This window comes from Chitinophaga sp. CF118 (assembly GCF_900112615.1).
Taxonomy (GTDB): Bacteria; Bacteroidota; Bacteroidia; order Chitinophagales; family Chitinophagaceae; genus Chitinophaga.
Genome location: NZ_FOMK01000006.1, coordinates 230685 through 288355 on the forward strand (window position 1 = coordinate 230685; position 57671 = coordinate 288355).

46 protein-coding genes (2 of these 46 cut by a window edge) are annotated in these 57671 nt (G+C 39.8%); 21 read left to right on the forward strand and 25 right to left on the reverse strand.

Features of this window, described 5'->3' with window-relative positions; genetic code table 11:
• Both BM176_RS23080 and BM176_RS23085 read right to left on the reverse strand, forming a co-directional pair.
• Positions 1-441: the 5' portion of a FecR domain-containing protein gene (locus tag BM176_RS23080; protein WP_090106702.1), read on the reverse strand. 666 nt of this gene lie to the left of the window's left edge; only the first 441 of its 1107 coding nucleotides appear in the window; the start codon lies at positions 439-441; its stop codon lies off the left edge, out of view.
• Between the two features lie 57 nt (positions 442-498).
• Positions 499-1044 (reverse strand): RNA polymerase sigma factor, encoded by a 546-nt coding sequence (locus tag BM176_RS23085; protein WP_090106703.1) that lies wholly within the window; start codon positions 1042-1044, stop codon positions 499-501.
• A 351-nt stretch (positions 1045-1395) separates the two neighbouring features.
• Here BM176_RS23085 and BM176_RS23090 point away from each other — a divergent pair, with 351 nt between their 5' ends.
• Both BM176_RS23090 and BM176_RS23095 read left to right on the forward strand, forming a co-directional pair.
• A complete protein-coding gene (locus tag BM176_RS23090) occupies positions 1396-4725 on the forward strand; it encodes a SusC/RagA family TonB-linked outer membrane protein (RefSeq protein WP_090106704.1) in 3330 nt (1109 codons plus the stop codon).
• A 50-nt stretch (positions 4726-4775) separates the two neighbouring features.
• Entirely contained in the window at positions 4776-6176 is a 1401-nt protein-coding gene (locus BM176_RS23095) for a RagB/SusD family nutrient uptake outer membrane protein (protein ID WP_090106705.1), read from the forward strand.
• A gap of 70 nt (positions 6177-6246) precedes the next feature.
• Here the strand turns inward: BM176_RS23095 and BM176_RS23100 are convergent, their stop codons facing one another.
• From BM176_RS23100 to BM176_RS23110, 3 genes are all read right to left on the reverse strand, one after another.
• Positions 6247-6483: a hypothetical protein gene (locus BM176_RS23100; protein ID WP_143097889.1), complete on the reverse strand. Its 237-nt coding sequence runs from the start codon at positions 6481-6483 to the stop codon at positions 6247-6249.
• Between the two features lie 82 nt (positions 6484-6565).
• Positions 6566-6994, reverse strand: coding sequence for a MauE/DoxX family redox-associated membrane protein (locus tag BM176_RS23105; RefSeq protein WP_143097890.1), 429 nt, complete (start codon positions 6992-6994; stop codon positions 6566-6568).
• A gap of 11 nt (positions 6995-7005) precedes the next feature.
• Positions 7006-8352, reverse strand: a complete 1347-nt coding sequence (locus BM176_RS23110) for a serine/threonine protein kinase (protein WP_090106708.1) — start codon at positions 8350-8352, stop codon at positions 7006-7008.
• Positions 8353-8829: 477 nt separating this feature from the next.
• Here BM176_RS23110 and BM176_RS23115 point away from each other — a divergent pair, with 477 nt between their 5' ends.
• The 3 genes from BM176_RS23115 (at position 8830) to BM176_RS33160 (ending at position 11714) form a co-directional block, all read left to right on the forward strand.
• Entirely contained in the window at positions 8830-9684 is an 855-nt protein-coding gene (locus BM176_RS23115; RefSeq protein WP_090106709.1) for a hypothetical protein, read from the forward strand.
• Positions 9685-9924: 240 nt separating this feature from the next.
• Positions 9925-11457 (forward strand): ATP-binding protein, encoded by a 1533-nt coding sequence (locus tag BM176_RS23120; protein ID WP_090106710.1) that lies wholly within the window; start codon positions 9925-9927, stop codon positions 11455-11457.
• A 143-nt stretch (positions 11458-11600) separates the two neighbouring features.
• Entirely contained in the window at positions 11601-11714 is a 114-nt protein-coding gene (locus BM176_RS33160) for a hypothetical protein (RefSeq protein ID WP_369823754.1), read from the forward strand.
• Here the strand turns inward: BM176_RS33160 and BM176_RS23130 are convergent.
• The 3 genes from BM176_RS23130 to BM176_RS23140 all read right to left on the reverse strand — a co-directional run bounded on the left by BM176_RS23130 (position 11698) and on the right by BM176_RS23140 (position 13712).
• Positions 11698-12114, reverse strand: coding sequence for a DUF3805 domain-containing protein (locus BM176_RS23130; RefSeq protein WP_090106712.1), 417 nt, complete (start codon positions 12112-12114; stop codon positions 11698-11700). The two genes, BM176_RS33160 and BM176_RS23130, sit on opposite strands and share 17 nt — an antisense overlap.
• Positions 12115-12300: 186 nt before the next feature.
• On the reverse strand, positions 12301-12720 hold the full coding sequence (locus tag BM176_RS23135) for an energy transducer TonB (RefSeq protein WP_090106713.1): 420 nt from the start codon (positions 12718-12720) through the stop codon (positions 12301-12303).
• Positions 12717-13712, reverse strand: a complete 996-nt coding sequence (locus tag BM176_RS23140) for a hypothetical protein (protein WP_090106714.1) — start codon at positions 13710-13712, stop codon at positions 12717-12719. The genes BM176_RS23135 and BM176_RS23140 overlap by 4 nt, the downstream gene beginning before the upstream one ends.
• 380 nt (positions 13713-14092) lie before the next feature.
• On the opposite strand from BM176_RS23140, the gene BM176_RS23145 reads away from it, so the two are divergent.
• Together BM176_RS23145 and BM176_RS33165 are read left to right on the forward strand one after the other, a co-directional pair.
• Positions 14093-14572, forward strand: coding sequence for a hypothetical protein (locus tag BM176_RS23145; protein WP_090106715.1), 480 nt, complete (start codon positions 14093-14095; stop codon positions 14570-14572).
• Positions 14573-14901: 329 nt separating this feature from the next.
• Positions 14902-15060, forward strand: a complete 159-nt coding sequence (locus BM176_RS33165) for a DinB family protein (protein ID WP_369823751.1) — start codon at positions 14902-14904, stop codon at positions 15058-15060.
• Here BM176_RS33165 and BM176_RS23155 read toward each other — a convergent pair.
• The 3 genes from BM176_RS23155 to BM176_RS23165 all read right to left on the reverse strand — a co-directional run bounded on the left by BM176_RS23155 (position 15025) and on the right by BM176_RS23165 (position 18454).
• Positions 15025-16206: an SDR family oxidoreductase gene (locus BM176_RS23155; RefSeq protein WP_090106716.1), complete on the reverse strand. Its 1182-nt coding sequence runs from the start codon at positions 16204-16206 to the stop codon at positions 15025-15027. The genes BM176_RS33165 and BM176_RS23155 overlap by 36 nt on opposite strands.
• Before the next feature lie 498 nt (positions 16207-16704).
• A complete protein-coding gene (locus tag BM176_RS23160; protein ID WP_090106717.1) occupies positions 16705-18027 on the reverse strand; it encodes an APC family permease in 1323 nt (440 codons plus the stop codon).
• A gap of 82 nt (positions 18028-18109) precedes the next feature.
• On the reverse strand, positions 18110-18454 hold the full coding sequence (locus BM176_RS23165) for a DHCW motif cupin fold protein (RefSeq protein WP_090106718.1): 345 nt from the start codon (positions 18452-18454) through the stop codon (positions 18110-18112).
• A gap of 263 nt (positions 18455-18717) precedes the next feature.
• Between BM176_RS23165 and BM176_RS23170 the strand changes: the two genes are divergently transcribed.
• The 8 genes from BM176_RS23170 to BM176_RS23210 all read left to right on the forward strand — a co-directional run bounded on the left by BM176_RS23170 (position 18718) and on the right by BM176_RS23210 (position 33194).
• The gene (locus BM176_RS23170) at positions 18718-19704 is read left to right on the forward strand and encodes a hypothetical protein (RefSeq protein ID WP_090106719.1); all 987 of its coding nucleotides are present in this window, start codon (positions 18718-18720) and stop codon (positions 19702-19704) included.
• A 1112-nt stretch (positions 19705-20816) separates the two neighbouring features.
• Positions 20817-21647 (forward strand): tail fiber protein, encoded by an 831-nt coding sequence (locus tag BM176_RS32570; RefSeq protein ID WP_177230505.1) that lies wholly within the window; start codon positions 20817-20819, stop codon positions 21645-21647.
• Between the two features lie 50 nt (positions 21648-21697).
• Positions 21698-26227: a DUF5977 domain-containing protein gene (locus BM176_RS23185; RefSeq protein ID WP_143097891.1), complete on the forward strand. Its 4530-nt coding sequence runs from the start codon at positions 21698-21700 to the stop codon at positions 26225-26227.
• A gap of 10 nt (positions 26228-26237) precedes the next feature.
• A complete protein-coding gene (locus BM176_RS32575; RefSeq protein ID WP_177230506.1) occupies positions 26238-30665 on the forward strand; it encodes a DUF6443 domain-containing protein in 4428 nt (1475 codons plus the stop codon).
• Positions 30666-30675: 10 nt separating this feature from the next.
• Positions 30676-31041 (forward strand): hypothetical protein, encoded by a 366-nt coding sequence (locus BM176_RS23195; protein ID WP_143097892.1) that lies wholly within the window; start codon positions 30676-30678, stop codon positions 31039-31041.
• A gap of 603 nt (positions 31042-31644) precedes the next feature.
• Positions 31645-32163: a hypothetical protein gene (locus BM176_RS23200; protein ID WP_143097893.1), complete on the forward strand. Its 519-nt coding sequence runs from the start codon at positions 31645-31647 to the stop codon at positions 32161-32163.
• Between the two features lie 92 nt (positions 32164-32255).
• Positions 32256-32702: a hypothetical protein gene (locus BM176_RS23205; protein WP_090106724.1), complete on the forward strand. Its 447-nt coding sequence runs from the start codon at positions 32256-32258 to the stop codon at positions 32700-32702.
• Between the two features lie 132 nt (positions 32703-32834).
• Positions 32835-33194, forward strand: coding sequence for a hypothetical protein (locus tag BM176_RS23210; protein ID WP_143097894.1), 360 nt, complete (start codon positions 32835-32837; stop codon positions 33192-33194).
• Positions 33195-33416: 222 nt separating this feature from the next.
• Here the strand turns inward: BM176_RS23210 and BM176_RS23215 are convergent, their stop codons facing one another.
• The 5 genes from BM176_RS23215 to BM176_RS23235 all read right to left on the reverse strand — a co-directional run bounded on the left by BM176_RS23215 (position 33417) and on the right by BM176_RS23235 (position 39969).
• Positions 33417-35603 (reverse strand): TonB-dependent receptor family protein, encoded by a 2187-nt coding sequence (locus BM176_RS23215; RefSeq protein ID WP_090106726.1) that lies wholly within the window; start codon positions 35601-35603, stop codon positions 33417-33419.
• Positions 35600-36886, reverse strand: coding sequence for an HTTM domain-containing protein (locus BM176_RS23220; RefSeq protein ID WP_090106727.1), 1287 nt, complete (start codon positions 36884-36886; stop codon positions 35600-35602). Before BM176_RS23220 ends, BM176_RS23215 begins: the two co-directional genes overlap by 4 nt.
• The gene (locus BM176_RS23225) at positions 36870-37943 is read right to left on the reverse strand and encodes an imelysin family protein (RefSeq protein ID WP_090106728.1); all 1074 of its coding nucleotides are present in this window, start codon (positions 37941-37943) and stop codon (positions 36870-36872) included. The genes BM176_RS23220 and BM176_RS23225 overlap by 17 nt, the downstream gene beginning before the upstream one ends.
• 72 nt (positions 37944-38015) lie before the next feature.
• Positions 38016-39134: a DUF4856 domain-containing protein gene (locus tag BM176_RS23230; protein WP_090106729.1), complete on the reverse strand. Its 1119-nt coding sequence runs from the start codon at positions 39132-39134 to the stop codon at positions 38016-38018.
• 313 nt (positions 39135-39447) lie between these two features.
• Positions 39448-39969 carry a hypothetical protein gene (locus BM176_RS23235; protein WP_090106730.1) on the reverse strand — a complete coding sequence of 174 codons (522 nt, stop codon included), beginning with the start codon at positions 39967-39969 and terminating at the stop codon, positions 39448-39450.
• Between the two features lie 128 nt (positions 39970-40097).
• On the opposite strand from BM176_RS23235, the gene BM176_RS23240 reads away from it, so the two are divergent.
• The gene (locus tag BM176_RS23240) at positions 40098-41000 is read left to right on the forward strand and encodes a Nif3-like dinuclear metal center hexameric protein (protein WP_090106757.1); all 903 of its coding nucleotides are present in this window, start codon (positions 40098-40100) and stop codon (positions 40998-41000) included.
• Positions 41001-41125: 125 nt separating this feature from the next.
• On the opposite strand, the gene BM176_RS23245 is transcribed toward BM176_RS23240, so the two are convergent.
• Positions 41126-41608, reverse strand: coding sequence for a group II truncated hemoglobin (locus tag BM176_RS23245; RefSeq protein ID WP_090106731.1), 483 nt, complete (start codon positions 41606-41608; stop codon positions 41126-41128).
• On the reverse strand, positions 41590-42000 hold the full coding sequence (locus BM176_RS23250) for an antibiotic biosynthesis monooxygenase family protein (protein WP_218162268.1): 411 nt from the start codon (positions 41998-42000) through the stop codon (positions 41590-41592). The genes BM176_RS23245 and BM176_RS23250 overlap by 19 nt, the downstream gene beginning before the upstream one ends.
• Before the next feature lie 91 nt (positions 42001-42091).
• Here BM176_RS23250 and BM176_RS23255 point away from each other — a divergent pair, with 91 nt between their 5' ends.
• On the forward strand, positions 42092-42457 hold the full coding sequence (locus BM176_RS23255) for a winged helix-turn-helix transcriptional regulator (RefSeq protein WP_090106732.1): 366 nt from the start codon (positions 42092-42094) through the stop codon (positions 42455-42457).
• Positions 42458-42532: 75 nt separating this feature from the next.
• Here BM176_RS23255 and gap read toward each other — a convergent pair whose 3' ends face one another.
• The 6 genes from gap to BM176_RS23285 all read right to left on the reverse strand — a co-directional run bounded on the left by gap (position 42533) and on the right by BM176_RS23285 (position 47823).
• Positions 42533-43543, reverse strand: a complete 1011-nt coding sequence (gene gap, locus BM176_RS23260) for a type I glyceraldehyde-3-phosphate dehydrogenase (protein ID WP_090106733.1) — start codon at positions 43541-43543, stop codon at positions 42533-42535.
• Positions 43544-43561: 18 nt separating this feature from the next.
• Positions 43562-44554 carry a GlxA family transcriptional regulator gene (locus BM176_RS23265; protein WP_090106734.1) on the reverse strand — a complete coding sequence of 331 codons (993 nt, stop codon included), beginning with the start codon at positions 44552-44554 and terminating at the stop codon, positions 43562-43564.
• A gap of 71 nt (positions 44555-44625) precedes the next feature.
• The gene (locus BM176_RS23270) at positions 44626-45039 is read right to left on the reverse strand and encodes a DsrE family protein (RefSeq protein ID WP_090106735.1); all 414 of its coding nucleotides are present in this window, start codon (positions 45037-45039) and stop codon (positions 44626-44628) included.
• A gap of 24 nt (positions 45040-45063) precedes the next feature.
• Positions 45064-46026 carry a c-type cytochrome gene (locus tag BM176_RS23275; RefSeq protein ID WP_177230507.1) on the reverse strand — a complete coding sequence of 321 codons (963 nt, stop codon included), beginning with the start codon at positions 46024-46026 and terminating at the stop codon, positions 45064-45066.
• A gap of 24 nt (positions 46027-46050) precedes the next feature.
• Positions 46051-46758: a hypothetical protein gene (locus BM176_RS23280; RefSeq protein ID WP_090106736.1), complete on the reverse strand. Its 708-nt coding sequence runs from the start codon at positions 46756-46758 to the stop codon at positions 46051-46053.
• A gap of 252 nt (positions 46759-47010) precedes the next feature.
• On the reverse strand, positions 47011-47823 hold the full coding sequence (locus tag BM176_RS23285) for an AraC family transcriptional regulator (protein WP_090106737.1): 813 nt from the start codon (positions 47821-47823) through the stop codon (positions 47011-47013).
• 327 nt (positions 47824-48150) lie between these two features.
• On the opposite strand from BM176_RS23285, the gene BM176_RS23290 reads away from it, so the two are divergent.
• From BM176_RS23290 to lodB, 3 genes are all read left to right on the forward strand, one after another.
• Complete coding sequence (locus BM176_RS23290; RefSeq protein WP_090106738.1) at positions 48151-52653, forward strand: putative Ig domain-containing protein; 4503 nt, start codon at positions 48151-48153, stop codon at positions 52651-52653.
• A 417-nt stretch (positions 52654-53070) separates the two neighbouring features.
• Positions 53071-55107, forward strand: coding sequence for a CTQ-dependent lysine 6-oxidase LodA (lodA, locus tag BM176_RS23295; protein ID WP_090106739.1), 2037 nt, complete (start codon positions 53071-53073; stop codon positions 55105-55107).
• On the forward strand, positions 55107-56219 hold the full coding sequence (gene lodB / locus BM176_RS23300; RefSeq protein WP_090106740.1) for a lysine-epsilon-oxidase maturase LodB: 1113 nt from the start codon (positions 55107-55109) through the stop codon (positions 56217-56219). Before lodA ends, lodB begins: the two co-directional genes overlap by 1 nt.
• Before the next feature lie 38 nt (positions 56220-56257).
• On the opposite strand, the gene BM176_RS23305 is transcribed toward lodB, so the two are convergent.
• A complete protein-coding gene (locus BM176_RS23305) occupies positions 56258-57244 on the reverse strand; it encodes an MBL fold metallo-hydrolase (protein ID WP_090106741.1) in 987 nt (328 codons plus the stop codon).
• A 112-nt stretch (positions 57245-57356) separates the two neighbouring features.
• Between BM176_RS23305 and BM176_RS23310 the strand changes: the two genes are divergently transcribed.
• Positions 57357-57671, forward strand: partial view of a winged helix-turn-helix transcriptional regulator gene (locus BM176_RS23310; protein WP_090106742.1) — the 5' portion only. 78 nt of this gene lie beyond the right edge of the window; the window shows 315 of its 393 coding nt (coding positions 1-315); its start codon is at positions 57357-57359; the stop codon falls past the right edge of the window.

Below are 57671 nucleotides of genomic sequence, written 5' to 3' on the forward strand. Positions count from 1 at the left end.
ATTACTATGTAAAACATAACCATTGGCATTAATGTCACATGTTTCACATTCCAGATCAACCTTTTTATCTCCAATTATCAACTCTACATTCTTATCATGCAGCAATGCAATCTGTTCCGGAATTTGCTGTGTATACTGGTAATACGTTAATCCGCCCAGGATACAAATTCCGGTTATACATGCTGCTATAGACCGGTTCCGGATTGTTTTATTTCTTTTCCTGCGGTGAGCGATCTCTAAAAGCTTGCTGCTGCTAGCATGTTTTTCTCTCACAGATGCGGTATTTACAACCGCTAATTCCTTTTTAAGTTGTTCATAACGCTGCCTGATCACAGCGTATTCACTCATTAACCTCTCCAGCTGAGCTTTTTCTTCTGCTGTGATTGATCCCGAAATATCGGCGATAATGAGGTGTTGTATGTCAAGGGCATTGAAATTCATAAATACTGTATTATTTAGACAAACCTAAAAGGCCAAAAGTATGAGAGGGGGCAAAAATTATTTTGAACGCAGTTTTTCGCGTATATTTTTGATGGAGGTATAAATCTGTGTTTTTATAGTATTTACCGAGAGCCCGGTAATTTCAGCTACTTCTTTATGGGATCTTTTTTCCCAGTAAACCATTTCTATAGAACGGCGACTCATTTCGGGGAGTTCTTTTATTGCATCGTTAAGGGCATCCTGCCATTCTTCAGTTGTAGATGTGGATGGTGGTTCAATAGTGCCAGCCTCCTCCGAATACCGCCTGTTGCGCTTTTTATTTTTTTGGTTGTGATTATATTTATTCAGGCTTAGATTGTGGGCTGCCTTTGTGAGGTAAGCAGATAAGGTAGACTCAATATGTATTTTGTTTCTCCTGTTCCAGAAGGTTATAAGTACTTCCTGTGCTACATCTTCGGCCTCAGCATGTTCACGGAGAACAACATAGGCACTCAGGTAAATAGTATGAAAATATTTATCATGTATTTGTGAGAATGCACCTTCATCTCCGGCCTGAATCAGGCGGAATAACTCTAAATCTTCTAGTTTTTGCTTTGGTTGCAATTTCTTTTAATTAAATTACATGACAACAGAAATCTTAGGCCTGACGGTTCGGTGTACCTCATAAGTTGGGGGTGTTAAGTAATGGAATTTATTAGTTAAAAATACTTAATTTTTTGCATCTCAGAATGAACCGTAGGAAATTAAATTCGGACCAGAATCTGTAATGGATTGCAATATTGGGGGAAAGTAGCCCTTCCTGAAAGGGTTTCGGTGATCAATGGAAGTTATCTCATTTAGTTTAATGTTTAAACACGTATGAATTAGTAGCACTCTTTATGAATCGGAACCGTCATATATCTTGATCACATTATCTAACCTCACCAAAACAAACAGTATCCTTACCTGAATACTATGCAAAAGACACAAAAAACGCTCAGTACTCTCTATGGGGTACTACTCATGCTGTTTTTTTTGAATGTAAGTACAATAACGAAGGCACAGAAAAATGAGCTGGGCGTGTATTCGCGCGTCAGCTTGTCAGAAGATAGTCAACCGCTGCAACTTATTTTTAAGCGGATCAAAAAACAATCGGGTCTTTATTTTACATTTTCGGATAAACAGCTTGATGTAAAGGAACGATACACTATTCACGTTAAGAATGAAACTGTTCAGAATGTATTGTATGAACTGCTGGGTGAAAAGTTCAAATGGGTGGCAGATGGAAAGATCATTACATTTTTCAAAGTATCTGAAACTCCGCTTCAACCAGAGAGTAGTACTGATCTGTCAACAATTAAAGGCACTGTTACAGACAACTCCAATAATCCTCTTTTGGGTGCTAACGTCAGACTGTATAAGACAGACCTTGGCAGCAGCACGGATGCACTGGGGCATTTCAGCATAACAACCAAAATTAAGAAAGCGGTACTGATCATTACTTATACTGGGTATGTTCAACAGGAGATATCGGCCAGCCCGGACGATTCTATCCGGATACGGTTAGTCCCTTCCAATACCCGTTTAGATGAGGCTGTTGTGATGGCTTATGGAATCACCTCAAAGCGGTTGAATACGGGAAGTATCAGTAAAGTGTCAGGAAATGAGATTAGTCATCAGCCGGTCACCAGTTTTCTGTCTGCTTTACAGGGCCGGATTACCGGATTAGTCGTTACCCAATCCAGCGGAATAGCTGGTACCAGTTTTTCAACGCAGGTCCGTGGACGGAATTCACTGATTAATGCTTCCGAGCCTTTGTATATTATTGATGGAGTACCCATTACGCCAATTAGTAAGAAGATAGACATACTTGTTTCTATTGCATCTCAGAATTATGATGAAGGTGGAATCAGTCCTTTTAATGGTATTAATCCTGCTGATATTGAGAGTATAGAAGTATTGAAAGATGCTGATGCCACTGCTATTTATGGCAGCCGTGGTGCAAATTGTGTAATACTGATTACTACAAAACGTGGAAAGGAGGGGAAGGCCATTAGTCAGGTAAGTGTTTCTACAGGTATCGGCAAGGTGGCTCACATGGAGCCTTTGCTTTCTACGCCGGAATACCTGGAAATGAGGAAAGAGGCTTTGGCTAATGATGGCATCACTCCAAACGATGTGTTGGGTAGCGTTGGTTATGCACCTGATCTGAAAGTCTGGGACCAGAAAAGGTATGTAAACTGGCAGAAATTCTTAATGGGAGGAACTGCCTATACTACGGATGCAAATTTTAATATTTCAGGAGGTAATGCCAATACACAATTTTTCGGAAGTACAAGTGCTCATCATGAATCGTCCGTATTTCCGTCAGAATCAGATGTTGGTTATAAGAGAGGAACATTCGACTTTATGCTTAATCATAAGTCAACTGATAAACATTTTACTGTTGATTTTAACGGTAAGTATTCCCTTGATAACAACCGGTTGTATAACGCCGTTTTAGCCAGTATTTTGTTGCCTCCAAATGCGCCGGATTTGCATGATGTATCGGGGCATCTTAATTGGGCAGAAAATGGGGCATATTTTAATAATCCGCTGGCAGAATTTTTGAAGAAGTACGATATCAAAACATACAATGCATTAGCCAGTTTAAAACTGGGTTACCGGATATTTGAGGGATTGACTTTTCGTTCCAGTTTCGGTTATAACAGGTTAACTACAAAAGAGAATTCGCAGAATCCGTTATCCGCACAGAATCCTTTTACTACTTCTGATAAAACAAGTTCAGCTAGTTTTGCTTCCGGTAACTTTGAAAGTTATATTATTGAACCACAACTGGATTATTTCAGATTATTCCCATTTGGGAAAGTCTCCTTCCTGGTAGGCGCGTCCTGGCAGTATAGTAAAACCAGTATCAAAAATCTGATGGGAATTGGCTATACTGATGAAGCGCTATTAAATTCACTTGATGCCGCGGCTTCCGTTAATACTATTTCTGATAATCGTGCGAATTATAAGTATGCAGCCATGTTCGGCCGTTTAAACTATAATTATAATGACAGGTACATCGTAAATATATCAGCAAGAAGAGACGGATCAAGTCGTTTCGGGCCAGGTAAAAAATCCAATAACTTTGGCTCTGTAGGGGCCGCATGGATATTTACCAATGAAACATTTGCCAAAGGATTATCAGGCTTCCTGGATTTTGGTAAACTTAGAGGTAGTTATGGTATAACCGGGAATGACCAGATTGGCGATTACCGGTTTTTGAATTTGTGGTCGTCTATATCATTAAGGCCTTATCAGAATATTAATTCTCTTCTGCCCGTTACACTATTTAATCGTGACTTTTCCTGGGAGCGGAATAAGAAGCTGACGGCTGCCCTGGAGTTAGGTACTTTTGATAACCGGCTGTTTGCTTCCGTTACTTATTACAGAAACCGGAGTGATAATCAATTACTCGAATATCCCTTGCCCGCAACTACAGGCTTTCTGACAATTACTAAAAATTGGCCGGCCGTGATCATTAACAGAGGCTGGGAGTTTGAATTAACAGCAGATATTATCAAAAAGCCTCTTACTACCTGGACAATCTCAGCGAATCTAACGGTGCCGTACAATAGGCTGGTAAGTTATCCGGAAATTGAAAATTCATCCTACAGTTCCCGTTATAATGTGGGTTCTTCCGTGAATGTTCTTAAGAGACTCCGTTCATCGGGGGTTGATAAAACAACCGGGCTTTTTACATTCGAAGATGTTAATAAGGATGGTTTATATGATACTAACGACTACCAGGTTGTAGGGAAACAGGACCCTGCATATTATGGTGGTGTTGGTAATTCATTCAGGTTTCGTGCATTTTCACTTGACATCTTTTTAGAGTTTAAGAAACAGACAGTTCCCAATTATTTATTTGCCATCTATTTGAACAATCTTATACCTGGTCTTTTATCCAATCAGGCTACTTCCATACTGGATCGCTGGCAAAAAGAGGGAGACGCTTCCAGTGGCCAGAAATATACAGCCTCTGTGAGCAGTGCGGCATATGCAGCAAAAAGCAATGTTGTTTTTTCTGATGAAGCATATAGTAATGGCGCATACGTGAAACTCAGAAATGTTTCCCTTTCTTATACAATGACGAAGGCAATGGCAGATAAGTTGAGATTGAAACAGGTACGTTTCTATATCCAGGGACAGAACCTGTTTACTTTTACGCGATATAAGGGGTTTGATCCTGAAACGCCATACTACTTTTCGTTGCCACCACTTAGAACGATAAGAACAGGTGTACAGTTCAACTTTTAAAATGAGTCATATAGTCAACCAATAAAAGATAACAATAACAATTCACTGTTATGAAACAATTAGTTAATTATATTTCCTGTGTATTGTTTGTAATGCTCCTGGTAGGTTGTGAAAAATTTACCCATGTGGACGGGCCGCCCAACAAGATTGCGAACGATGAGGTTTTTAAACATGATACCACTGCTATCGCTGCGGTTACAGGAATCTATTCCAGAGCAATGATTGCAACTACCAGTTTTTTAAATGGCGGTATAACGATGAGTGCAGGATTGTCTGCAGACGAGTTTATTTATAATGGCAGTGACCCTACTGCTATAGAGTTTTTTGTCAATTCTATTGAATCTTCAAACTCATTTATAAAAACAAATTTGTGGTATAATGCTTACAGTCTGGTATATCAAACAAATGCCTGCATTGAAGGGCTCAATGCCAGCAAAGGACTGTCATCTGCTACAAAGAACCAGTTGCTGGGAGAATCTCACTTTATCAGGGCGCTCATTTATTTTAACCTTATTAATCTTTTCGGGGATGTTCCACTGGTGCTTAAAACGGATTACGTTACCAATGCCACGCTAGCAAGAAGCAGTACAACCATTATTAAGTCCCAGATGAAAGATGATCTTACTATTGCGATAAATTTACTCAGTCCCGCATATCCTACTATAAACCGGGTGAGGCCTAATAAATGGGCTGCTACAGGTTTACTGGCAAGGATCCATTTATATGGCGGAAACTGGGCTGAAGCAGAGAATGCAGCAAGCCAGGTAATCAATTCCGGTAATTACTTCCTGGAAAAGAATCTGAATAATGTATTTGTATATAACAGCGAAGAAAGTATTTTTCAATTCATGCCTGTATCAACCGGTTACAATACCACGGAAGGAAATATGTTTGTTCCCACAGCTGGCAGTTCTACTATCCCTTTGTATTCTTTTTCCGGTTATCAGTTGAATGCATTTGAACCGGGTGATAAACGATTGTCCAGCTGGATTAATAATAAAACGGTCGGTGGGGTGCAATACACTTATCCTTATAAGTATAAACTGAAGGCTGACTTTGACCCAAACTATGTACCTACAGAATACTATATAGTGCTTAGGCTAGCCGAACAATACCTTATCCGGTCAGAAGCCAGGGCAAACCAGGAAAATCTTACAGGGGCTGTACAGGATCTTGACAGTATCCGCAGCAGAGCAGGATTGCCATTGGTATCCATCAAGAATCCATCTATCAGTAAAGAGGAGTTGCTGGTAGCTATACAAAAGGAACGTCAAACGGAGCTGTTTGCCGAATGGGGACATCGCTGGTTCGATCTAAAAAGAACACAGGAGGCAGATGCAATACTGAAAAACAGAAAGCAGGGTTGGAATGTTACCGATACACTTTATCCTATTCCCAGCAGTGAACGGGCGTTAAATAAAAATCTTACACAGAATCCAGGGTATAATTAGTATTGTATAAAGAAGAGTGTATGAGGGATTTTAATGCCCTTCATACGCTCTTCCTGTTTTAAACGGGAAACTATTGCGCTTTATAAACAATCAAGGTCGGGTGGTCCTGAGCATTCAAGCAGAATACTGCATCCCCGGGGCATTCCTGCTCGGCCTGGGCGGTAGTAGCAATGATAAAGGGGTTACCGTTCTTATCCAGCCAGGTATGTAATGCTGCATGCTCAGGTATTTTTACCCTTGTAGCGTAAGCCCCACCTACTCCAACGAGCGCAGCAATCGCTGCGAGTGCGAATTTCATTCTTGACATAACATTAAATTTTAGGTTACTGATAAAGATTCACTGCCAGTTTAATGAAGATTGTAAGCTGCAGCTTACTCCAGCCTGTATATTACTCATGCTTATATTTTTTATTTTTCATCAACAGAATTGCTACTATTCCTGCACATACAAAGAACAGGTTAAAATAAAGGTGTTCCATCCAGGTCAGCTCAGTGATGGCTCCTCCACAGGCACAGGGAATTTTTCCAAAGTAATTTAGCTGGATCAGGATAATATAACCTGTGAATAAGATCATCATTCCCGTAGCAATCTTAAGACCAATGTTGCGGGTCCTGTCAATCATCATGAGCAGGGACACAAGTACTTCTGAAATAGGGATACCCCATACCAGTAGTGGTATATATTTACTATCAAAAGGTTGCCTTTTGATCTGCGAAACAAAAACAGTAAACCCCAGCCATTTACTTACGGCGGCATACGTGAACATGGCAATGAATAAAAAACTGACCGTACTAATGATGATTTCCCTCTTTTTCATGGCGTATTGTATTATATCTTAACAAGATTATCGGTGTTGGTCGGTAGGGTGTCTGCTCCTAATAAATTGATAATGGCTGGCAGGGAGGGTCTCTTCTCCGCTTCAGGATCCATACAGCCGATAATAATATCCAGCAGATGGTTTTCGATACCGGCACTCAACAGCGTGTCATAGATATTCCCGGAAAACTCTTGTCCGCTTTTAGGATTTATTACAATATAGGCAAGTACGGCTCCCAGGGAGAATATGTCTTCGGCAGTAGTGGGCGTTAAACTCATTCTTTGCTGCGGAGACATAAAGCCCGCTGTCCCGAAGCCGAAAGCAGGATGAGGTATTCCGGCAGGCATGTAATAAGCCAGTTCGAAATCAATAATGTGCACGATCTTGTTCCTGATAATGAAATTATTAATCTGAATATCCCTGTGTAGATATCCTGCCTTATGCAGGTTGCTGATAATTGTTATAATCTGCAGAAAATAATCGAGTAATTCATTTCGTGTATGCGCCGGCAAATCTTTCCAGGTGAGATTGCCATGTAGCAGGCTGGTTTTTTGCAGCAGGCTTTCTCCTTCAATATATTCGGTGATCAGATAATAATCATTTCCCTTCCTGCAAAAGTCTATTACACGTGGAACCGGTATTTTGTCCTGCAGGTCTTCCAGTACGGTTTTCTGCCATTGCAGTTTATGAAAGGAACGCCGTTCGGATTTATCAACAAATGATCCTGCACGAGCCTGTTTTATGATACATGGCGTGAAGGAAAATCCTTTCAGGTTTACCCCCAGGTTGATATCACCCTTAGGGCTAAACTTTAATAAGCGGATGGGCACATAATATCTGCCAATTATTCCTTTCCGTTTCCTGATACGATAGGCTTTGGGAATTTTAAACGGCATCTTTGTTTCAGGGCCTTGTGGGGGAGATGCGTAAAGTATTCTCCCAATTCTGAGACAACTGTCTATCAGAATACCTTCGTAGTTTTTTGTTACCAGTTCCAGTTCTTCTGCCAATAATAAAGCCTGTTTAACAGAAGATGGATAAATCATAAAGATCTTCCCCGCATCTTTAACACCTAACCCCTGTCCATTACTGGCATCCACCAGTTTACTATTCTGTAGTAGTTTAAAAGGTACATGATATGCCTGAAGCAGCGGTGCAACTTCATGAATCACTTTTCCTGCATCCTGCGACAATACTGATAGATATAGGATCCAGCCATGAGCCTGTTTGCAATTACCTACTTCCAGCCAGGGATCATCATTACAATAGGTAATACCAAATTTCGACAAGATTTCCCCATAATGCATTACTTCACTGATAGGAAAGGGGAATCCATTAACCACATAGGGAATTGACATAAAAAGTCCTTTAAGGAATTCGTGTTAAATGAATTTCACAGCACGATTGTATGTTTATTATAAGCCGTTGTACTAGATTTTGTTGAGTATGTCCTTACCCATTTATGTTACACTCTCAAAGTTAAAAAAAGACTGCATGATAAAAGTTATTCCCCGTAGAAATAAAAGCTCCCGTTTAATTCAAATGCTCAATAGTAAAAAGTACCCTGCCCACATTCAGGTAATAGAATATGAAATTTATAACAATTTATCCAGAAAAAAAGTTTAGAAGTGTTTTATTTATATAGAGAATAGCAACCCATGAAAATTTTAAAAACAGTATGATTGAATATAATATAAATAAATAACCCAAATTGTAAGAATGTATATTTCTGGATATTGTATTACATATTGAAAATCATTATTTTAGTTAATCATATATAATTTTTTATATTTGTAAGTAAATGCAGTCTTATCTTTACAGCAGAAAATCCCCCTATGAAACAGTTATTATTTTTTATAATGATGATAACCTGTTGGTTACCGTCTTTTGCACAGACGGAAGGATATGTTGAACACAACTTATGGAATGTACAATCTGAAGATACCTTAATGATCTTTGCGGATAAAGCGTATATCCGTCGTGAGCCATCCCTTCAATCAGTAATAACCGATAGTCTTTCCATTGGAAGCAGTGTTATTATTAAGGGAGGTAGTGCAGGTACACCACTTATGATGAAAGGCATTGTAGCCCCCTGGAAACAGGTACATTATGCTGTAGCGGGAAAAGAGAGGAAAGGGTATATCTGGCTTGGATTACTGGCGCTGAAACATTGTACAAAGGATAGTATTGATTTCCTGTACGGAATAGATAAAGTAAGAACAGATGCATCTGATAAAAAGCCTCTTAAATATTGTATCCAGGTAAAAGCTATAGATCAGAAATCCAGATTACTGGATATGAAAGAGTTCCCCGTATCCGGCAGCGTATATGCTACATCGACAGAGGGGAAGTTATTAGGCGATATGGGGCTGGAAAAACTATCTACCATCCTCCGGGTTTCTTTTAGCGGAGATAACGGAGAAGCACGTGGTATTCCTACTGAGTATTATTATTTCGGCTGGACTGGTAGCAAATTTCTATTGTTACCTGGTAAGTCGGTAGTGAGTGAAGGGGGCATCGTCTACTATGGGGATACACTGTTATATCCAAAGGAAACCGGCGGAGAGCCAGGGAAAATCATAAAACTCACTATGGATGGTGAGGTATGCGATGATGGCAAAACGATTGTCAAAAAAAGCAACTCCAAAGAAATTTATGTTTGGGATGGGCAGAAAGCAGTGAAACAATAACCCCCGCTATATTGCCATTGTACTGCCCTGCGTCAAATTCAAAGTAATTGGTGCTATCTGCCTGGAGCTTATGGTAATAATATATCATATTTTGGCCCAGGGCAAAAAGTTCGAGGTTGGATGAGTAAGTATCTCTCTAATTGGGTGGTAAAAGGGGAGAAAATCTAACTATGGCCTTCTGCATTGGCTTTCAGAGTGTGGCCGGGAGTTTGTGATAGATTTTATTTTATCTTTGTTTGTATGAGGAAGTATCCAATAGGCTTACAAGATTTCGGGGAAATAAGGAATGGAGGGTTTTTATATATCGATAAAACCCAACTAATCCATAAGCTGATAGAATCAGGGAAGTATTATTTCCTGAGTCGCCCCAGACGTTTTGGTAAATCCCTGTTGTTATCAACCATTAAGGAGATTTTTAAGGGTAATAAAAAGCTATTTGAAGGCCTTTGGATCCACGATCAATGGAATTGGGAACAAATACATCCTGTTATACATTTACGGCTAAGCAGGCTTGATTATCAACAATTTGGATTATATGAGGCGCTGAACATGGAAATGGGTGTTTTGGCAAAAGAGCTGGGCCTGGAACTTGAAGCAAGTCATTTAAAAGGCAGGTTTGAAGAACTAATCCGTAAAGCTTCCGCCAATGGAAGGGTTGTGATACTGATTGATGAATATGATAAGCCGATTACAGACTATCTGGAAGATTTAGAGAGGGTGGAGGAGAATAGATCAGTGTTTAAGAGTTTTTATTCTGTACTCAAGGATGCTGATGAATATATTCGCCTGCTGTTGATTACCGGTGTGGGTAGATTCACTAAGGTGAGTATTTTTTCTGATCTGAATAACCTGAATGATATCACTATACATCGTAATTATGCAACTATAGCTGGTATTACCCAACATGAACTGGAAAGTAACTTTGCAGAAGAGATCATCGAAAGACAACCACTTCAACCGGAATTGTTAAGTAAACTGAAATTTTGGTATAATGGTTATGCCTGGCATGAAGATGCAGAACGGGTATATAATCCATTTTCCGTATTGAAATACATGGATGGTCGTGATTTCAGGAATTACTGGTTTCAAACGGGTACGCCCACCTGGCTGGTAAAACACATGAAAGAAAGCGGAGAATTCGAAATTGAAAATATCCATATAGACGAAATTGCTCTTGGCAATTTAAATATAGAGCACTATTCAACAGTTCCGGTTTTGTTTCAAACTGGATATCTGACGATTAAAGGATATGATGCCTATACCGAATTATATGAGCTGGGATATCCGAATAAAGAGGTAGAGGATAGTTTAAATGATGCGCTGCTGAGTGCATATAGAGAAGTATATCCAGCCAGTAATTCTGTTGCGGTCACTACGGATTTGGGAAAGGCATTGAAAAATAATGATATGCCTCAATTAATCAAAGCGTTGGATGTAATATTGTCTACCATTCCTTATGATCATTGGAGAGCAGAAAGCGAATCTATCTTTCACATTATTGTGCATCTCTCTTTCAAGCGCTTAGGTCTTGATGTAAGAAGCGAAGTGCATAGTGCCACCGGCAGGTGCGATATACTGGTATTTACCGATCAATATATTTTTGCAATAGAACTGAAATTGAATGGTACAGCTGCAAATGCTCTTCATCAGATTTTTGAGAAGGGTTATCTACGTTCTTATCAATTAGACATAAGAAAGAAAATAGCTATCGGCATTAATTTTTCATCTGAGAAACGATCTGTTGAAGAGTTACAAGTGAAGGAAATAGAATAATTACCACTGATCAACTTTTTTCACGTGATAGAAAGTTGACTATTTTACATCATGCCTATTTCTGATATAATCATTTAAATTATGATCCCGGATTTTCAAACAATCAGCCTTTATTGCAAATATTGTCTGATGGTAAAGAATATTTGCTGCGTGATATAATCAATAAAATTTGTGACCAGTTTCATTTAACAGAAGAAGAAAAGTTTGAATTATTACCAAGTGATAATCAATCTAGTAATATCATAGTATCTCAATAGATGCAACTATCTTATCAATCAAATTGCGTTCAATTTCTTTTTTGTCATAATCGCAATTATATGTTATATAAATAACTTTCAGATTTTTAAACTTTAACCAATATTTCCAATAATCTTTCCCATCAGTAGTAAATTCTGACTTCCCATAGGTATTATCTCTAATTTCAGTATTGACTAATTTTACTAATGAATTATAGTCAGAATTAGTCGCAATAAAATCCATTAACTCTGCTTCCATCTTAAAATCATATGTTTCAGGTATTTGATAACTGGAAATGTTTATTGCACCTACCCCATTTTCCTCATCGTATATACCTACTACTCCGTCATCTTCCTGAATCTCATAAGTATCCGGAACATTAAGTGAATAGAAATTTGAATTTGAAATGTATCGTGTCATATGAATCGACGGCAGTTGACTATCTCATATAAGTCACCAATGGCAAAATGAGACAAACTCTGTTGTTTTATATTATTTATGCAAATCTTCGAGGACAATTATCATTCTAGCTAAAGAAAAACAACTGGAGGAATTACCACCAGTTGCCTAAAATATTACTCTGAGCAAATCAGAAACTATTACGATTTATTCTTTTATTTCAAATCTTATTGGAAGATATAGTAATGTCCTGACAGACTTCCCAGCAATTCTACCGGGTTTCCAATTAGGCATGCTATCAATTAATCTTAGAGATTCGACATTGCAAAGTTGACATCCGCTTCGTTCAATTTTTACGTTAGTAAGACGGCCATCTTTTTCAACAGTGAATGAGGTAAGAACTGTTCCAGCAAAGTCTATCTCACCTAAAGGCCATTTAAGATTTTCCTCAATAAATTCTTTCAATTTTTTATTGCCTCCAGGAAATGTAGGGTATACATCCGTGTATAAATATAAATTAGATATCGATGTATCTCTAACTAGTGCCCTACAACTAGGTGTATGCGCATAACTCCTAGTTGTTACTAATAATAAAAGGGAGAGCGCAAGAAATTTCATTGTTGTCATTGTTTAAAATTTTCAGTAGTTTCTTTTATGGAACTTTTTATTTCAGTAGCTAACCTCCTATTTTGCTCCTTCATTTGTTTCACTTGATGTTTGTGAGGAACTCCCATTTTATATAAATAAGCATGTCCATATCCTTCATGGGAGAACACCTGAGCAGCTCCTAATTTACTAAGACCTGAGTTTATTGTTATTTTGACATTTTTGTTTACCGAATTGTATTTTTGGGGCTCTTTCCCAGGAGTTTGAGTAACACCCATATTTCCAGTTTCGCCCGTAGTTGGACTAAATGGTCCACTCAAACTAGGATCGTCTAGTGTAATATCACCCATGGTTTCAGTTTTTACGTTCCCATTTTCATCTTTATAATCAAACTTATTATTTGATTCTACCTCAAACGTCTTAGAATCATTAACTAATGCTTTTAGCTTATTAAAGTTACCACTATTACTCCGCTGTTTATTTATTTGACTTTTATCAATTTTGCCATCCTTATCTAGTTTTACAAATGCCCTATCTACTTTGTTCAAAGTTGCAAGAATCATTTCAAACTCTTTTGACCCCTCCAGAAATTTCATGGAGTTTAGAAGCGTATCCAGATCTGCATTACCACCCAAAGGCAAATTGCCAGGAATCTTATCTTTAAGCCCGGATTTCAGACTGCTAAGCTTACCAAGTGATTCTGTGAAGATGTTTTTGGCAGCAACAGAATCAATTTTGGATAGCTTTTTCTGCATCCTTTTTTCCTGCTTAATTAATCGGTTCAAGGCTTTTTCTGAACGTTCGTTTACCTGCTCTTCTATATGATGGGATTTATGTTGGAGTTGTGAAAGATATTTTTTAGGTAAGGGCCCTGCAATGCTATCCTGTGCATGTGTCAATATTTGTGTCACCCGCTGCTTTTGCAATTGTAAACGTTCAATAGTGCTGTCCTGCGCATTTACATGACTATAATGAATGCCCAATATGATAATGAGGGGTATAAATAGTTTCATTCGGGGAGGGGTAAAAAATTAAGAACTTGAGGTTATATATAATCTGGAACTATTAGCAGAGAAAAACAATAAACAGGTGAAGACACCAGAGAACAACGGGGAATAGGAAAATGGTGCATGATTACAAAATATAGGTTGATAAATATTTACTGTTTGAAAGTAAATGAATGTTCCTTGCAAAAATGTTAACCCGAAGTTATCAATCAAAAAATGCGTAGTTCTACTTATTTTAAATCTGTTGTATGTAAAAATATCTTGGTCTAACCTTCACCTATCCCAACTAAAATCAATCGGGTTATATAATAGACTGGCTCCTTTTTATGTAATTAAAAGATAAACCGAAATAATCCATATTAAAATTGAGTATTTTGCTTTCAATTATGAGCAATAATTATCAAGAATATGCTAAGAAATTTAATCGTCAACTGCATTCAATTAGCGGATTAATCATTTATGATACCACTTATCCAATTCCTCCAAGTGTCGTAATAATACCTTGTGATATAAGACCCGGGCAAGATTTAAATACACTCGTTAGGGAGCAACTTTTGAATAATAAAACTGAAGGTATTCTGGTTTATTTTCAAGGTATAAGATGGATTATGCCTGATTTAGAAGAACCTTTGAAACAATGGACTTTTGTTAATGCTGAAGCTGTCGATGGATACTTTAATAAAGCCTCGCTGAAGATCAGCTATGGTAAAGTAACATATGATAACTCCAATGCAGATTTGGAAGAAGGAGATGATGTAAAACGTCTATTTATCCTTAATGTCTTTGGGACCGATGTAAGATTAAAAATTACTGAATTTCCCAAAGAGGTAGGTCCTGCAAAACTTTTCGAAAAAATTAATTTGTAATAAAATCCAGGAATTAGCGTTGACGTGAAAGTATTGTATCAATAATCAACACTTATAGATTCGGTAAGAAGGCAAGCTACTACAGAAACCTGAATTATGTTCTGCTGCCTTTGTGTTATGGAAGATTCAAGATATGCAATAAATCCTCCCTGAGAATGTTTTTATAAAAGGACATGTATTGGAATTGAAATAAATCAATTTAAATTTACGTTGCCCCATTGGTAAACACGAACCTCAACCATTTTCTGAATTCCCAAAAACTTGAGTGGCTACAGGATATTCAGTCCTTGCCCAGTATATTGGAAGATGCAATTAGAAACTTAGATGAAGTGCAATTGGTTACGCCTTACCGTGATGATGGCTGGACTGTTAAACAGGTAATACACCATCTTGCCGATAGTCATACTAATGCTTACATTCGTTTTAAATTAGGTTTGACAGAAGCTGTAGCGTTATTTTATCCTGTTATCAAGTGCATATTTCAGTAATCTATAAAAATTATCACCGTTAACTTCAGGGCATTCCTGCTGCCCATTCATATCAGGCAGGGTAAAATGCATGGGTGCGGATGATATATACGAGGTAAACAATGCACCTGCCGTTTTGTAATACATGGTTTCAAGCTCATTTAAATCATTTACCGGCTGTTGACTAACCTGCTGCATTCCTTCCATATTGATGGCTTTTAGCATAGCCGGAAGATAAAAATCATGTTTTGTTTCGCTGGAATTTGCCAAATGAAAGCTGTCATCGCCGGTATTATTCATTGTTAACCTGTACATGGTTTTTGCGGCATAATCGGCGGGTACAATATTTAAACCGCTATTTAAGCTATAGGTTACACGACATCTCATAAATGTTGTTTTATTCAGATCATTCTCGTTAAACATCCTTTCTTTGCATCGCAGAAAGAAAAACATCCAGGAATAGAAAACATCAAATTTATTGATGGCGCCTGTCTTTTGTTCTATCAAACGACCACATATAGTAGATGGCCTGAAAAATTTCGTTTTCATCCACGGATGTTGTTGCGAAAATCTCCTCACGGATACTTCGGCCTCCAGCTTTGATAATTCATAAGGGTTCCTGAATTTTTGATTAAAATTAATATAGTCAGGAGCAATTTTTCCGTATGTTTCGCCGCAGCTGTATGCTGAACCGGTATAAATAAAATGATTAACTTTTATTTTTTGTGCCAGTTGAAGCACACGCATGGTTCCATCCACATTCACTGACCATAATTTCTTTTTAACATTCTCAGTGTTTCTGAAATCAGTAAGTGCAGCAATATGAAAGAGGTAATCTATCCTGTGGATATTCAATAAATTTTCATCTGTATGAGACAACAGATCACTATTGCCATCCAGTTCGAAATGAATACAATGAATAATTGAGCGCAGGGTGTTTCGAAGATCGTTATACTCGTTTTTGTCAATGTTTAAATAATCGATTCCATCATTTTCAATCATATCAAAAATCCGGGTGCTGAGGTCATTTTCTTTAGTCGATCTTCCAAGCAGAAAGATCTTTATAGCTGGAAGATCATCAAAATGCTGCTTAATAATTTCAAATAACAGGTTTCTGCCTAAAAGACCTGTAACTCCTGTCAACATGTAGTTTACTGTTGTTTTCATAGGTAATGGTTTATCTGAGGTGATTATATTCTATTGCATTCCCGGGTTGTTGGGAGACGGTTAATTTGCGAACAATGAAATAACGAGTTAAGATTTACGAACAATAATACATTACAAAATCTGCACTGTAAAACAATAATTGAATATCAATATCATTTAGTTAAGTGCTTTATTGTTTAATACACATGGAGGTCCTAATGGAGCCTTGTATGTTTTTACAAACACAGAGCTGAACTAAACGATATTGAATTAAATATATGAATAATTTCTCTTTTAAATAAATAAATCAGATTATTTGATTGGAAGAGAATATGGCAGAAGCGCCTGTGGGAGTCATATTTCTATATGCTACAATCAATATAAGTGTCGCATCTACAATTCATTGCATGATTTGATGAGCAAGATGAATTTTAATCGCTTCACCTTTCATTGACATTGATATTTTATAAGGAAGCAGGATATCACATCAGTTTATAGAGACCTTTTAATAATTGACAGTTAAGGTCTCCGCTGTAGCCTTGTCTTTATAGTATACACGATAATACCTACCGCTGTTACTGCTGCACCTGCAAGCATCATATGAATACCTGTAGATATAAAGATGCCTATCCAGATTATAATGGCCAATATTGCAGGTATTGGAAACAGTGGCATATGCCATTTGAAAAATGATCTTCCTTTCTTTTTGCTCAATAGGATGAGACCAATGGCCTGGGCAATGAATTGTATTAAAATCCGCATAGCCAGAATGGCACTTATCACTTCCTTAATCTTAAATAACAGGCTGAATACAAATGCTACTGCCCCCAGGAAGAGCAGCGATACATATGGGAAATTCTTTGTAGGATGCAGTTTCGCAAAGACCTTGAAAAAAGCGCCGTCCTTTGCTGCTGCATAAGGAATCCTGCTATATCCCAGCGTAGCGGAAAACACAGAGGCAAAAGCAACCCAGAGAATCAGGATAGTGGCAACCGTTGCTGCCTTATGTCCAGACAGTACCTGAACAAACTCGCTGACAACAAACTGGCTTTTCTCAATCTGCTCAAGCGGAAGTACCGAGGCTACACTGATATTCATACAGAGGTATAACACGGTGATACCTGCAATGGAAATAAACATACTGCGGGGAATGTTTTTCTCCGGTTGAGTGATTTCCCCTCCCAGGTGACACACGTTATAATACCCCAGGTAACTATACACTGTTTTAACACTGGCAAAGCCTAATGCCGCCGCAAAGGCATAGTTTAGTTGTAATCCGTCGTTGATATGTTTTACCGGTTCCAGGAAATGACCATGAGTAATACCTCCGCTAATGATCCATACCATTGTAACTAAAACGCCAATCCATAATAACACGCTTATTCTGCCAATGGTTTCTATTTTCCGGTAAAGCAGAAATACAATCAATATCACCACCGCACCACTCACTACCTTCTTTTCCCAGAAACCTAATGGGAAGATATACCCGGCATATTGCGCGAACCCGATGGCTGCTGAAGCTATTACAAGGGGGGCCTGGATCATAGTCTGCCACACGAACAAAAAGCTCATTAACTTGCCGGTACGTGGTCCAAAACCTTCTTTCAGGAAATTATAACTGCCGCCAGCCATTGGGAAAGTAGCCCCCAGCTCACTCCACACTGCAGCATCTATAAACGAAAGGATGGCACCGGCTATCCAGGCATAGAGAAACCCCGGACCATGCATCGTTTCAGCTACCACGCTCAATACTATAAAGGGGCCAATGCCCACCATATCTGTCATATTAATAGCCGTAGCCTGTAGTAAGCTAATGCGACGGGAAAGTTCTGGTTGCTTCATATCCACCGTAAAAGTAAAAATTTTACGCACGTTTTGATGATATAGGGAAGATATCTTATTTAATAGTGCCTTACCTCACCCATTACGCCTTCAGGAAATCCCCGTCAATAATCATCAGTTTTACCCCATTTGCAGATACAGAGCGATGAGAACTCAATTCATCCGAAACAACGTAAGTCATTCCTTTAGATAGGAGGGAGCTTTCTCCGTTTTGTAATTCACTTATAAATTCTCCTTCTAAACAATGCACTATGTGGCCTTTCTGACACCAATGATCGGCAATGTACCCCGGTGAATATTCCACTATCCTGATTCTTAAACCGGGAAATTGAAGCGTTTGCCAATATGCAATACCTGTTTCACCAGTATGTTCTGTTTTAGGAATTCCGGACCAGTCGATTGTTTGAAAGGGAATATTAATACTCATGGAGCTAATGGGTTTTTATACTGATCATAAAGGTACGTCGGAAAAATTGTTCATATTGCCATTCCTCGTTGGCACAATCTCTACAGAATATTTTCAATAATCTGATTAATCTTTTACAAAGGTAATCCCTCAGTTTTCATATTATTCTAAAATAAATTTATCGGTGATAATCAATTAATTGACAGGGGTAGTGTTACCCCTGTCAGTGGTTTCGTATTGCATATTTTATTTCATTTGCATCATACCAGAATAAAAACCTAATCATGCCAATGCAAGGATCTGCTGTTAATTACATCGCGCATTTGAATGCTTTTGCTCAGCATTCAAGGCATAACAAATACCTGCATGCGAATCATGTAAGTCTTTACTGGGCTTTATTCCATACCTGGAATCAGTATCACTTTCAGGATAGGTTCCCTATTAGCCGGGAAGCGGTAAAAAAGATGTGCCATATTGGTTCTAACAAGACCTATTCGCGTTGCCTGAAGGAGCTGCACAATTGCGGATTGATCACCTATTATCCAACTCCTGATATGTTCATGCCGAGTAAAGTCAGCATTACCCACCTGAATTCAGATGGTACATTACTGATGTATGAGCAGGAAGACCGTAGTCATTTTGCTACCGGTAATTTGAAGGACGATAGTAAAAGTGACACCGTAAAGTTGAATGACGATAGTAAAAATGCCCCCGTAAAGTTAAACGACGGTAGTAAAAGTGACACCGTAGAGTTAAGCGACGGTAGTAAAAGCGAACACGTTCCGTGTAGCACTTTTACTACCGTACCGGGGGGCAAAAATGCTACACTACCGGGGTCAAAAATGATACACTTTATTAAACAAAATATAAACAATGTTAAACGAGAGAGCAAACATGCGCGCGCGAGAAGAAAAAGTTTACCCACTGTTCCGCAATTGGAAGAAGTGCTGGCGCATTTCAAAACAATGGGATTACCGGAAAAAGAGGGTTTCAAGTTTTTCTCCCATTACCAGGCTATTGGCTGGGAGATAACCGGAAGGCCTATCCGGAACTGGCAGGCGGCCGTTACCAAATGGGCTGCGAATATTGATTCATTCACTAAAAAACAGAATGACAATGGAACAACACAAGAAGAGAGTAGCGGAAGCTGCCGGAATTTAATTTCACAATCTTCCGGGTGGAACAAAAGGCGCCTCTCTCTTGTTCCGGGCGCAGCCCCGTTGACTGTGATTGTTATTGCAATATTAATCCTTCATACATTTCCTGTTTAAAAATAAGTATGACCGCACTAAAACTCATAGATGAACACACTAAAAATGATAGATGAGATGATAATTACCTGAATATTTTCAGTCGGTTTCATTCAATTAATATCACATCTTAATGTGTAATGGTCTAATTTAAAAGGATGGTAATAGTCATCCTACGTTCATCCTACGTTTTAAACGTAGGATGAACGTAGGATGACTATATCTCCGCTTTATCTCAGGTACTTCGTTATAACTGTTTTATCGAGGTATTATTTGAAAACAATTTGCTTTGCAACATTTCCCCTTTCGACGGTATCCCAAGTGGACTTTTTATTCTAGCCATTGTGAATAAGATATAAATGAATTTAAGATTTTTACAGATTTTTTTATTGGTTTTATAAATTTTGTATCTTAGTATCAGATACATCTCCGGTGTCAGTTTCATATCTGCTTTCCAACTAATCACATCTGTAAAATGCATTGCTATAATTAGCATTGTGGATACTTATTTTCATCATTTTAAAGCCACAATTTTATGTGTGAGAACTTTTTTATTAGTACAAGAAAGGGCTTAGAGAAGTTTAATAAATGTGATATCCATTACATTGAATCCAATGGCAGACATGCAAAGATTGAGACAACAGCTTTTTATGCGTTTATTCATAAAATCCGTAGTATGCTGCCATAATATACTTTCCCTGTTTCCCCTCTACGTAAATAAGCTGCGTACCCACTCCCTAATTTTGTGAAATGATAATGATACGCCAGTGACTAAACGATATAATACGAAAGTGTTATTAGGTATCAGGAAAACTATGGATACTTTTACGCAATGCATTGTATGGTTGGAATGATTCTTCTACAGTATTTGTTATCCTGACTGGCTGTAGTAGAAATTCACAATATCCCTTATGCCATCGCGACTTTTCAATAACTTTTATGTATAAATATATTGTTTCCTTTTTATTTGTTATAGGACATGTGGAACCCTCTCATGCCAACGACGGTGTAAAAGCCGATAGTACCATTCAGCTTCCAGACAAATACTTATCCCAGGTGCAACATAAAACTCAAGCAAGCCCTGTTAAGTTGAGAATGGGGTATAGTTTTTAAGACGCATTCAATTTTAAAGTATGACTAAGAAATTTTTACTGCTTGCATGTGCAAGTATCTTTTTTGTTGCCATTAACTGTTTTTCTCAGGGCTTTGATAGTTTGTATTCCAATGTTGGGACTAATAAAGCATTGATTTTTACCCCCGTTGCCAATTACGGACACAAAATTTATGGTTTTGATGCAAGTGCCAGGACTGACCTTCGTTTTGCTGTTCGGGCAAATACGCCTATCTGGACAGATATCATGTCTATTACATCAGCAGGAAATGTGGGGATTGGCAATATAGCCCCATCACAAAAGTTAGTTGTCAATGGTAACATCATGTTGGGATTGGGAAACGCCATTGGAATGGCGTTAGCAGACAGTACTACCTATGATGGTAAATACCTGCCCAATTATGGTGTGGAATGGGTTTCCGATAGTTGGAATTCCTGGGGCCCTACTATGTGGGCTGGTGGTTTTGCAGGGATAAAGTTATTCACAAACAGACTTCCACGTTTTTCTATCAATGTGGATGGAAATGTAGGAATAGGAACAACTAATCCCGGCAGCAACAAACTAGCCGTTGAAGGTACTATTGCAGCCAGAAGAGTTAAGGTTACCCAGGCTGCTCCCTGGCCGGACTTTGTATTTGATTCTTCCTACCAGCTACCATCTTTACAGGAGATTAAAAATTATGTAACTGTTAATAAACATTTGCCTCATGTACCATCTGCCAAAGAAATAGAAAAGAATGGACAGGATCTGGGGGAGATGAATAGAGTGTTGCTGCAGAAAATAGAAGAACTGACGTTGCATCTTATTGAGCTGGAAGAGAAATTGGACAAGCTGGAAAAGGATAAGAAATAGGTTTGAAAAAGGTAGTTAACCGAAGAAAGGGTTTTTATAAAAGAGGTTTTATGGGACAAAATTTATATCACAACATGCATTCTCTCTCACATAGGAGATTATTTTTTCGAAAAAGAATCCTGTATTATATTTTTCTGTTGTTGTTATGTGTTACACAGGTAAACGTGTATGCACAGACCGATCCATGGGTAAATGGATTCGATCCCAAACGCAGTTTTCCAAGCCCGGAAATCGGCACGCTTGGTACATTTGGCTTGATACCAGCAAATCCTTTTACTGGTCAGGCTAATATTTCTATTCCCTTGTACGAGGTGAAGTATAAAAACCTTAGTGTACCCATCTCGATTGAATATGCTACCAAAGGTAATAAGGTAGAAGATCATCCGGGATGGAACGGCCTGGGATGGAATCTTTCGGCTGGCGGTGCAATCTATCGTAAGGTGAATGGATGGTATGATGAGATGCCCTTGTTTTTAGGACAGTCGATTGACAAGTCTTATTATGGCCAGAGCGGAAGAGTACCCGGAGGTTATACCAAGGTAGACTCGCTGTTATACTATGCCTCCGGGAATGGAATGGAATTATTTGATGGTATGCCAGATGAATTCATCTTCAATTTTAACGGTTACTCTGGGATCTTCTATATCACGAGACCCACGCCGGGTGGCGCAGTAGAAGTGAAAGTCAGGAGTAATGGTAATTATAGATTGAAAGCGGAGATAGTGGAAATGGATACTATTGCTTTTAATGACTGGAAAGGAGAAAGGGGTTATATAATAAGGCGAACAGCAAACGCGATTTATAAATTAAAAATAACGGATGAAAAAGGTGTCCAGTACATCTTTGGAGGTGATGTAGACGCAATAGAGTTCAACAATAATGGGATTATTAATTCTGCGCCTGCTACTGACCAGACAGTGGATATTTATACTATAGCCAGTGCATGGCATCTTACGCAGATCGTTGACCCGGGAGGCTATAATATTAAATTCAGTTATAAACGGCCAGGCAGAACACTTACACAGTCAGTTAACAGAAACCTTTTTGGATATACTGCTGCGGAAGTAAGTAATGTCTCAGCTATCCGGTGGTTATCTAATGGGCCGATGTTATATCTTAACGCATATACGTCCGAAAGTGTGAATTTCGGTATTCAGAACCCCGTTTTCCTTGATACGATCATTACTCCTTCGCAGACGATAACTTTCAGTAGCTCTAAAAGCAATGATCTGAATTATGATATTAACCATGATTCTGCAAAAAATAAGATCATGACTTCCATTGGGGAGCCTGAAGAACTGATCAGCTACTGGCAGAAGTTGGATGAAATCAATGTAAATGGCATTAAAAAATTCCGGTTTAATTATCTTGCTGATACATCCCGTCGTTTACAACTAAGCAGTATAGACCTGGAAACACCTTATGACAAAGTAAAAGCAAAGTATACTTTCACTTATAATGCATTAAAACTGCCCCGGTATGGTATGAGGATGGCTGACCACTGGGGGTATTATAATGGCCGTAGTTATGCTTATGATACGAATTACCTGACTACCCGTCAGCCAGATACTACTTATATGCGGGCAGAAATGCTGGAAAAGATTACTTATCCTACCGGAGGATATACCATCCTTCAGTACGAGCCTCATTTTTACAGAAAGGTGGCCGTACATTTTCCTTCTTCAGTGGACTCCATTGCTGTTGATAGTGTGGCCGGAGGTGTCAGAATTAAACGTATCATCTCTACTGCCGATGTAAACAGTGCTCCGGTCACAAAAGAATATTTTTATGTAAAAAATTACCTGAGTGGGGGTACTGTTTCCAGTGGGGTACTATCAGGAAGACCTGTATATGTTTCCACAGGACATCAGATCGTAAATGACGGCTCATTATCCAGCTATGGTTTTGTGAGAGTAACTGACAACAACTACCAGATGTTGAGTAATACAAATGGTAACCATATTACTTACTCTGAGGTAACCGAAAAATCCGGGGGAGGATATACTGTCTATAAATATAGTAACCTCGATAATGGTTATATGGACCAAAACCCATTGATAGATGTCACCAACTTCAGCTCTATATGGATGGAAGAGCCGGTTACCAGTATGGAACCATACAGAGGGCTCTTACTTGAACAGAATGTATATAATGGTAACAAGGAGTTGCTGACCAAAACGGGATACGAATATAACATTGACACTACTACTACAAATTTTAAAATTCCATGGATCTGGTCACTCAGATACTATCTGAACAAGGGTGCATTGAACCCTTACACGATAGTGAAAATGGTATCTGGTGTATTCTATATGAAACCGCCTGTACCAAAGGCCATTACAGAATCTGTATATGTACCCGGTACAGGGTTGTTACTAACTAAAACTACTGCTAATAAGTATTTCAGTGATCTGGGTACTTCACTGAATAGTTCTTATGATAATTATAAGGTAGCAGAAAGTAAAATGATGAGTAGTCAGGGGGATAGCCTCACCACTATCAGCAGTTATCCATATTCCATTATTGCTGCGGGAAATGACAATAGTGGGATCTATGCTGGTATGGTGAATAGTAATATAAATGCTGAGCTGGTAAAACAGGTATCATTCAGGAATATTATTCAGTTGAAATCAATGAATACCGTTTATTATACACCTTATACCGGTTTATATCTCCCTCATTATGTAGAAGAACAGGAGGGTAGTAATAAAATTGATACAGCTGTGTATGTTAACAGTTATGATAATATCGGCAATATCCTGGAGACAGTTAGTAAGGGAAGCATTATAGCCAGTTATATCTGGGATTATAAAGGCCAGTATCCAATAGCTACTGTCATGAATGCAGGACGTAGTGACATAGCCTATACTTCTTTTGAAGCTGATAGTACAGGTGGATGGCGTGTGATTGGTACTCCCATTGTAGATACTACATCTCCCTCAGGTACTTATAGTTTGAACCTAAGTGGAAATTCCAGTCTTATTTTTTTATTGAGCAAATCCGGATTAAGCAGTAGTAAAACTTATATCGTCTCTTACTGGAGTAAAGGAGGGAGTTATACCGTAGATGGAAGTACGGCTGTAAGTAGTGGTATGACAGTAGGAGGCTGGACTTATTACGAGCATCTGGTTAAAAATGTAACTGCTACCTCCATTACCGGGAACGGATTTGTAGATGAAGTCCGTTTATACCCATCAGATGCGCAGATGACTACCTATACCTATAAACCACAGATAGGTATGACCAGTCAATGTGATGCCCGGAGCATCTTTACTTACTATGAATATGACACTTATAGTCGCTTACATTTGATCCGTGATCTGAATAAGAATATTACAAAACTTATCTGTTATAACTATTATACCGGGGAGATTGAGAAATGTAATGAAGCTGTCTATTATAATACAGCACAAAGCGATTCTATTACCAAAACCTGTTCAGATACTATGATTGGCTCCAGTGTTACCTACACGGTAGCAGCCGGTGTATACAGCTCTGATGAAAGTGTGGCCGCTGCGAATGCCAAGGCGTTGGCAGAAATTGCCACAAATAAACAGGCATATGCTAATGCACATGGTACGTGTAGCTATCAGAGTGATTCAATGCAATTAAGTGCAACAAAACAATGTGACCCGGGTTACCAGGGAACGTACGAAACTTATAAATTACGTCGGGGTGCATATCTGTCAACAATAAGTACTGCACAAGCTAATAGCCTTGCACAAGCTGATTTGATTGCAAATTACCAGACTTATGCCAATACACATGGTCAATGCCTGGTATGTAATGTGTTCTTCAGCAAAAAAGCGGAATCATCCGATCTGGGTACCTTCAATGTGAATATTACGAATGCATCTACCGGCGCTTCTGTGTACAATAAAACCCTTACAGATCCAACAGATGCTCAACTTGCCAGTTGTTTGAGCCTGCCTACCGGTTCTGGTCTCAGTTATAATGTAAGCATCAGTAGTATGAGTACCATTTATGTAACCATCAACGGTACTGAAACCAAAGTTACGTCCACACCGGTAGTATGGATCATGACTACGGGTATTAATATTGTATTCTCTTCAATACCGGCGACTGTCTACAGTAGTGCTGCCAGTAACCTGAGTTATCAAAAGACTAACTGTAAGCTAGATTCTGTAGGTACTTATGTGGCTTATCCGGTGCCATTAGGTAAGTATACTTCAACGATATCACAGAAATACGTGGATTCACTGGCAAAAATATTTTCCGATGCCAATGGCCCAGCTTATGCCAATGCAAACGGTTTCTGCTTCCCTGCTGGTAAGAATGTAGCAATCCTACAGAAGAAGGGTGCCAATGCAGTACCGGGTGCTTATTCAATTACCATTAAAAGGGCCAGCGATAATACCACCGTTCTGACATATAGTTACCTCGCTCTTGATGGGAACCTTCCTCTTTACAACACACTTACTGATGCTACTTACATTGTTCAGATTTCAGGTCAACAATCATTTAGTGCATCTGTGAATGGTTCGGCAACAACGGTAGGTACCAGTATTACTTCATGGACAACATCGACACCGATAATTATTATTGTTGGAGCATTATAATTATTAAACTATGAGATCTCATTATATAAAATATCTGTTGTTTTTTATCTGTATGTCGTACATACAGGTAAAAGCACAAAATGTACCCGGAACAGGCCAGCGGCCAATAGCGCAACCTGTTACAGCCCCGGCTGCATACAGCAACCCCGCCCTCAACTACGTTCGTGTATTTGAGCCGAGCATGATCAGCAGTGATACTGCTGTCGTCTCAGCCGCTGCAAGAACAACTGCGGAAGTCAAACAGACAATGCAGTATTTAGATGGATTGGGCCGTCCCTTACAAACAGTATCCAAAGGTATCAGTCCTACAGGGAAAGACGTGGTGACGCCTATAGTATACGATACTCTTGGGCATGAACAATATAAATACCTGCCCTATACATCGCAAACAAGCAGTGATGGCCGGTTTAAAGTGAGTCCGTTTAGCGAGCAGAAGGCTTTCTATCAGAACGATGCCTTAAATCCTGGTGTTACCGGAGATAGCATTTATTATATGCAAACGGGATACGAATTATCTCCTTTAAATCGTGTATTAAAAACATATGCTCCCGGCAATAGTTGGGCAAAAGAAGGCGGTAATCATCCTGTAGAAAACAGGTATTTGTTGAATACAGTCGCTGATTCTGTCTGCATATGGAATATTACGTTAGACCTTCCAACTTCTTCCAGCACATATGGAGCCGGACAATTATTCAAGAATGTTATTGTAGATGAGACAGGTAGTCAGGTGATTGAATATAAAGATAAAGAAGGCAATATAGTATTAAAGAAAGTGCAGTTATCTGTTACTGCGGATACCATTCATGCACATACGAACTGGTTATGTACTTATTATGTGTATGATAACCTGAATCGTCTGCGTGCTGTGATTCCCCCGCTGGCGGTGGAAAAGATTACAGAAACATGGACCCTAAGCGCGTCACTGGCAAATGAATTATGTTTCCAGTACCAATATGATAATCGCGACCGGATGATCGTGAAAAGAGTACCGGGCATGGGACCGATTAATATGGTATATGATACAAGAGACCGGCTTGTATTTGCACAAGACTCCATACAGCGTGCAAAATCTCCGCAGGAATGGATCGTTACATTTTATGATGGGATGAACCGCCCTGTCATGACAGCTTTGTACAAAGCGACTATTACAAGAGCAGCGTTGCAGGCAGGTATTAATACTGTCAGCACTGGCACGCAAACCATTTCCTATGTGTTCCCGGCTGTGGCAGATTTAACATTGTCAAGTTATGATGGAAGTGCTGCTTACACTGCTACAAACAGTATTACTATATTACCGGAATTTGATTCCGGTATAGGCGCAGAGTTTATCGCATCTATAGATACCAGTTACAAAGCCGGAACCACTACGCTTACGGTATCCAATCCGTTACCCGGTATTGCGGCCGATTCGCTCACGCCATTAACTTATACCTTCTATGATAGCTATGACTATTCCGGTAAGCTGAATTATGTAAGCACTGATTTTTCTAGTCTTAGTAGCGGTAGTAACCCATATGCTGAAACACCCCCTACAGGTGGAAGTACAATGACACGTGGCCTGGTTACGGGTATCAAAGTAAGAGTGCTGGATACTGATCAGTGGCTGACAACAACCAATTATTACGATAATAAAGGTCGTGTTATACAGGTAGTTTCTGATAATACTACTGGTGGTAAAGACATTACAACGAACCAGTATGATTATAATGGTAAAGTATTAAGTAGTTTCCTTCGGCATACTAACCAGCGCAGCGCGACAACCCCACAGACTACATTACTAACGATGATGTCGTATGATGATATGGGGCGCGTGTTGAATATTACCAAACGATTAAATAGTGATATTACACAGATTATTGCAGCAAATACTTACTATGAATCAGGTGCCGGAAAACAGAAACGCATAGGCGTTAAATCAAACGGACAACTGGATTCATTAAGTTACATCTACAACATCCGTGGCTGGTTGCGTGGCATCAACAAAGCGTTTGTTAATAGCAGCAGTACTGATAACTGGTTCGGCGAAGAATTAAGTTATGACTATGGATTCGATTCCAGTCAGTATAATGGCAATATTGCCGGTGCTAAGTGGAAGAGCAAATCTGATGGTACTGCCCGAGCTTTCGGCTACAGCTATGATAAAGTCAACCGCTTAACAAAAGCTGACTTCAATCAACAAAACAGCGGCAGTACTTCATGGATGCAGGATAAAGTGAACTTCTCCGTAAGTAGTCTTTCTTACGATGCGAATGGTAACATCAAAACGATGGCGCAGAAAGGAATGATTGGAACTTCGATCAGTACAGTTGATCAGCTGACTTACTCCTATCCTGTTACCGGTAGTAATAAGTTATCTGCTGTATCAGACACGAGCAATACCGCTTCTGCCAAACTCGGTGATTTTATTAATGGTACTAATATAGGTGATGACTATACGTATGATGTGAACGGTAATCTCATCAGCGACCTTAACAAGGGCATCAGTGCTATCACTTACAACTATTTAAATTTACCGTCTAAGGTTAGCATAAAGGGTAAGGGAACTATTGCTTACCAATATGATGCTGCAGGGATCAAATTAAAGAAAACAGTCACTGACAGTACACTCACTACACCTAAAATCACTGTCACAGATTACATTGGCGGATTTGTGTATCAGCAGGATAGTCTAGAGTTCGTATCTCATGAGGAAGGGCGAATCCGTCCGCTATATAAAACAGGTGCAGCGACTACTTACACTTACGATTACTTCGAGAAGGATCACCTGGGAGATGTACGCGTAGTATTAGGTACACAAAGTGATACCAGCAAATATGCGGCCACCATGGAAACTACCGCTACTGCTACGGAAGGTGCATTATTCACCAATATGGATAATACCCGATATCCAACATCAAACATCGCTGGTTATCCTACAGATAACACTACGAGCCCGAATGCTTACGTTGCCCAACTGAATGAGTCACTTGGTAAGAAGATCGGTCCTTCGATAGTATTACGTGTAATGGCCGGCGATACGATACAGCTTGGTGTGAAAGCCTTCTACAAGAGCACAGGCACCAGCACCTCAGGAACGACCACCAGCGATATGCTAACTGCTTTATTGCAAGCATTTAGTGGGGGCGGCGCGACTGATGGCTCGCATCTGGCTACAGGAAGCAATTCTCCTATTGCGACCAGCTTTACTAGTGCAGACTATGACGCATTAAAACAACAGGATCCTACTCAGAATCTGAGTGATAAACCCAAAGCCTACCTGAGTTACGCTTTATTTGATGATCGTTTTAATATGGTCAGCGAAAATAGCGGCGTGAGACAGGTGCAGGGTAGCCCGGATGCGTTACAGACACTGAGCACTGACAGAATAGCTATCAAAAAAACCGGATTTTTGTATATTTATACGAGCAACGAGAGTTCGCAGGATGTATATTTTGATAATCTGATAGTTGCGCATACTACGGGGCCATTATTAGAGGAAACTCATTATTATCCGTTTGGATTGACGATGGCGGGGATTAGTTCGAAAGCACTGAAAGGGGCGAATTATGTGGAGAATAGATTAAAGTATAATGGGAAGGAGTTACAAAGTGGGGAGTTTAATGATGGCAGTGGGTTGGAGTGGTACGATTATGGAGCAAGGATGTATGATGCACAGATTGGGAGATGGGATGTGATAGATCCATTAGCAGAGAACATGCGGAGGCATTCTCCCTATAATTATGCTTTTGACAATCCAATCAGATTTATAGATCCTGACGGAAGAGCTGCGGAATCAGTGCACTTGGGTAAGCTGGGGAACGTTCTTGGTAACTATAACGACGGAGATAATGGTGTCTACCTTCATTCAAATGCTACCTCTGCAAAAGATTATAAGAATCAATACAGCGCAACAAATACGGCAGCAGGTGGGCAGAGGATTGGGGAGTTAGGAAAGAAAATAGATGTAAATTCCATCCTAACTAATTTACTGGCAACAAATAAAGAAACCGCTGACCGTATATTGACTCCGGAATGGGTTAATAAGGTAAAGCAGTATGGAGTCTGGGATTTGAAGGATAATAAAAATACAATTTTTGGTGTCGCATGGGCATATGACGAAGACCATCCAAAACAAAAGAATACGAACTTTATTTTCAGAGATGTTAGTCTGGGTAAAATGTTTAATGCTGCTGATGTGGGGAATTATCATGCAGGATATACCGGTACTTATGTAGGTATTCCCCGGTATATGCAGTTCGTGGGTGCCGGAGGAGTGGAAACCCTCAAACAAGGCGAATATCTTAAATTGTTCTATCCTTCACATTACTTATGGGCTCCCTTTGGGGATCGTGACAGAGATTACTATTTTAATCGTCTTGGTATGCAGCAGGTCGCATCTGAGCCTCTTCGCTCAGACTATTTTACAAGGAAAATGATTCGCTATGGTCCTAATTTATAAAAGAAATATCATGATCAGATACTATTGTTTTTTTATAGCTGTTTTATTGCTTACCGCTTGTGTAAACAAGCGGGATAAGAGTGATTTTAAAAGGAGTTTTCAACCTTGTGATAATAATCTAAGCATTGAGCTATATACAGTTTTTGGGAGTGGTGCATTTGGTGGAGATCTATTGTCAGCTTATCTGACTGATTCAACAAACTTCAGAATGTATATCGGGACATTTGATGATGCGCAGGGTGGTTATTTTTGTGAATGCCGTGGAGACACTATTGTTGTTGAAGAAATTATGACAACTGATACTGGAGACAAGAAAGTGGTCAGAACGAAAACCCTTAGTCTGAAGCAACTGAAGAAACAGGGGAAATTTGAATAGCCAAAACAGGTACTAAAATCATACAAACTTTCAGGTGTACGAGAGAAAATGTTAATTGACTTTATGTACTGAATTCTAAAACGGCTGTTCCTACGGAATGGCCGTTTTTTTAACCGCCACTTATTAAGGGAGAATTACCGCTTTCTTTTCGAATAACAGTCAGATTTATTGATGGGTTGCCAATAAAGAACTTGGAAATGTTATACTCTATAGCATAATAATATGAAATTGGTCTGTTCCGGCGAGCAAGAGTACGAAAGAATAGGGTCTACAGTAAGCAGGTCCTTTTCAAACAATAATATGGGGGTTTTAATGAAGGTGAGAGTGAAAAGAAGCTTAATATAATAAAACAGAAATCTGTTGATAATACTTACTGCTTTGTGTTCTATTATGTTATCTGAAATAAAATTCTCTTCATATATTATTTAATGAATATTTAGTTACAAACTAAATCTGCTGTATTGGATACGATTATAAATTGAACGGAAGAGCATTGAGGGATTTTGCAACGTGGTATGGAAGACCAGGAGGTGAAAATGATGGGAAAAGCTTCTTTATATATGGATACGGAAATGCAAAAGTGACTGTTAAAAAATAATGATTATGAAGAAATTTCTTTTAGGATCTGTATTGTTTTTATTAGTAATGGGATGTTCTTACTTAATTTATAGGGAATATTCGTTTAGCCCTTTAAAGAAAGGTGACTTTCAAAAAATATTTGTGGAGCAAAATATAAGTTTTAATAACTCTTGTAGCAAGGATTTTCTTGGTATTAGTTCCGGTTCTGAATTATTTGAGATATACCTATACAATGTAAAGGGTGGGATAATAAGTAAGGAATTCCCGAAGATTACTGAATGGGAACACAAAGAAATTACAGATAAAGTAGTCGTAGGTAAATGGAAGAATTGTCCTATTGACAGCCAGACAATGGTGCTATATAAATTTGCTTTGAAAGCTAATGATTTTGATAAAGTAAAATGTTTTAATTCCTTCAATAAGGAGGTATTAAATCCCACAAATTATTACTGCTTTGTTCACTTTAATGATTTGGAGCAATATTTTTTGCTGTACTGTACGGATTGTCAAGAGTTATATTATATCAGAAGGAAAGGGTTTTAAATTGAGTAGGAAGTAAGCGATTATTTCCCTTACCGTTTTAAACATCTTCAAGTATAGAGTAACGAAATATATTTATCATTAAGTTGAAATGTATGGGGAAAAGGGAATTTTTTTTTGTGTCAGTCTTTATTGTGGTAATTCTGACTGCACTCATTATTTATTTTAATTCGGACAATAAAAGTGATTATGTTGATACAACTATTGCAGAATTGCCATCAAAAGCGGGATATCCACCGGTTTTTATTAAGAGAAAGGTGTGGGGACTAACGGGGGATAAGCAAATAGTTGTTATTTCAAACGTTGGTAATGAAGATTTTAAACCCCAAAAATCAAATGATTATATCTATGAGGGGCTTTTTGAGATATTTTATAAATTACAGCATGACACATTGTTTATTTATACACTTGTATCGTCTCCTGTACCGAATAAGTTTAGTTCGCCTTATAAAATAGTTCAAGTGGAATTGGATAATCCTGAATTAATGGACTTAATAGAATATGATAATTACAAAAAAAAAGGGCTTAAAAAAGTTGAATGAATATTGTGCTAAGATGCGAGAAAACGAACTTTATTTTCAATGATATTGGCATGGATGGGCAGCATGCATTATCCGAGCCTCTTCGCCCAGACTATTTACAAGGGAATGGTCCTAATTTATAAAAGAAATATCATGATCAGATACTATTATTTTTTTATAGCTGTTTTATTGCTTACCGCTTGTGTAAACAAGCGGGATAAGAGTGATTTTAGATCGAGTTTTAAGTCTTGTAATAATCTAACTACTGAGTTATATAGAGTTTATGGTGGTGGCGCATTGGGCGGAGACCTATTGACAGCTTATCTGACTGATTCTACAAACTTCAGAATGTATCTCGGGTTATTTGATGATGCGGATGGTTATTTTTGTGAATGCAATGGAGACACTATTGTTGTTAAGGAAATGAAAACAACGGATTCTGGATACAGGAAAATCGTTGGAACAAGAAAGTTTAGTCTAAACGAGCTGAAGAAACAAGGTAAATTTGAATAGCCATAACAGGTACTAAAATCATACAAACTTTCAGGTGTACTAGAGAAAATGTTAATGGACTTTATGTACTTAATTCTAAAACGGCTGTTCCTACGGGAATGGCCGTTTTTTTAACCGCTCCTTATTAAGGGAGAATTACCGCTTTCTTTTCGAATAACAGTCAGATTTAAAGATTCGTTTGGAAGCAGTAGGTATATCAATCATTTAATACACTTACCACTTCTAAAACTTTGCCTGCAATGTCAGATAAAAACTCCTCGCATCCGAAGGTATAATACCTGGTCCCGGATAACTATCCGCCCTTCTTGTAAAGTAACGTACATCAGACAGATTGTTAATTGAACCAAGCACACTAAAATGTTTATTCAGATGATATTCCGCGGAAAGGTCCATTACGCTATAAGCAGGTATTAATCCATCAATAGCATTATCTGTAAATGTAGCATTGGTTGCATCTGTATATTGCTTGCCTGTATAAGAGTACTGATAACTACCTGCCCATTTTTTATAACGTACAGCTACTCCTGTTTTAAACACTACATCAGGTACAAACTCAACACGACGGCCTTGAATGGAAACATCTTTACTATGAATATATTTAGCATTAATCAAAGAGAAATTGGAAAACAGCGTTACACTTGTTGACGTTTCATTTCCTTTTATCAACTTCCAGATATCCGCTTCTACATAAGATTCCAACCCAATATGCCTCGATTGTGCCACATTTGTTCTGAGATTGTAAGTGAGGATACGGACACTATCTACAGATAAAATACTGCCGATTTTATTATCATAATTAAGCAGGAATACACTCACATCAAAGTTAAAGATCCCTATATTTTTACGGATACCTATATCCGCAGAATATCCTTTTTCATCCTGCAGATTACTATCTACCCGGAGATTCGGATTCAATGTGCGCAGGTCATTAAAGTTGATGGCCTTATAATTCCTGGAGAAGTTACCATAAAGTTGTAAGAAGGAAAGAGGATTATAGGTAACCCCAATTCCGCCTAATATGAAGCTGCGGCTGTTGCGCTTGTTATCTGTAATCTTTTGGGCAAAGATGGGATTGCCTGCACCATCAAATACTACATTGGTATAGTTACCGTCTGCTTTGGTAGTAATGGATTCAAAGCGCACTCCCGGAATGATATTCAGCCTGGGAGTAACACGGAAGATGTTCTCTGCAAAGATGGCGGTGTTATGATTGGGAAATATATACCTGGAATAACGCAGAGAATCAGATGCTTTGGTAGGAGTGAAAGTAAAATCATGACCGGATCCATCACTTCCATATCCCTGCTCACGTTCCGTATGACCGCTATAATACCTGAACCCCAGGAGAGCCGTTCCCACTTTATATTGGTACAATAATCTTGTCTCATTTCCCCAGTTGTGATAATGATCGGTGTAAAGGTTTCTGTCGGACCCATCATCTGCGCGGTTAATGAATGTAAGCAGACCCAGGGCATCCCTGCTTGCCATTAATCCAAAGAACCGCGTATTTAATGTTAGCTTATTACTGATGTGGTAATCCAGAGAAACAGCTCCCAGGTTCCAGTTAACCCTGAACCAGTTTCTGGCCCGTACAGATTGTCTGGGATCGGCTTTGAAATCGGCATCCGTGAGGCCTCCTGGCTGATGCTCCAGGTAGTTCATATAAGTATACTGTAAGGTTACTGATAGGCGCTCATTGAGTTTGTATATTGCAGAAGCATAGGCAGTATTGGAGTTGAACTCCGCATTTGGCCGCCAGCCATCTCCGGATTTATGCTGAAAGAAACCGTAGTAGTTTAATTTGTTGATAGTACCCCCAACGCTGGTAGAGGTATTTAGGAAGTTCCAGGAACCAGCTGTTAAGCGTGTATTAACGGCTACCTTCTGACTATCAGATCCTCTTTCCATTTTAAAGTTGATCATCCCGCCAAACTGTGTGCCATATTGCAAAGAGGCAGCTCCGCGTACTATTTCAATACGTTCCACTGCTTCGGCCGGTGGAGTATAATAACTCTCAGGATAACCCAGTGCATCTGCACTTATATCATAGCCGTTTTGTCGTGTGTTAAAATTGGATACCCGGTTAGGATTCAGTCCTCTGCCACCAATAGCCAGCTGTATACCTGCCCCGTCGTTCTCCCAGATGTTGAGCCCAGCCACTTTTGAATAGATCTGCCGGCTGTTGTTCGTCGCCTTATTACCCACCAGGTTTTTCATTACGATCACCTCTGTTTTCTTACCGGCATAGATGGCAGTTCCTTCCACGTCTTTTAATCGTGTAAAGCCACTGTGCAGCTGTTCCGCCGATTTAACAACCACTGTGTCCAGGTGTTTAGACAGCGTATCCTGTGCATAAGCAGTAAACATACAACTACAAAAAGCAATTACAACTGCAAAAGTTTTCATCATTTATTATTATAAGGAATAATCCATTTTTTATGAGCGAACCAGGACTCTTTTTCATTTGCCAGGTTCACGGTACTGTCGATATACAAATGGCTGCCACTGCCGTTCAGGTTCACATAACTTTCTACTGTAACCACGGGGTTTGTTATACCCTGTTGTTGATATTGCCGTTTTAGTATATGAGCATATTGCAGCATCATATCCGGCTGAGTCTCCATCATCCTTTCCTGGTAATGGGTAAGGAAAGCAGAATTATCTACCTGGAATTTTCTTCCGCTAACCGGGTCTTTCACATAAAAGAAAGTAGTACCGCTTTTCTCCATTAACATAACCCGCCAGGAAAAACGATAACCTTCTTCTGTCCACAGTAAGGTGCCGGGGTATAAGAGATAACGGAAGGGGAGAAGAAGCTGGATGAAGAAATGTATTCCAAGTATTGCGAAAAATATCTTTTGTGTTTTAACAGGAAGTTGTTTTTCTGACTCCTGTTTCCGCAGGAATAAATTTCCAGGGAAGAAGATAAGAGTTGCACTCATCATCAGGTAAGGGAACATACCTATCTGGAATATAACAGCAGTGAGTATATGAAATATAACTACCAGCAGATACCCCACGCGTTGTGTATGTTTATTCAATAACAGGAAAGCAATGGATAAATCAAACAATGCTCCGGCCCAGCTGAAGGCATAGGCTACCCATTCGTATTTAAACAGTGGTATGGATGTTGCCGGTAGCCATATTCTCAATGGCATTGCATGAAAGAGCCAGTCGGTATTGAGTTTGGATAAGCCTGCACAGATGTAAACAATGCAAAGCTGGTATTTAAATATCAATATCATCCATGCAGGTACCTGCGTTGCTTTTAAAGATGGTTTGCGTAGTACATCTATAGAACAGTAACGATGTGCAGACACCAGCATCAGTAAAAAACAGATTATAGTAACGAGGTAATAATGATTCAGATAATAGGTTTTGTCTAATAGTTCCGCATAAGAAAAAATCAGAAAAAACGCTACTGATGCTATCCTGTAAAAGAGACCTATACAAATAAATAAAGCAGCAATGGCCATTAATGCATAAAGGCTATACATGCCCGTTTCCCCAAAAGGATGCAGTCCTTCAAGGAATGGAAAATGGAAAGCAGGCTTCACGTAAAAGTCATGAATCCATCCTTTTATAATAAAACGAACGGTGCTGATGAACAGCACCGCCCCGAAAGCTATACGTAGTACGGCTAATGGCTTTATACTCCTGTAACGGACAAAATAATTAGTCTCCATCATCATCCTGGAAAGAGATTTTAATCCCTATTGCTGAACTCATGTCTGCTTTCAGGAGGACTGTCAATTTTCGTACTTCTGTAAAAGCATCTGTAATGTCTGTAGAATTATTTTCAATGCCTGCAGACAGTGGATCCGGTAAGGCCTGGAATTTAGATAGAACAGCATTCATCTGACTTACAATAGCATCATTCAGCGAACCGCCATTATACTGTGCTTTGGAAGCAATTACTTTTTTATCGATTCCATGTAAGTAAATATTCTTTATGGCCTGTATCTGTGCTACCAGCAACTGATCAGACAATCCACCATAATACCCTTCTACTTTTGCAGGTGCCTTTGGCAATACAGTAGGGCCGTATACGCCAATCGGAATGCCTATTTTATAGTTCTGCAGGTTTACGTCGAAGTCCTGTACATATGAATTGCCCAGCAGCGATAATGAACTTCCGGAATTAACACCAGTAGCATTTTGGAACGTAGTCAGATAAGTATTGGTCCATGCAGTTACTACAGCTGCTGATTTTGTTTTTAACGAAGCAGATAATGCAGCCAGGTATGATTTTGCTCCTGTTGAGTTGAACCGTGCAAGTGTAGCATCGGTACCATATGCAAACAAGAGGTAGTCCATTGCCGGAAAACCTTGTGCGGCATAGTTTCCCAGTCCGTCAATGGAATAGGTATCACCCCCTATATTATTTTTGATGATATTGGTATCTGTAGGAAATGCATTGGTGAAATGGGTAGTCAGGAATGCATCTGCTGCCGGTCCGAATTCAAATTCACTACAGGCAGCCCATGATTTATAAGCCTCTGTAAATGCAGTTTGCACTGTTGTTAATGTAGTGGTGGAAGGATCTGTGTTAAAGGCTGTAACAGCAGCATCCAGTGTAACTGCGCTGGCAGATAGTTGTTTGTAGGAAGGCAGTATTACATCCGTACTAAGACTGATCAGCACAGAATCGGTTCCTGTTGTTGGATTGGTTGTATCACCACTATCCGACTTCCCGCAGGAGAAAAGAGCAACTAACACGCATAGTGTTAATAATTTGTATGGCTTCATTGTTCAACTTATTTAATTGCCAAAGCTGATACCGGGTAGGTATCAGCTTTCTGTAATAGATATTCTTTATTCTTACAGATTTGCTTTTATGCTATCCCATCCGTAGATGCTGCTGATCTTGTTAAGGATCGCATCGATACCTGCAGGAGTGATATTGTAGAAGTTCGTACCATACAGGTCTAATACTGCCTGGTAGTCGGTATCACTAATCTTTTTATGTGCATTATATTTTAGTGCAGTCCAGAAACCTAATGATTCAGAAAGGTTTCCACATACAGCAGCGGCGCCGTTAGCCAGATTTCCTTTTGCTTCGTTCAGTTCATGAAGGGCAGCAGCGGCCTCCATCGTTTCGAAAAAAGGAATGATGATAGCAGCTTGTGCCAGGGCAGTTGCGTTATCATTGTTAGCCAATGCAGCTCTTCCTTTCAGGAAAGCGTTCATTAAGGTAGGGTTGGCGTTGATACCGGTTAATGCAACTACAGGTTTTGTAATACCTGAATCGATCTGACTGGTATAAGATCCCCAGTACTTTACACCCGTTCTGTTAGCAGGGAAATTGGAAGCAACGCCCCACATGTAGAATGCCTGGTCCCATGCATGTTGTTTAGCGGTGGTGCTGATATTGCTGTTCAGGGAGTCGCTCAGATATACATCAGTGATCTGGTGACCAATTAATACACCCATGATAGTTTTAGTGAAATATTGTCTCCAATAGATACCATTGGCAGATAATAATGTTTTGCGATCGCTCACACCTGCAACGCCATTGGCTGCCGTGTTGCCGGTTTGACTGGCAGTGCCGATACTATCCATCACACTTTCAATCAATGACTGTGCGGTGCTGATAGTGTTACTATTCAGCTGTATACCGGAAGTATTCAGGTTTAAAATATTACCACTAAAAGTAGTATCGGTAAAGAAACTACCCTGGTTGGCAAACATGCTTTTCAGTTTGGAACTGCTTACCACATTTCCTTGTGTATTACCGAGGTTTATTGCTGCTTCTATCTGTGCAATCATTGACAGACTTGCTTTGGCAGACAGGGAATCGACATTGGTAAAAGTGTAGGTTGTTGGAACGGTATATGTTGGAGTTGCAGGTGTTGTATTATCATCATTTTTGCATCCCACAGACAACATTATTGCGGCAGTAATTATAACCACAGAATAGCTAATCGCTTTTATACTCATACAGTTTTTTAGTTAATTTGGCCTGCAAGATATAGTAGGGATAATTCATTCATTTACGCAATCGGGAAAATATTTTGCGAGATGCAAAAATAATCGACGTATATAATAAGAGCCTTTGCCATGGCTGGTTAAGAAGTGTTGTCCAGATGCATGACAATTGATGATGTAACTGGACTGGCTCTGTTTTTTGGAGGTAAAAATGATGCCAGAAAAGCAGAAAATTATTAAGTGTATTCCGATTATTAAAATGTCATTAAAATTTTATCTGAAGAGAAAATTAAGTCACTCAAATTATTAAAATCTCCTTAAAATTTTATCTGAAGCGAATATTACGAGTTGCTCCAATACCAACATACTGTAAATTTCCTGCATCGTCCTGATTTCTGAAAATTCCATTATAAAAGACAAAAACATTCCAGTTGTAGTTATGATAACCAAGCTGGGGTCTTGTATACACACCCCCTGTCGCACCCGAAACACCGATCAGGAAACTATATCCAAGATCAACTCCTGCAAAGAATCCTGTGCTCTTAGGATAATATCTGAGGAATCCACCTAAAGGAATAGTGCCAAAATTATCATATCCATTTTCAGGAAAGAAGTGGTTGTATCCTGTTGTAATACCTATTCCCAGATGCTTTGTAGACATGAGCTGTCCTTTTAATTCAATCCCAAGTATAAAACTGCTGATATCACTAAGGTCTCCAAATGGAATACCTCCATTTAAGCCAACTTTCAACCATGAATTTTTACTTGTCACTTCTTCTGGCTGGGGTTGAGAGAATGATTTAGCTGATAGTATTACTGCAAACAAGAATAAAATAATATGTTTCATACTTCATAGCTTTACAGTGTGTTCACAAACGGCGTACCATTTCCCCTACCAACTAAACCGTTTGTATGGTACTTTTCATAACATCGTTGGAAATACTTATATTTATAAACACAGGTAAATTCAGCATTATGCAAAATGAAGTTAACAGACGGAAGTTCATCACCAATATTACAAAGGGTGTTGGCTCAGCAGTTATATTATCATCGCCATTGGTAAGCTTTGCTTCCGGCTTTCTCAGAAAGCCTGTTACAGTAGGAGAGATTATAGATCTTTTTAAGAAAGAAGTTCCTCATGTAATGGGCGCGGACACTGTAGATACATTAAAAGCCGGTGACAGGGATATTGTAGTAACCGGTATTGTAACAACCATGTTCGCTACAATAGAAGTGATAAGAAAAGCTATTGCCCTGGAAGCAAACTTTATCATTGCCCATGAACCTACTTTTTATAATCACCACGATGAAACAAAATGGCTGGAGAATGATGAGGTGTATCGTTATAAAGCGGACCTGTTAAAGCAGTATAATATTGCCGTGTGGCGTAATCATGATTACATTCACAGCACAAAACCGGATGGTGTAACAGACGGACTGGCAGAGCAGTTGGAATGGAAAAAATATCAGGAGGCGAATCAGGTGATCTATAATTTACCTGCAGGCTTAACTCTCAAAGCACTGATTAATCATCTGAAAACAAAGCTACATGTTCAGACGGTACGTTATATTGGAAACCTTGATCAATTGTGCAAAAAGATTTTGTTTCTACCTGGCGCTCCCGGTGGCACAACACAAATTAAAACTACCAGCAAGATGAAACCAGATGTACTGGTATGTGGAGAAATATCCGAATGGGAAACTGCAGAATATGTGAGAGATGCCCGCGCCAAAGGACAACAATTATCATTAGTAGTGGTAGGACATATTGCCAGTGAAGAACCCGGATCAGCATTTATGGCGCAATGGCTTAAAAATAAATTTCCTGAGATAAAGACATCGCATGTACCGGCTGGTAATTCCTTATCCTTTTTGTAGATCAATGGTACACTCAATTCAGAATACATCGCGTCCTAAATCTCAAACGCCTAATCCATATAAATGAACAAGAGGCTATGAGAAATGAAATTATTTCTCACAGCCTCTTGTTTTATGTCTGATTATTAATTCCCCTGATATGGCCCTTTCGTTTCACCCCAGCCCCATTCAGGCATAGGTTCTTTTTCATTAACAGGGTTTTCGCTGGTATTGGAATTGATAACAGCTATCCGGCTGCCCCATTCTAAATAGCCTACAAAAGCCGAACGGAATTCCGGATCATTGGCAAGCCCAATTTCATCAGCGGTTTCCAGTAAAAGATTCATCCATCTTTTTCGTTTAGACTCATCCAGCATTTTATTCAGATGATGGGAAATCATGATGGCATGACTTCCTTTATCTTCTTCAGAATAAAATTTAGGTCCGCCAAAAACTTCAGCAATGAAATGAGCTACGTGTTTGCTATGGTCGCCAGACATATTTTTAAATACCGGCGACAGCAATTCATCTTGTAGTACTTTCTCATAAAATACTTTCGTCAGCTTTTCAAGGATATCTTTACCTCCAGCCCAATCATATAGCGTGGGTATTACTTTTCTTTGCTCCATGATACAGATGTAAGATTATAGTGTTTCATTTCCTCAATATTAGTGAAAAATTGCCGTACCAAATTAAAGAAACCACCGAACTCACTACTTTTCCTGAACTTGCTTAAATGATCATCCATTGATGTCCAGTGAATGGTAACAATATAATGTTCAGGCTCTTCTTCTCCATGTATAATCTCGTAACCTAAACAATAAGGCGAGGCTTGAAGAAACTTACCAGCATCGCTATATGCTTTCTCAAAATTGCTTCGCTGCTCCTGTGGAATTGTGTACCTGATAATTTCGACTGTGTAATTCTTTGCAGTATTCATATTTTTTTTGTTGGTTTGCGCTATGCTAGTGCTGGTGAAGAACAATCCAATTAACAAGAGCAGTTGACTAATGGTTTTCATAATGAGTAATTGAGTAGCTAAATTATCCGAATATATTTATTCACGCAATAGCTTACCTAAAAGTAAGCCCTGTTAATATCTTAGATAGATCATGATAAAACTTAACGATAAAACATTTACCTGTCCTATTGATGTAAGCCTTCATTTTATCAATGGGAAATGGAAGATATTGATTCTTGCACATCTGCATAGATTTGAGAAAAAGAGCTTTAGTGAAATAAGGGATAACTTACCGGGAGTATCAGAGAAAATGCTGACTCAGCAACTTAAACAATTGGAAGGCGATGGGCTAATAGAAAAAATTGAACTATCGTTAAAACCTTATCGAGTGGAATATACTTTAACAGATTTGGGAAAATCGTTTGCTCCGATGTATGAGTTTTTAAGTCAGTGGGGTATTCAATATTTAAAAGAAAATGATATTGATTATCTGAAAGATCAGGAGTTGTATAAATAGCCCGTCGTTTTATACATAAAAGGGGCAAATCATTATCAATATGATTTGCCCCTTTTACTTATTCTGATTTATACCTTACGCTTCAACCAGGTTATTCACCTTGCCGGCCAGTTCTACAGTCAGTTCTGCCAGCCTGTTAGAAATACCTACTTCATTATCATACCAGGACACCACTTTTACCAGATTACCAATAGAACGTGTAAGCGTACCATCTATGATAGAAGAATGTGTATTCCCTAATATATCTGCAGATACCAGTTGTTCTTCAGTATATTCCAGTACTCCTTTTAAAGAGTTGGAAGCATGATATTTAAACAATTCATTTATCTCTTCGGCAGATGCTTTCTTTACCAGGTTTAAAGACATATCAGCTATTGATCCGTCTATAACAGGTACGCGATAAGAGAATCCATCCAGTTTACCTTTTAATGCTGGCAATACATCTCCTATAGCTTTCGCAGCACCTGTGGTAGTGGGTATAATAGATTGTGTAGCAGCACGGGCTCTTCTGAAATCTTTATGCGGACCATCCTGCAGCATCTGATCCATTGTAAATGCATGTATAGTACTCATGAAACCGGATGCAATACCATATTCATTATCCAGCAGATATAACAAAGGAGCAATACAGTTGGTAGTACAGGATGCTGTAGAAAGAATAGTATCAGCTTCTGTGATCTGTTCCTGATTCACACCTGCTACAATTGTTTTCACATTACCAGTGGCGGGGGCAGTAATCAATACTTTCTTTGCGCCTGCAGCAATATGTAATTGCGCCAGGTCCCTTTGTGTAAAGCGACCGGTTGATTCAATCACTACATCTATTTGTAAATCTTTCCAGGGCAGTTTTTCAGGTGCTCTCTCATTCAGGAGCAGTATTTTACGACCATTTACAATAATGTACTGATCTTTTTGTTCTACTGTACCGGCGAACTTTCCGTGTGAGGAATCATATTTGAAAAGATGCGTTAACAGCTGAATGTCTGTCAGATCGTTAATGGCAACTACTTCTATGTCTTTTTTATCCTGGAGCGCTCTTAAGGTCATTCTACCTATGCGTCCAAATCCATTGATAGCTACTTTCATGATATTATTTTTTAAGTATTAATCTTCAATTGCATGAAGTGATGTTCTGAATGAACGACGGTAATCGCTTGGCGATACCATCATATGACGGAGGAAAGTCCGCCGCATGGAAATCAATCCGCCAAGACCACATTTCTCTGCTATCTGATCCATACTCAGATCACTGTCTTCAAGATATTTACGTGCCACTTCTACACGCACTTTTTCTACAAACTTGGCCGGTGTAAGTCCGGTTTCTTTCAGAAACACACGGGCAAAATTGCGTACACTCATACTACTATGTGCTGCCAGCTGCTCTATATTGAGATCTTCTGCCAGGTGATGTATCATCCACGGATATAACTTTCCCGCTATTGAATTTTCGAAGCTATTAATCTCCAGCATCTTACTAAACTGCGATTGATACCCCGGCCTTTTAAGATGCAACACTAGTCTGCGTGCCACCCGCAATGCCACCTCACGGCCATGATCTTCTTCCACAAGTGCAAGTGAGAGGTCTATTCCCGAGGCCACTCCTCCGGAGGAATACACATTACCATCGCGAGTAAAGAAAGGATTCGTATCTACCTTCACCTTTGGATATCGCAGCTGAAATTGCTGACTATGCTCCCAATGCGTTGTGGCCTGTTTTCCATCAAGAATGCCGGCCTCTGCCAGTGCATAAGTCCCAACACAGATAGAGCCAATACGCTGAAGATGAGGGTAAGTATCTTTCAGCCATTGAATAAAAGGGATACTTTCCTGCATTTGGGCAATTGAGAAACCTGCTATGATGAGGGTATCAATAGGTTGGGTGATGGAAGTTGCTATCACCGGACAAATAATTTCCAAACCGCTTTTGGTAACGATCTTCTTTGTATGGAGCGGGGAAGCCATCAATATCTCATAACCGCCCTCATCTTCCAATGCTTTGTCTGCCGCAGCAAACACATCACAGGGACCGGCAATATCCAGCAGGAAGGTGCCCGGCATAGGTACAACAACGATTAATTTCTTCTTTACCCTTGACATGATGCAAAGGTAGGGAGTAAATAGGATGGCTCAAATGACATATTTTATACAATTTCGGCCAAATGTTGTATTCAATGCGCTGATTTTATATAACCCCAGCCTTCTTTTTGTTTGCTGATGATTTCATAGATAGCATCAGGTACAACATCTACACCTTGTACCAGCTGATTGGCTTCCTTATTATTCCGTTTCATAGTAGCGCCGCATACTTTTACACTAACCTTATTATTTTTGGTAAGGTCCATTATATCATTTGAAATTGTTGATTTATCCTTTAGTACCATATCCAGTGCATCACCATAAACAGCCACTTCCAGCTTGGCATCGGGCCTTTCTTTCATGATACCGTTTATTTGCCGTATAATGGTTTTATGATCGGCAGGATCTTTACTGGTGATGTCGAATATTACTTTGTAATCGGTTGCCTGGGCAAAGGATAAAATATATCCCAGCAGGAGTCCGGTGAGAATAAGAAGCTTTTTCATAATGAAATTATTAGATGTTAGGAATTATTTCGCGGGTACTTTTGCCTTCTTTTGTTGAACAATAGGACCAAAGGGGCCGTATTTATGTTGCTGTTCAGTAAATGTGTCACTGAAAGGTCCAAATGGCAAATCGACTGGTTTGGTATTTATAACAGGCCAATCTTCAGGAAATTCTTTGAACGGGCGTGGCTGTGAGTTCACAAAAGCAGCCACATCCCAGGCCTCTTCATCCGTTAGTTGTTGCGTATTATTATTGGTGGGGGATGTCCCGAAGGGCATATTATCTTTTACATAACCTGCAAACTTCGATAGTCTGTAAATACCGGCTCCCGTATTATAACTGTTCTCTCCCCATAATGGCGGATATAAATAGCCAATCGCATCTGGTTGCCCAGCCCCATCTTTTCCATGACATTGCTGGCATCTTTGTTCAAACACCAGCTTACCTCTTTTGGGATCTGCAGCTCTTGCCAGGTATTTCAATTCTTTTATTCCACTTCCAGGAGGTTTATATCCCTTCCGTACGTTCTTGCCAAGCCAGTGCATATACGCTATTATAGCCTTCAATTCCCGGCTGTTACTATCGAGTGCGCTACCGTTGAGACTCCTTATAAAGCAATCATTGACCTTTTTCTCCAGCGACTCTACAGTACCACTCCTTTCCCTGAATTTTGGATATGTGGCTGCACTTCCTCCATAGTTATTCCCCCAGGGTTTAGTACCTGCATTCAGATGGCAATTCTGACAATTCATACCGTTACTTATACTGGCCACTTTTCCATCAGGGCCAAGGTATAAAGATGTATGAGCTATCAGATCCCGTCCATACATGATCATTGCACCATTGGCTGTATGTGGAATTATAGCCGTATCTGGCGCTGTCCATAATCCTGACTGCTCTTTTTTATGAGCTTTTTTGTTAACGATCGTTATAACAATAACCAGTATCAACCCTGCAATTAACGTCATCCACAACTTCCTGATCATATTCGATTGTTAAGGAATCAATACTTATCCTGCAAAGCAATAACCACAACTCTTTTCCTGTGCTCGTCCAATTGCCCACATTCCGGAAGGTACCACCTGGATACCGGGTAAGAGGCCATTAAGCCAATCCTTTCTTACCTCTGCAGCATCCATCGACATGTTTTGAGCTACTATTGCGCTATATACTGTGATGGCCATATTACATACACAGAATAATACTCCGCTATCCTGCAATTCATTTATACCTATTGCTACATCCCCAACACCCGGAACTTTAAAATCTCCTGGTTTAGGCTGCCAGAATGGATTCCGGAGTGCAGGTGCTTTGGTCATCGGGTCATCTGCCTTAAATACTTCTCCAAATTTATATTTAGGCCACAACTCATTTTTCATGGCATATGGTATTGCATCATGCCGCAATACAACTACCACTCCACAATCTTTTTCCGGCGTACCGGTTGCTTCATTTGTAAGTAAAAATATTTTTGCCCATGCAAAAGGAAAAATATCATGCGGACGGGTAACATCAATCACCACACGGTGTTTACCTTTAATTTTATTTACCCAGGCTTCTGGATCATCATTCCCGCTATCTACTATTCCTTCATTTTGGAATGCCGCCTGTAAGTTAAGTGGAGCAAGAACCGGGATGCCCATAATTGTTGCGCCGGCAACGATCTTTCCTAAAAAATCACGGCGGTTCGTGATTGCAGCGTCTACGATATGTTTCATATAATTATTGTTTAGATGAGTATGCTGGATTTACTACATTATGTTTGTGGCAAACACATTTATTTGCCATTGGTTAGATTAGCTTACAGTATTACATTAAATAAGGCTTAGGGGAAACGGTTAAAATTATCAGACTGATTTATGCTAAAATCATAAGTAGGATAGTGTCTCAATTAATTCAATATGTACAAGAGGTATGACTACAAAATTAGGGAAGTTAAAAGGGGTTTAATTGGATAAAAGTGACAAAGTTCAAAGTCCGAGTGCCTGCTCCAGATCTCCCCGGAAGCCTGGATACACGTGTGGAAGATACCCTGAAAAATGCTTGAATTCATGAATGAAATGACTCTGATCGCAATAACCGAACTTTTCAGCCAGCTGTATCCATTGGAGAGAAGGTTCTCTTTCAATATACTCTATTGTTCTTCTGAAGCGAACTATGCGGCAGAATGTTTTCAGATGAACACCTGTTTGTTCCAGGAAATTCCTCTCCAATGTACGTTTGGTTAGATAGGTGCCAAACTCTAACTGCCGGATGGTAATATTTCCATTAGCCGAATAGATGAGCTGGATGGCTTCATCTATATTTCTGGAATGAGTTTTTTTAAGCAATAACTGATGGATGAGAAATGTTTCAAGTATACGTACCTGTTGTTCTCCGGTTGCACATTCTCTTATTCTCTCCCCGATTTCATGCATTTGAGGGCCAACCACATCAAACAAATCCCTGCTTTTATTATTAAAGTAATGTGCCGGTATCCGGAAAAGTTTAAACCAGGCGCCTGGCCTGAGGTTTACAACGAAGCTCTTCATGCCTGCTGCAATACGAATCTTACATATATTATCATTGGGTCCTACAATAAAATCCGGAGCAGAATATTCACAATTAACAATATCATAAATACTATTTACCGGACCAAGATTGAATGTAATGTTTTGAATAAGATGTGGCAATATTACCATCTCCTGATTACCCTCATCCGGAAAATCAGTATGCAGGATTAAATAAGAAACTATATAAGCCTGCAGCAATTGATGCGGTTGGAATGATTGCACCTTGAACATGATCACATACTTTGGGGTTCTGACAGATTGTACGAGAAAAAATAGAACCACTAATAATTTATAAAACAATGAGTTCCGTAAGAAAAGATAAACATATAAAACGACAAAACCCTATATCAGGATACCACCTATCAACCCTAAACGAATAAGTATTTAAATGGAAAATAATATCATTATTTTTTAAATATTAATCTAGTTGTTATATTTACATAACTCCGGGAGTTTATAACCCGGGAATGTTTGCATTGCTGTCGTAGAGTTCAATCAAAATTGTCTTTATAATTTCTTTTCGAAAACCTACAGTGAATAACCACTTCAATACTATCTATGAAGGACATATCTACTATTGTAAAAACGCTGCTATTGTTTTTTGTCATGGGCATTTCTCCGGGAATAATGGCGCAAAGATTTATGCATCCTGGTATACCATTTACAAAGAGTAACCTGGACCAGTTAAAAGCAAATATCACAAAGGAACCCTGGGCATCTGCATATAATTCCTTTAAGAACAATGGAAGATCCAAACTGGACTATGGAATGAAGGGGCCATTTGTTGAAGTTGGGCGGTCGCCCGATATTAACCGGACAGAATGGCAAAGCGATATGATCGCTATTCATAATCTTGCATTCATGTGGATTTTTACAGGAGATGAAGCCTATGCCCGCAAAGCTACAGATATGCTGGATGCCTGGGCCGTTACTAATACTGTATGGAGTGGAATGGAATCGATGCTTGACCTTGGCGATTATGCACGTTACTATATAACTGGCGCGGATATACTCAGAGGTACCTATCCGGGTTGGACGGATGCGAATACAGCACATGTAAAAAATTATTTTGAAAAGGTTATCTGGCCTACTTCATGGGTACCTAATCCACTCAGGGATCATAACAAAGGTGCAATACAATTGGAAATTGCGTTAGGAGTATCCGCATTTTTAGATGATAAAGAAAAATGGGATCAATCTATTGAAGTATATCGTATGGACGCAGGGGGAGGTTTGCGTAATAGTTTACCAGAGGGAGAGGTTGCCGATGCCGGCCGTGATGATCATTGGTTTGCGCAGATAGATGCACTGGCCTGGGATGCTGAGGTAGCCTGGAAACAGGGCGTTGATATGTTTGCTGAGCTGGATAATCGCATGCTGGCAATTGGAGAACTATATAACAAGTATGCTATTGATCCTACCGGAATGAAATATATTCCTTTTGGGGGATACTCTGTTTATTATACTAATTGGGGAATACCCACCGGTGCACGTCATCAGAATCCTTTTAATAATATAATCCAAAATGCCTATTCACGTCGTAAAGGGATAGCCACTCCTTATACAGACCAGATGCGTACCCTGGTGGGCGAAGGCGCTCTTTCATTTATTTTTCTGCCATCTGAAGACACGTCAACGGCTAAAGTTTTACCTCCCATAGTATATCCGGCTACCGAAGCTGTTACTCAACTGACCAATGTAGATATAGGTGCAGTAAATATAGCAGGGAGTGCAAATTACAGTAACGGTGTGTGGACTGTAAAAGGAGCTGGGAAGTCTGTTCCCGATATAGTTAATTTCTCTTTTAAGCCAGTTACGGGCAACGCTGCGATTATTGCTAAGGTTGAAAGCAATTCAGCAGGGGGCGCAATTACCGGGCTTATGATCCGTGAGTCACTGAATGCAGGCACAAACTATATAGCGTCAGAACTGCATGCATGGGGTGGAATGAAATCAGATGGACGGGGAGAAACTGCACGGACTTCAGGAAGTCATGGTCAGCCTGTTGCTCCCTGGTGGCTCAAGCTGGAACGCGTGGGAAACAGGGTATTTACCTATCACTCCCAGGATGGGATTCACTGGTCCAATAATGCGTTATATATTATACCATTCCCGGCAGATACTTACATTGGTTTGTATACTATATCAAGTAATACCTCTGCATTAAATACTGTCATATTCAGCAATGTATCAATTACCAATACATCTCCATCAGGGGCGCCTGTTATCAATAGCGCAACTTCCATCCAGGGTAGTCCTGGTACAACATTTAACTATGCTATAACTGCCACGGCTAATCCTGCAAGTTACAGTGCAACAGGCTTACCCGCAGGTTTAACTATAAATACAACTACTGGCATCATCAGTGGTATTCCTACTGTACTTGGGAAAACTGTGGTTACTTTGAAGGCAACCAATGCAAATGGTACGGGTACGGCAACACTGGTAATAAATGTAGTCAGCAATATAGTTCCTGGAGTGCCTCCCCGTTTAGCTGCGAATGTAATTAATGGCAGCAGCGTTAACCTTTATTGGGGACCATCTTCTAATGCGGCCAGTTATTCTATAAAACGTGCATTGTCGGCCGACGGACCGTTTATCACTATCCAATCCGGAATAACCGGTAGAAACTATATTGATGCAAATCCTGTTCCCGGTGTAAATAATTATTACATTGTTACCGCAGTAGCAGGAGATCTGGAAAGTGGAAATTCAGTTGTAGTTGTTGCGATAGTTCCGCCTGCCGCGCCAGGAAAACCTGTTGTGATCAACAAGAACAACGAAATAGATTTAAACTGGCCGGTAGTTGCATATGCTGATACCTATTATATAAAACGCAGCACAGTCAGTGGCGGACCATATACTACCATCGCCACAGTTTCAACAAACAGTTACGTTGATCTGGATGTAACCAATGGCAGCCCTTATTATTATGTTGTTTCTTCGCTGGCAAATTCGCTGGAAAGTGAGGATTCGCCTGAGGCTTTTGGCGTGCCTGGCGCCAGCAGTGCTACCTGGAGCGCTACACCATCATCCGATACCTGGAATCTTGGAACTGACTGGGTAGAAGGCAGCATACCGGCAAGCCCGGCCATTATAACATTCCAGGCTTCAACAGATACCGTTTTAACCAATGATATAACTGGACTGGAAGTATCAAGGATTTTTTTTGATACAGATGCCGGTGCATATACTAATGGTGGCAACAGCATTACTTTGAAGAACGATCTTGTAAACAATTCATCAAATGAACAAACATTTACCATTCCAATGCTTTTGACCAGCAATTTGAATGTAATTACCAATACACAGAATATTATCCTTTCAGGTATTATCAGCGGTAATGGTACACTTCTTAAAACAGGTCAGGCATCTCTTTTTATGAATGGAGCTAATACCTATTCAGGCAATACCACCATTAACGGAAATACCGGCGGATGGCCTCCGCAAAACGGAATTGCAATATCAGGTAATGGTCAGGGTGTTAGTGGCACGCCTACCTCTGGGCCATTGGGGACCGGGAAAATCATTATGAACGGAGGTTCCATGTTCAGTTATACGGACGCTACCCTATATAACGATATTGAAATTAGTGCAGGGAAATGGAGTTATTTTTATCAGACCGGAGGTGCAATGATCCTGAAAGGAAGACTTACAGGCAGCGGCACCATTGTAGAAGATTGCAATACTTATTCCGGTTTGCGCCTTTCCGGAGATAACAGCAGTTTTACCGGTGAGTTCAGAACAAAAAACCGTAGTGGCTATCATCGCGTCTTCTTTGATAATGCGGCGGCAGGTAGTGCCAAAGCGGTCTGGATCCTGGAAGCAAATAATGCTTATGGTCACATTTTGAATTTTTCGTCTGGCACCCTGTATTTTGGTTCACTTTCCGGAGGTGGATATATCCGAAGCTATACAGGGACTCCAACAATTAATATAGGAGCATTAAATACGTCTACCACTTATGGAGGTACCATGCGGGACTTAATAAACATAGAAAAAGTTGGTACCGGAACTCTCACATTCACAGGGAATAACATTTACTATGGTATAACTACCATACTTAATGGAAGTTTCTTACTAAATAATAATCCGGAAACCGGTACGTTTAACAGTCCTGTAACTGTTACTGCAGGTACATTTGGCGGTACAGGCAAAAGTACGGCAACTGTTACTGTTGGAACAGGATCCGGAACCGGGGCAACGCTGGAACCTGGAAACCTTGGGGTAGGAACGTTAATCACAGGTGCGCTCACTATGAATCCCGACGCGACCTATAAAGTTGAACTTGATTCCACAGGTGCAACCGCAGATAAAATAATTGCTACCCGCGTAGTGCTCAACAATCCGCGGTTATCATTTATATCTGCTAATACAGATTTATCACTCTCCCGTGGTGCTTTTACAATTGTTGACAATACAGGAAGTGATACTGTTACTGGTACTTTTAATGGTTTGCCGGAATCGTCCCTGATCTCAATCAATAATCTCAATTTTCGTATTACCTACAAAGGAGGAACAGGTAATGATATTGTGTTAGTGGTTGATAGTAGTCTGTCTATGTTAATTATCAGTGCTAATGCATCCGTGGCATATACAGAAAATAAGTTTAACTATACTATTACTACAAATATGTCATCTTCCGGTTTCCATGCCACTGGCTTGCCAGCAGGACTGACTATTGATACCATTACCGGAATAATATCCGGTGTACCTCTTAAAGAAGGAATATACATTGTAGAGCTGAGTGCTACAGGTGATGCAGGAACCGGCAGCAGGATATTAACATTAACTGTGAAGAATAGTCTTGCACTTAGAGAGGATATGACTGTACGATTGGATTTATTTCCTAACCCGGTCAGCGATAAATTAATTGTACAACTAAGTAGTATAAGTGCGGGTGCTTTCATGAATGTGTATAATAATCAGGGGATGCTGTTATATACACAAAGTTTGACGGAGGCCGTTACTACAATTGATGTGCAAAGATGGATACCGGGTTTGTATTACATCAAAATCTATAACAAATATCTCTTTGCAGAGAAAGTGATTAAACAATGATGGTGAAAAACGTTTGATGTATAATATTTACAAAACCCGCTATACTAGCGGGTTTTGTAATTTAAAGTAAGTTTTAGGGCAGAGAATATTTTAAATTTTATTAAGTCTTTGAACAACTGTTCAGCAAATTTGTTATATTTGGAAAGCTCCAAAAAATCCGGAAAGAAGGAAATATAAAAACACAAATGAATGCATACCACATAATTTACTAACCACATATTATAACCCCGATTTAAAATTTCTCTTTACGTTAATAACAATGTAATAGCTGTTGAGCAATCCTCATTCGACAGGTATATACTAATGAAGATAACTGGTTCGCACTGTTAATAGACACAACTGGTATTTGTAGAAAATACCCTATTGGATCATTTTGTAAAGTCATGTGTACTCAAGAATAACTAAAACCCCCAAAATATGTTAAGTCTACATCCTTCCGTTGGTGTTGCACGCATCGGAAACAGTCCAAACGAAATCTATCTTGCCCCCGAAAGTATTGGAGGTCTGCCATTCGACGCAGACGCCAATGGTAACGCTACCGGCGTTGTTATTAATTTCAAAGATGGCGCAGGACTCGTAAAGCGACAAGGGCAACCTTTCCGGATTTATAATGATGATCAAACAGAACTCACACTGGATTCTCCAAATGTAAGTGCAATCACCTGGACTGTACATCTGGCAAACAAAAAAGCGGCCTGGTATCAATACAGCGAGTTAAAAGGAAATCTGCTTTATGGACAGACAAACAGTTATACCGCACAAAACGTACCCTGGCGCAATGAAAAAATAACAGGTACTGCCAGGCAGGAACTCATCGTTGATCCTGGTCCCAGAATCATTTCCGGAAGGGATCAGTCAATAGGATTCGATAGGGCTAGCGCCCCTGCTGGTTACCCGGTTCAGTATCCCTCCGAAATTGTTGAATATGGAACCCCCATTATTACCTTAGGTAATCTTTTAACAGACAGTAAAGGCCGGCTGGTTGTACTTGGTGGTTACGGACACGCTGGCGGTGATGAACCGCTTACCAGCTATGGTGGCTCTGATACCTGGCACGATGATACTTCTGACGGTACTGTATATTGTACCGTAACATTTAATGATGGAACTCCGGATGCAGAACTTTCTGCCTGGGTACTTGCATGTTCGCCGGATTTCGCACCTGAAATTGTGAATATTTCTAACCTTAGCGACACCATGTTTGATGTTGGTGTGCGGGAATTCGGTCTTGTACCTGATATGTATAATCAGGATGGATGGAATATGAGTTATATGGCGAATTTTAAGCGCGATATCTTGCCGGTTATCAATCGTATAAGTCGTTATCAGTGGGTGTCTAATGTACAATCCATGATGGCTTTTACTGCCAATACTTTCGACTTCTCCGATGCCTCGCAAAGTAATATGACTAACCGCAAAAATTATTTTTCCTACTTCCGCGAACTTGATGGCACGCCACCAGTACTGCCTCCCGATGAACAGCCGCAGCAAATACTGTTCAAAGAAAATAATATTGAGCATTTCCCAATGATGCCGCTAAATTCCGGTAGTAATTCGGTTAGCAATGCAACCGTCCGGAAATTTCTGGCGCTTGATGCAACGCAGTATTTCTTATTTAATCAGTGGGCCGAAGGTCTCTTTACCAATAATGACCCTGAAGCGAATCCCTTTCCGGTAAGCAGGCACAATACAGCAAGTGTGGGTAACTGCGTAGGGTTACCAATGTGCCCGGGAATTGAGGTAACATGGAGTTTACAAAATAAGGAAGTGTATTCCGAACCCTATGTTATCTATGATCGTAATGTGAATTATGCATTAACAGGGCTGACCCCCCAACGCGATGAATGTGAAGGTGGTGGCTGTGAACCAGGTGACCTGACCAAGCGGATGGCTTGTCCGTGGCAGGCAGATTTTTTCCTGTGTACTATCCAGTATATCAACTTTACGGATCCTGAAGTGAACAAAGTTGAAGGCATGCCGAAACCGCCTAACTACTATTCTTATTGGTGGCCTCCACAAAGTCCATGGGATGTTCTTACAGGTGAAGTCACCCCTGAAGGACAGGCAGTAGCAAATAATCCAGCAGGAGTACAGGTAAACTACGCCCGTGGTATTAATAGTTTTGTGCAGATGGTGGAACATTGGTCAGCCCTTGGATTTCTGCGTAACAGAAATGTAAGTGATGCGGGATTCCCTTACATCGTGGAAACAGAAAGAGTTAACGAACTGTTTTCATATCAGGATGTTCCTGTGGGTACTATTAGCGGTAATCCGGAAGATGATGAAACTACCATTCCCGTATTTTTTATTCAACAGAATAAAAACATCGTGAAAAAACAAAGTCTGCGTGGTGAAAAGCTGGTTGCCCATCTCGAAGAACGCGCATTCAAGGCAATTGCGCTAGCTCCGGAAGGACTGCCGCTTCCACGTTCAGGAACCCGTAATCGTTTTTAATGGCGTCTCATATTCAAACTGATGTTCTCATTTTAGGCGGCGGCCCTGCGGGTGCCGCCGCTGCTTTATGCTTGTTAACTCACACTAAACTCCGGGTCATCATCGTAGAGTCTGGGGCTTTCGAAGGAGGTCGTGTGGGCGAACACGTAGAAGCAAGCATCTTCGACCTGTTGAAGTATTTAAAGATAAGCCGGGAGGAACTGGACAAGGAAGGAATAATAGAAGGATATGACAGCCTCGCGGCCTGGGGAAGTGATCACATTACATCACGGCACTCCATATATAATATAGAGGGCAGCAGTTACCAGTTGGACAGGGATATATTCGACCCGTTTCTTGTAACACAGGTTGCCGCCAGAGGTGGCCAGTTGTTTCCAAATACAAAAGCATTGCATTTTAATCAGGCAGAAAATGGCGATTGGTCTGTCCCCCTGCGTCATAAAACAAAAGGTAATTTCACTATAGATGCCCGGTTTCTCGTAGATGCAACAGGGAGGCAGGGGCAGGTATGCCGGTATCTCGGTTTGGCCCGGGAAAAACATGATGAGCTGGTAGGCATTGGCGCTTATTTGCACGTTCGCCATGATGAGCTTCTTGCACAACGTATACTTCTTGAAACGGCAGAACAGGGATGGTGGTATTGCGCTACGTTGCCAGGGCGTCGCCTCGTGGCAACGCTTTTTACAGATGCAGATTTAACAAAGAAGCATAAGTGGCAACAAGCGGTCAACTGGACAAAGTTACTTTCTTCTACACGTCATCTTCGTCACTTAACTGATGGAACTGTTGCATATGGAAAGCCATGGGTACGCAATGCTTTTTCTCAATTTACAGAAACCGGGAGCCGTACAAACTTTTTAGCAGTAGGCGATGCTGCTGCAGCATTTGATCCCGTTTCGTCGATGGGTATTGGTTTTGCTATTTCTTCTGCTTGCCATGCAGCAATTGCTATACATCAGTTTTTGCTTGGGGATGAAACTGGTGTAGTTTTATACAGAGGGGATATTGCAAAGCATTATAATCAATACCTGCAGTTGCGTTTAAGCTATTATAAAAATGAACAACGCTGGCAGGATTCTCCATTTTGGCAACGACGTTTAGCAAAAAACTAAACATGACTCCCGCCAGCGTTCTCATTTAGATATCGTTATTAACCCGGTATGGGATACGTTTCCATAACCCATTCATATGCTTCTCCTTTACTCCGTACATGGCCGATTCCCGGCCAGGGAAGATGATAGGCGAATACCTTGGTTTTACCTGCCGCCAGTGCCGCAAGCTCCTTCGTTCTTGTGGCAGCCGCCAACGCAGTATCGGTATCTCCGGAAAATCCCCACTCTGAATGCGGGAATTGCAATACATCGGAATGAAGGAGATCAGCAATATGTACCAATTCTTCTCCGCCGGAATATACATGTACCAGTGTATGACCGGGAGTATGTCCTGCTGCCCGTTGTAAACGGATACAGCCGAACAGTTCTGCCTGATCGTCGAATAAACGCACAGAAGGTTTTAGTATTTTCAATATCTTATGAGTTGATACCAGTACCTGTTTCAGCAGTTCTGAATTAATCTTACTCTTTGAAAAATCCGGTTTATCCGACATCCAGAATGCATACTCAATAGCAGAAAGATAAACCTGCGCTTTGGGAAATACTAAACTTCCATCCCGGTTGAACAAGCCTCCGATATGATCCGGATGAGCATGTGTAATAATAATATCTGTTACCTGTTCCGGAGTAATACCTGCATCGGCCAATGATTTTGGAAGCCAGCCAGAAGCGCTGCCGAAATCCATGTCAAATCCGGTTCCGGTGCCAGTATCAATCAGGATAATTTGCTTACCCTTACGAATGGCAAGGATATTTATTCCCAGGTCTATTTCTGAAGTAGAGCGGAAATTGTTTACCAGCAAGCTATCGACTGTTGCTGATGGAATACCGGCTGCGAAGTTAGGTTGTACCGGAGTCATCCGGATAGAGCCATCAGTAATAACAGTCAATTCCAGTTCTCCTAACCGGAATTGGTGAAAGGGGCGTTGTTTGATACTATTCTGTTGTGCCAATAAGCGCTTCAATGGGAGGGAAGCACTTACTCCTAATAAAAATATGTCTTTTAATAAGGCTCTTCGTTCCATGTTTCCTAAATTTGTTTCAAAGGTATCTATGTCCCATTGTTAAGACAAGTATGTACTTTTTAGTATCCAGGATACCAAAAGTATACTAACATTGATTATCAAATAAATAAAGTTGAAAGACAGCAAAAAAAAGGCAGAAGCTCCGGTTTGTAGTATTGATTATGCATTCCGTCGCATAGGTGGTAAATACAAAGGCCGGATCCTGGTATACCTATGGCGGAATAATGTACTTCGTTATGGTGCGTTGCGACGTAGTATTATTGACATTACTCCTAAAATGCTCACGCAAACATTACGGGAACTGGAAGAAGATGAACTGATATGCAGAGCGGTATTCCATGAGTTGCCTCCCCGTGTGGAATATAGTCTTACCAACACAGGATTGCGACTGGTTCCATTTATCAACGAACTAAAGGAATGGGGAGAC

Bases quoted from the DNA above. Each gene is read 5' to 3' on its own strand.
- BM176_RS23270 (WP_090106735.1), bottom strand. From the start codon at position 45,039: ATGAAAAAGCTTCTTATTCTCACCGGACTCCTGCTGGGATATATTTTA.
- BM176_RS23140 (WP_090106714.1), bottom strand. From the start codon at position 13,712: ATGAAACTATTTATACCCCTCATTATCATATTGGGCATTCATTATAGT.
- BM176_RS23095 (WP_090106705.1), top strand. From the start codon at position 4,776: ATGAAACAATTAGTTAATTATATTTCCTGTGTATTGTTTGTAATGCTC.
- BM176_RS23305 (WP_090106741.1), bottom strand. From the start codon at position 57,244: ATGGAACGAAGAGCCTTATTAAAAGACATATTTTTATTAGGAGTAAGT.
- BM176_RS23145 (WP_090106715.1), top strand. From the start codon at position 14,093: ATGAGCAATAATTATCAAGAATATGCTAAGAAATTTAATCGTCAACTG.
- BM176_RS23240 (WP_090106757.1), top strand. From the start codon at position 40,098: ATGCAAAATGAAGTTAACAGACGGAAGTTCATCACCAATATTACAAAG.
- BM176_RS23130 (WP_090106712.1), bottom strand. From the start codon at position 12,114: ATGACACGATACATTTCAAATTCAAATTTCTATTCACTTAATGTTCCG.
- BM176_RS23110 (WP_090106708.1), bottom strand. From the start codon at position 8,352: ATGTCAATTCCCTATGTGGTTAATGGATTCCCCTTTCCTATCAGTGAA.
- BM176_RS23165 (WP_090106718.1), bottom strand. From the start codon at position 18,454: ATGAGTATTAATATTCCCTTTCAAACAATCGACTGGTCCGGAATTCCT.
- BM176_RS23120 (WP_090106710.1), top strand. From the start codon at position 9,925: ATGAGGAAGTATCCAATAGGCTTACAAGATTTCGGGGAAATAAGGAAT.
- gap (WP_090106733.1), bottom strand. From the start codon at position 43,543: ATGAAAGTAGCTATCAATGGATTTGGACGCATAGGTAGAATGACCTTA.
- BM176_RS23235 (WP_090106730.1), bottom strand. From the start codon at position 39,969: ATGAAACATATTATTTTATTCTTGTTTGCAGTAATACTATCAGCTAAA.
- lodA (WP_090106739.1), top strand. From the start codon at position 53,071: ATGTTAAGTCTACATCCTTCCGTTGGTGTTGCACGCATCGGAAACAGT.
- BM176_RS23195 (WP_143097892.1), top strand. From the start codon at position 30,676: ATGATCAGATACTATTGTTTTTTTATAGCTGTTTTATTGCTTACCGCT.
- BM176_RS23100 (WP_143097889.1), bottom strand. From the start codon at position 6,483: ATGTCAAGAATGAAATTCGCACTCGCAGCGATTGCTGCGCTCGTTGGA.
- lodB (WP_090106740.1), top strand. From the start codon at position 55,107: ATGGCGTCTCATATTCAAACTGATGTTCTCATTTTAGGCGGCGGCCCT.
- BM176_RS23255 (WP_090106732.1), top strand. From the start codon at position 42,092: ATGATAAAACTTAACGATAAAACATTTACCTGTCCTATTGATGTAAGC.
- BM176_RS23090 (WP_090106704.1), top strand. From the start codon at position 1,396: ATGCAAAAGACACAAAAAACGCTCAGTACTCTCTATGGGGTACTACTC.
- BM176_RS23265 (WP_090106734.1), bottom strand. From the start codon at position 44,554: ATGTCAAGGGTAAAGAAGAAATTAATCGTTGTTGTACCTATGCCGGGC.
- BM176_RS23155 (WP_090106716.1), bottom strand. From the start codon at position 16,206: ATGAAAACAACAGTAAACTACATGTTGACAGGAGTTACAGGTCTTTTA.
- BM176_RS23160 (WP_090106717.1), bottom strand. From the start codon at position 18,027: ATGAAGCAACCAGAACTTTCCCGTCGCATTAGCTTACTACAGGCTACG.
- BM176_RS23245 (WP_090106731.1), bottom strand. From the start codon at position 41,608: ATGGAGCAAAGAAAAGTAATACCCACGCTATATGATTGGGCTGGAGGT.
- BM176_RS32575 (WP_177230506.1), top strand. From the start codon at position 26,238: ATGAGATCTCATTATATAAAATATCTGTTGTTTTTTATCTGTATGTCG.
- BM176_RS23115 (WP_090106709.1), top strand. From the start codon at position 8,830: ATGAAACAGTTATTATTTTTTATAATGATGATAACCTGTTGGTTACCG.
- BM176_RS23210 (WP_143097894.1), top strand. From the start codon at position 32,835: ATGATCAGATACTATTATTTTTTTATAGCTGTTTTATTGCTTACCGCT.
- BM176_RS23230 (WP_090106729.1), bottom strand. From the start codon at position 39,134: ATGAGTATAAAAGCGATTAGCTATTCTGTGGTTATAATTACTGCCGCA.
- BM176_RS23290 (WP_090106738.1), top strand. From the start codon at position 48,151: ATGAAGGACATATCTACTATTGTAAAAACGCTGCTATTGTTTTTTGTC.
- BM176_RS23250 (WP_218162268.1), bottom strand. From the start codon at position 42,000: ATGAAAACCATTAGTCAACTGCTCTTGTTAATTGGATTGTTCTTCACC.
- BM176_RS23285 (WP_090106737.1), bottom strand. From the start codon at position 47,823: ATGTTCAAGGTGCAATCATTCCAACCGCATCAATTGCTGCAGGCTTAT.
- BM176_RS23215 (WP_090106726.1), bottom strand. From the start codon at position 35,603: ATGATGAAAACTTTTGCAGTTGTAATTGCTTTTTGTAGTTGTATGTTT.
- BM176_RS23280 (WP_090106736.1), bottom strand. From the start codon at position 46,758: ATGAAACATATCGTAGACGCTGCAATCACGAACCGCCGTGATTTTTTA.
- BM176_RS23135 (WP_090106713.1), bottom strand. From the start codon at position 12,720: ATGACAACAATGAAATTTCTTGCGCTCTCCCTTTTATTATTAGTAACA.
- BM176_RS23275 (WP_177230507.1), bottom strand. From the start codon at position 46,026: ATGATCAGGAAGTTGTGGATGACGTTAATTGCAGGGTTGATACTGGTT.
- BM176_RS23200 (WP_143097893.1), top strand. From the start codon at position 31,645: ATGAAGAAATTTCTTTTAGGATCTGTATTGTTTTTATTAGTAATGGGA.
- BM176_RS32570 (WP_177230505.1), top strand. From the start codon at position 20,817: ATGACTAAGAAATTTTTACTGCTTGCATGTGCAAGTATCTTTTTTGTT.
- BM176_RS23220 (WP_090106727.1), bottom strand. From the start codon at position 36,886: ATGATGATGGAGACTAATTATTTTGTCCGTTACAGGAGTATAAAGCCA.
- BM176_RS23205 (WP_090106724.1), top strand. From the start codon at position 32,256: ATGGGGAAAAGGGAATTTTTTTTTGTGTCAGTCTTTATTGTGGTAATT.
- BM176_RS23105 (WP_143097890.1), bottom strand. From the start codon at position 6,994: ATGAAAAAGAGGGAAATCATCATTAGTACGGTCAGTTTTTTATTCATT.
- BM176_RS23225 (WP_090106728.1), bottom strand. From the start codon at position 37,943: ATGAAGCCATACAAATTATTAACACTATGCGTGTTAGTTGCTCTTTTC.
- BM176_RS23170 (WP_090106719.1), top strand. From the start codon at position 18,718: ATGCCAATGCAAGGATCTGCTGTTAATTACATCGCGCATTTGAATGCT.
- BM176_RS23185 (WP_143097891.1), top strand. From the start codon at position 21,698: ATGGGACAAAATTTATATCACAACATGCATTCTCTCTCACATAGGAGA.